This is a genomic window from Streptococcus sp. CF8-6 (assembly GCF_024295845.1).
Classification (GTDB): domain Bacteria; phylum Bacillota; class Bacilli; order Lactobacillales; family Streptococcaceae; genus Streptococcus; species Streptococcus oralis_BO.
In genome coordinates this window covers 691,653-742,468 of record NZ_JANCOF010000001.1, presented here as the reverse complement: position 1 = coordinate 742,468, position 50,816 = coordinate 691,653, and the positions used below count along the sequence as shown (strand labels likewise).

The following is a 50,816-nucleotide window of genomic DNA, read 5'->3' as shown; positions in this document are numbered from 1 at the left end:
ACCATCTGGCTACTTAAAGCACTAAAAAGTTGCTCCGCACTGCTGGTTGTCGTCATCTTATCAAAGGCATTGACCTTATTCTTCGTTTCCTGAACATACTTCCGGGCTGTCTGGGTATTGGTATAGAAGGTGCTGCTTAAGGGAGCACTCAGACGATAGAGACTCGAAATACCATCATAGATACTCTTGAAATTGGTATCCATCACCTTATGCTTTTCATCGGCTTCATTTAGCTTCTTGACCGCATCATCCAAAGTTTCTTCTGCTAAAACTGCCGTTGCAGAGGTTTCGCCAACAAGATTCTGAAAATCCGTGATCGTCTTGGAAAACTCAGAACCTAGAAATTCTAAGCCATTCTTTAAGCCAACAATCACGGGGTTATGAACATTATTGATTTCATTCGTAATCGCTTTTCCAACTTCTCCATGCATGGAATTACTGGTGATGATGGCATTCATCCCATTTTTAGCGGTATCTAACTGACTCTGAGCAGTTGCGACCATCTTCATATAGGCCTCTTGGGCTTTCTGAAGCTCCGCAATATCGACATAAAATCCCATTAGTCTTCCTCCGTGTTTAAATACGGCTCATAATACCGAACAAAATCCTCACTGCGCATAAAGGCAGTCGATACTTGTTGCTGGGAGAGCTGAGTCGCACGTAAAACATCCTCTGTGAACTGACTTTCCCAATCGTCACTGTAACCTTCAAAACGAAGTCGCTCAATCATCATGTTACTTACGAAAAAAGCATCCATTCCAGGCATCTCACCCAAGGGCCAGATGCGAGCCAAATAGTCTACCACATAGTCATCAAATCCTTCTTGAAGAGGCATCTTGCGGCCTGAAATCGTAACGAGTGGTCCTGGCCCCTCCGCTAAGCTTTTCTGGAGTTCCTCTGGTAAGAGCTCCAAATCTAGCTCAACAACAGAACCTAAAGGATAAATAGGACTGTAGACACTGTCCACAATCCCCATGAAATCCTGTAAATCAGTGATGGAAAATAGTTGATCTAGTTGATTATAATGGATCTGAGCTTCCTGATTCTCATAATCAAAATGACAAGTAAAAGTTGCACCGAAACTTGGCACATACTCATAGATATCCTCCAGTTTCCTCAGAGCCTTATAGAGTCCCTTCAAAATCTGCGGACGCATTCCTAATTGTTGACCAAGTTGAATCAAAGTATCATCTACTTCGAATGTCTCTCTCGTACGGCTAGTAATAATACTTGTAAAAATCTTATTCTTATCGTATTGAACCATTACTTAAACCTCACATTGGCTGTATTCTTATCAAACTGACCGGCCATAGCTTTATCATCAGCCACAATCTTCTCACCAACCGTAATCATTTGAGAAGTACGCTCCATTTCAAAATCCTTATAATCACTCAGAATTTTTTTCGCTTGTTCTTGAAGGGTCTCAAAAGATTTCATCCGATTCAAGGTAGTTTTTCCAATCTTTGTCACTTGAATGTCTGATACAGATGCGACCTTAGTCCGTGCTGAGGTAACAACACGTTGCCAAGAAGCCGAACTGATTCCTATTTTATCCATCTATCCTACTCCCTAAAAAATAGCTGCCAAGAAGCTTTCAACCGCATTCCAAGCACTTCCAATAGCACCACCTAAATCGCCTAGCTCCAATTTTCGCTTTGCGATCTCTGCATCCAACTTCGCCAAATTCATTTCATGATCATTTTGATGCGTATTCATCGTCGTCGCAATTTTCGATAAAGTCTTATCAAATGTATCACGTCTTGTCCCTTTAAAGGTATCTGTAGAAATAGTTGTAGAGTATTGAGAAACTGTATTGCGGAACTCACTATAGGATTGAATTTGCTTAGAAAGTTCTTTTCTAGCAGATTCTAACTTCTCAATCTCTGCTTTTTTCTTATCGTATGCTTTCTGGTACTGATTCGCCAAACTTTCATAGCGACTCGCTTGCGCTCGATTATAAGCATTACTAGCAAGCCGCTTTTCTTCAAAATCACTCATCTTTATACCTCTTTTGACTAAATCTTACAGTTAATAGAATTATATCAAAAATTCTGATGTTTTACCATAAGGAATGGAAAATAAAAGCAAGTCAAATGACTCGCTTTTATTCACTGATAAGCTTAATACGATAGCCTTCTCGGCTGGTGAAGTATTTGTACTCATCCACTCCGACAACGGACTCTGTAAAGCTACTCTGGTAAAAATAATAGTATAAAAATGATACTATTTCGTTCTTCCTTTTATCACTTTCTCCTTGTTTTCCTCCAACCACTGTAGATAAAGCTTTGCATAGCGTTCTTCTTCATCGTTACGGTAACCTTCAAATATGACTTCGTCAATATCTTCTTCGTTAAAATAATAAATCTCTTCTGGATTGAGACCGTCTGGAAAAACAGAGCCTGTATAGTCAAAAACAACATCTGTTCCCTCCTGATTAACAATCATTCCACGACCAATAATAACAACTTTCTGGTTACCATCTGCTAGGTAAACAATACTTCCTAATGGTAATAACATTTTATGCCTCCTGTGTATTTTTAATTTGAAACTTATATTTGTTTAGTATTATTTCTATAAAATAAGGGTACAATATCAAAGCATATCCCCCAACAAAAGTGAAGAAGAATAATGTAAAATAATTTGATGTGAGTATTCCGACTATAAAGCAAGCAGATAATCCTAAAACAAAGAAAATAAATTTTGCTAATTTTTCAGGTAAATATGTTTTCTCAGATTTAATTACTGTAGTAGGGCTTATTATTTTATGGTCTAATTGTTCAAGGTCAATGCTTTTATCCAAGCCTAAATTTAAAAAAGTAATAATCAGTAGCAGACCTACAACAAATACAACTAAAATCGGAAGCCAAAACTGAGGGATTTTATCATTATGAGCAAAAGTAGGTGGAAAGAACAATAACCACAATGCTACCACTAAACTGATAAAACTACTAGCATTGATACTTTTTAAAACAGATAACCATTTTGGATTAGACTTAATTTTATATCTATCTGATCTATCTGTAACATCATAAATATTATAACTTAAAAAATGTTTTGGAAAAAATCCCCACAAATAATTTCGGATGTCCTTTGGATTAAAATAATCTATTACATAAAGACGGTTATGGACTTCTATTAAATAATAACGATTGTCTAGTCTACCTACTACACGGGCTACATATTTATCTTTTTTTTCCATTATCCAAAAACTCCTTTAATTGCTTTAAGTGGATTGCTAAATGATTTTCCGATATTAGATATTCCTTTTCCTATTCCGTTTAAAAGATCTCCTGCACCATCAACTACAGCTCTAAATGGTTTCACATTTTTATACAGAGCTTTTACACCTACAGAAACAGCAGAACCAACTACAACAGCTGCTCCTACACCAACTACAATTGGAAGTAAACCTGTAGCTGCTCCTGCAAAAGCTGATCCAACTATAGCACCTACAGCTTTACCAGCAAGAAAGCCGGCAGTACCAGCAGTTACGCCATAACTTACTGCTCTACCAACATTATGGTGTTCTTTATAATGGTCACTTCCTTCTGACCACATTCCTAGAGCAACAAGTCCTCTTCCACCCCATTTAGCAACATTTCCAAGAACTTTACTGGTAGAATTCGGTATTTTTTTTAGCGTGCTAGTTAGCCAATTTCTCATTTTTGAACTATCTTTTATAAATCTCCCTGCGGCATCACGCGGTTGCAAAGTCGCCGCCAGTGAACGACCTATATTTTTAGATTCCTCAATAACTTTCCCTTTAACATGATCCAAAAAAGCTCCTATAGTTTCTTTAGAAAATTCGCTTGGCGTCAAGCCTTCAGCGAAATCTTTCACGGCTTCCTCTAACGTGTAAGTTTGATTTTTTCCTTCCCCTCCATACTCCGCCTTCTTAGTCACCTCCCTCGCAAGAGCCTGCAATTCCTCAATCCCTGCCTTGTCCTTGTCAAATGCAACGCCTGGATGATTCTTCTGGAAGTAAGCCCTTGCTAGACTATCCACTTTCTGGTGATAACGGTTTACCGCCTTCTTGAAATGAGGATTACGATAGATAGCTAGCGCTTCAGGATTACGATAAGGGCTGGCCATGGTAACCGTCCCACTCACCTTCGTTAAGCCCTTATTTTGATTGTTTAAAATCTCATCTAACTCACTTGTGGCCTGCTTGTCATTGAAGGCAGTCAGGCGCTTCTCCGTCTCTGAAAGCGACTGTTTCGACGCCTCAATAGCCCGACTCAACTTATCCTTACTGGGAGCTTTCAGTGAGATCAAGTCAGAAATTTCCGTATAATATTTATTCGTCGCATCCATATCCCGGACAATGGAGGAATGGAGACCATCCACACTCTGCTTCAAGCTAGTTAAGGCCTCTACGATTCATTTCTGTATCTGTCAACCAAGTTGTAATCGCATCGGAAATTCCTGCTAACGTTTTATTAAAATCTTCCCGACAAGTCCCTTGAAAATCAGTTGTAGAGTGCTTATTCAAATCACTCGCAGAAGTCTTGTTTTTACTAACAACATCCATCTGACTCTGGATACAATCATTCGCAGATTCCAACCGTCTTATCTTATTCTCATAAGTACGTATATCCAAACGAATCCAACGGATTTGTGCATGACAATTCGCAATAGCACTATCGTATCGTCCCATACATAAACTTCTCCACTTTTTTTCTAATTATATCAAAAATTCCAATGTTTTACCATAAGGATTGGGAAAGAACCCTAAAAATAAAAGCAAGTCAAATGACTCGCTTTTATTCACTGATAAGCTTAATACGATAGCCTTCTCGGCTGGTGAAGTAGTTGTACTCATCCACTCCGACAACGGACTCTGTAAAGCTACTCTTGATAGATACAACATTCTGGTCTTGGAAACGAATTCCGATACAGCCTGCAGGCACATTGACCTTTAAAATCTTATCCACTTCCATATAGCCGTTAACGATCTGACGAAGCTCACCCATAAAGATGAAGTGGAGCCCAACTGTCCCTCCTTTGTGCAGAAGAGCCTTAAAGGCATCTTCTGTCATCTTAAGATTCATAAGCTTGCTGAGGGCTTGTGCTTCTGGAATCAAGATATAGATAGGATAATCCAAATCAGCTGGCGTGCGCGCATCCACTTCAGACTGCATATCCATAAAGAAACCAGGAATATCCTCGCCCACAAATACTTCGTCGAACAGCCCTTCCGACTGATGGTAGTTTCCTGTTGGATCCACCAAGAACTTTTTAATGTGACTAGGCACTTTTTCTAAGCCTGTCAGAAGCGCTGCTTCGCCATATTCTAGCTGTTGCATGGTATCATAGAGAAGCTCAAAGTAGCCGTCTCGTTTTGGCACAAAGCCAACCGGGTGTGTACTTTCTTTGTCAAAACCAATTGGCAACTCGCCTCTTTGCCACATATCCTGAACTTCCTCGTGATCTTCAAAGAAACTCGTAGAAATCTTACTTGGCAACATAGGTACTGCTTCTGGACGTAAGCCTTGCCAGTCCTGATTCATCGATTGGATTTCTGCTGTTAAGTGAGAAAGACGGTCGATATCGTCTTTTCCTTCTATCGGAAGATAGACTTGTAACTCTAGAACTTCTTCCTGTGTCACTTGAGCACGGCCAACAATTTCCTGGCCTGGCAGGGCATCACGTCCCATAACCGTCCGAAGCGCTCCTTCTTCTACTAAGTAAAAGCTCAAAGCATTGGGAATCGTCGAGCTCATCCGTAAACGCAAGCTACTAGCGCTGAGTACGGTTATCAGAGTATAAATACCCAGACTAGCTCCTTCACGTAGGAGCTGGTTGACAGCTGACTCGATGATCTCCTCTAATGGGCTTTCTCGTACCGAGTCATAGCCATCAAAGAAGTTGAGAAGAACAGGGAGAGCTTGACCTGTCTTTTGCTCATACTGTGACAAACTAGACACGCCAGCCTCTGTAAAGAGGGCTTTCCGCTCTTTCATAAGACTATCCAGACGTTTCAGATACTTGAGGAGCTTTTCTTCCTCATCTAGTCGAACCAGATCCGCCACGTGTGGCAACTCTCTAATTGGTAAGAGACCATTCGTCCCAAAATCAAAAAGGTTAAACTGAACTTGCTCAGGCGTATTTCTACGAGCCAGATTCATGAGGATAGTTTGAAGAGCTGTTGATTTTCCAAAGCCTGGAGAGCCATATAAGACGGTATTGCCTAACTCCTCAATATCAAAGTGGTAGATCTCCTGCTTTTGAGCACTTGGCAGATCCAGCATGCCTAGTGGAATGGAGAGTTGACGTGGGGTTGTCCACTCTGCTTGACGGTCAATTACCGCTCCTACTAGCTCCTCTCCAAGAGGTGGTAACCATGGCTTTTCAGGGAGGATGACTTGCAGACGCTCCGTTTCCTTATTGATATAATCAATCACAGCTTCAAGCTCTGTCTCCTGCTCTTGTGTCTCTTCAACCGAGTAATCCCCGTCATTTCCGTCAATCAAGAGTTCGCTCTGCCCTAGTTGATTCACTAACCAAATCCGTTCATCTACTTGATTACCTTCATCACTATAAGGCTGATAATCTGCTCCACTCCATGCTGACTGGAAGAGTTCATAGATTTCATTGTTTCCGACCTGAAGATAAGCACGCCCAGGCTGAGTGATACTAGCCGCATCTGGAGTTTTGATAATCTCATTTGAGTCTGAAGGATCGGCAACCTTGAGTGCCAGCTTAAAGCGAGAATTAGACCAGATCTGCTCATCCACCACTCCAGATGGCTTTTGAGTCGCAAGGATCAGGTGAACCCCTAGGGAACGTCCGATACGTGCCGTGGAGACGAGTTCTGCCATAAACTCTGGTTCATTTTGCTTCAACTCCGCAAACTCATCTGAGATCAGGAAAAGATGGGGTAAAGGCTCTGTCGGATAGGTCTTTTTCTCCTCTGGATCGCTAAGTGCCTTCCCTTTTTTATAGAGCTTGGTATAGCCATTGATATGGTTGACACCGAATTTCCCAAAGAGACGCTGACGCTTTTGAAGTTCCGCACGAATACTCTTCAGCGCACGAGCCGTCCCAGCTCCATCCAAGTTGGTAATAGCCCCCATCAAGTGAGGCAGTTTGGCAAAGAGATTGGCCATTCCTCCCCCTTTAAAGTCAATCGGAAGAAATCCAACATCTTCTGGCGCAAAGTTAACAGCTAGAGACAGAATATAGCTCTGCACAATTTCAGACTTACCAGATCCGGTAGTCCCTGCAACTAGTCCGTGTGGACCATGGGCACGCTCATGAAGGTTGAGCAGCACAATATCATCCTTCCCTCGAACACCTAGAGGTACAGCGAGAGACTTAGATGCATCCGCCGCCTGCCAGCGTTTCTCCACACCCAATTCCTCGACCTGCTTAACACCGTAGAGTTCCATAAAGGAAATCGTATCTGGAATCGAGTTTTTCTCCACTTCGATATGATTGAGATTGGCCAAACGGTAAATCGCTTCTTCAAGTTTTCCATTTTGAGGCAGACGATTAGGCTTAAAGTCTTGGTCAACATAGATATGATGATTATTGACGAGCTTGGCTGTCTCTCCATTTTGGTAATCAACCACTGCCGTCACCGTCTCAGGCAACATATTGAGACTTTCCTTACCCCAGATAACCGTCACCCCATACTGGGTCATATCCTCTGCCAGAAATTCATTGAGCCCATGTCCTGACAGCCATGACTCATCCAAAATCGTCAAGACATAGTGCGGCGAGAAGATTTGCTCCTGCTTTTGTTCCCGAACAACCTGACGACGCTTGACTAACATCTGGTAAAAAGAGGTCAAGACCATGTCCCTGGTCTGGTCATCGTGAATAAGTCCCCGTAGATTGAGACTCCGCATTTGCGCATGAGGCAACCAGCGCCATTCTCGCCAGTGATTCTCGTATTCCTCTTGGGAGACCAAGGTCACAAACTCTACATCATGGTAGGAATGGAGCGCCGCAATCTGAAACAATAGTGTTTGAACTGCTACTCGTAAGACAGGAGCTGCTCCCGCTAATCCCAAAGCCTGATCACGTAGAGAGAGAACAATAGGCGCATCCTCTAATTTTATATGCGGTTGTACCAGTTTTTTCTCGACAAAGCGGCTCCAGTCTTCCTTGCGATTGGTTGGTTGAAAACGTAAGGAATAACTAGAATCAATCGCTCCAGTTCCTAAATGAACCTTTAGAAAGTCATCATTTGTCACCATCTTCTCATAAATCCGTGGGTTGTAACTTTCTACTAAATCCACTAATTCATCAACCGATGGAAAATTATATGTCAAGGCTTTCTTTTGTTTCGCCTTTAGACGACTCAATTGGCTTCCTGTCTCTAAGAGATACTCTTGATAATCATCGTTTCTTTTCTGATTCTTCTCTTTGACTTCCTTTTTGTTGGTAAAATAGCTCGATACTGAAAATCCAGCTGTCAAGAGACTGGCACTGGCCATTCCCATCATAAGCAAGGCATTTCCCTGCATAAAGACACTAGAGGCTCCGCTAATCACCACCATTCCAACAGGCGGTACGATCGCACGCCATAGCTCACCACGTCTAAGTTTTTCTTCTGGTGCTGGTGAATTGATTTCCACCTTATCCTCAGGCTCCTTTAGATAAATGCGTGGACTTCTACGATAATTAGGAAACTCATGTGGAAACTCAGCTTGATAAGGTTCTTCAAACAAATGATCAGATTGGATAGTGTACTGTCTGCTCAAGGGCAGGAAATGGATCTGATGTTCTCGAAATGAGAAAAGAAAGCAGTCCACCACCAAAACATCCCCTACCTGAATAGAGGCATTAACTTCCTCTAGAATTTGTCCATTTAGATAAACCTTAGCTCCATTAGATGATCCAGAGAGATGATAGGTATTCTCCTTAACCTTCAGGTAAAGAAGAGCTTGACTTTCAAGGCAAACATCTGCTTTCTTCTCCTTAGAAAAGAGTAAGTCCTGCTTAGGATAGGTAAAGGAATGGATCTGAATCTGTTCATGTGGAATGGCTACCAGACTTTCCTCCTCCTGACCAGCCCAAGGGATTCCGTCCTTTTCAAGACCACTTTCAGTAATTGAGATATGACTTTCTCCAATATTGATTGAGGAGGCCCTTTCGGTCAACTCTTTGTACTCAAAGCATTCTTTAAACGAAAACACATGCCAAAGAACCTCTTCATCTGACAGCTTTTGACTCCAAGTCGCTTGTTTGCCCTTAGTTGCCATTTTTAGTCTCCTTTGATGTAATATTTGCCTTTGAACTTCCGTTTAATTGTTCCTGTAACTTATCAATTTCTTTTTGATACTTTTCAAGGAGTTCTCGCTTTTTCGCTCCGCTCATCGTACTGTCTGTATTGACCTGATCATAGAGCTTCGTATAAGCATGAAGGATATACTGAATGTCCCCAATATTTTGAGCAATATCAAGTGCTTTTTCAAGTTCCCCACGGCCGATATAGATCCAATAAGAAAGAGTATTCTCACTAGATTTCTGTGACAAGTTTCTAGATACAGCTTCCTTTTGTTCTTGAGTCAGATTGTCTAACTCTAACGAGCTAGCCGCAAGTGTATACTGGACTCCCTTCGGAAGACTATTTGGAGCTTCTGACTTAAGACCTTCTACCACTGCCGTATAATCCTTAGCAATGTAACTCGTCTCAGCCTGAATGATTTTATCCTGCTTAGGCACCACATAAAAAGCATAAATACCTGTTGCAATCCCCATCGCAACTGTTACAATTGCGAGTCCTAAAGAACCCCATTTAAACAATTGATAGTTCCTTTTCGAGACAAACAGTTTTTCCTTTTGACGCTTCTCTTCTTGAATACGAACCTGCTCACTAATGAGATGGTCTACTTCATCAAAAGTCTCCGCTTTAAAAAGAGTTTCCGCAAAAGCATTTTTTACCGTCGTAAGACTATCAATTAACTCTTCAAAGTTGAGCTTAGGTTGTAAAATGAACACAGCTAAAGCCTTATATTGCTTTAACAAGTCCTCTTTCATGAGTGAAAAAGGAACAACACTATCTGTCATCCCTCTATGTCCTAAAAGGACACTTTCCCCGCTTACAAACAGATTATCTGGGTGAATAAAGGGTTTCATAGGCTGATCGACAGTTTCTTTTAAGAATTGTAACTTTTGAAAAAGATGAAGGCGCTCTAAGATTTCTTTATTTTCAACAGCTTCTCGAATCGATTGATAACCTGCTGGAATTTGGTAAGAAAGACGGACGACCTCTTCTGCCTCTTCTTTCACTGCTCCTTGAGCTAAATGTGCCGTGCTTTCTAAAAAGAATCGATACTGCTTCATCCGATTCAGTTGAAATTGATTAGCGGATAACTTAATCTCTAATTCACCAGCCTCTTTCGACCACTTGGATTGGATACTTGTCTCTTGTACTTTCATTTCTTTCTCCCTACAATTTCTAATTGATCTCCGTTTCCTAAAGGAAAGTCCGCTATCTGGTCATCATCATAAAAGACAATTGATTTATTAGTCACTTGAAGATCAAAGTGACTTGGTAGCTCTTGGTTCATCATTGAAAATGACTCACATATCAGCTCTTTTACTCTCTTGAATGAAACCTGTGTTGGAAGTTTCAAATCATATATTTGGTCTCTCCATTTTATACCAACCGTAATTATCTTCATCACACACTCTCCTTCTTAAAACGAAGCACTTTTGAGTACTTCCTACCTAGCCAAACACCTAGATAGGTCACTCCAAGTAGACCTATCCCAAATCCTAAAATAGATAGCCAAGTAGGTAGCGAAGTGTTAGAGGTGCTCTCTCCAGTCAAAATTGTTTCATCTGCTCTATAATCTGCTTGAAACAAGCCACGCGTCACCTTATCCTGACTCTGAAAACTATTCGTATCTTTAGTCCCGGTAAAAAGAGAGGACTGCGCTTGATGAATATTCTCTTGCTGTGCTTTTTGTAGCTGTTTTTCTTTCTTCACACTATCTTCTAAAAATAATTCAGGAATATTCTTAGACTTAGTAGTCTGAGGACTGTTCCCTTGATCATAGATGGTTTGATTATTAATTTCAAAACTTCCATCATCTGCTCGGACATCACCTGAGTTAAGAAAAAGACACAACAATAATAGACTAAAAATGACTTGAACCTTCTTCATAAATCTCCTCCCCCACTTGGTAAAGATAGCTTTATTATACTACAAATCACACCATCTCACAAGAAGGCAAAAAGGATCCTTACGGATCCTTACCTTGATTATTTCTTTCTTGTAAAGAGATTAAGACTAACTCCGATTCCTACAAATAATAAGAGTAGAAGAATCGTTACAATGCTTAAGCTACCACCGACCAAGAGATAACTAAAGCCATTTTCAATATTTTGTAACGGAGACATTCGATATAAGAAATTAAGGAAACTTCCTGATTGAGTTGCTACTCCCAAAATAGGAGTTAGTAGGAGATAAAAACCTAAGAGGGATGCGGATACAATATAAGTCGGATACGGGGCTTTCTTCAAGCCGTAAGATAGCATCAAAATCAAGCTTGCCATTAACATAAAGCTATAAATGAACCATAAGAATCCATTAGCTGCTGTTGCTACTCCTATTGTAACTCCTGAAAACAAAATCGAACCAACAGCAACTGTTATGATTGTCGGTAAGAAACTTTGAAGTTTCAAGTCCCACTTTTTCGTTGTCAAAAGATCAGTTTCTTCCCTTTCCTGTCTATCTTTAACAAAGCGTCCGATCGTCATAGCTATCACAAAAGAAATAACCGATAACAACAAGGTCATATAATAGGGGATGATGGAAATGTGACTAGCTGCCTGTGTCTTACCTTCTGTAACTTTTGTAGTAATTGGATCGGATAAGAAATTAAACACTTGCTTGTTATCAGCACCTCCACTTTTCGCATTGGCAAGCACCTTTCCAAACTGTTCTGCATAAGAGGTATTTTTCTCAACTGTACCACTTGTTTCCTTCACACTCTGATTCAGACTGGAAAGAACACCATCTGCAGACTTTTGAACCGACTCTGTTGTCTCGTTTAACTGTTGGATTTGTGGTGAGATATCTCGTACCTGAGCAGCTCCATCAGCTGTAGCTTGTGCAGCTTTTTTAGAACTATCTCGTAAGCTATCGTATTGAGACAAAAGTGACTTCACATCTTCTTCCAGCTTAGAGGTATTCATCTTCTCTGGTTGTGGATTTTGATCATTGACAACTGATTCATAAGCAAGTTTCTCAGAATCTTTCCACTGATTATGAGCCTCATCTAAGACCTTCTGCATTTCCCCATACCAGGTATTTAAGGCAGAAGCTTGCTTAACAAGCAAATCTGAGTCTGGGAGAGACTGATACACTTGATGAAGGGTGCCTTCTTTAGGATTCTCTTTTTCACCTAGAATATCTGTCACATCCTTTAATTGCTGATCTACCTGTTTGTATAAATTATCTCCTGCAAGTCGATACTTCGTAACTAAAACATCCGATATTTCTGAAGCCCGTTCATCGTCAGTTAGATTATTGTAGAGACTATATACAGAATCTGGACTAGCCTTTTGTACGAGAGTACCACTTGATAGCGTGCCTGCAAATTGATTGATATCTAAACTTGCCCCTGGTGATGCAAATAAAGTAACGATTTGTTGGGCAGTAAGGTCTAGGTTTTGGAAGTTTTTCAGAATCGCAGGTAAATCCTCAGCCAAAGTGTCATACTTACCATTAAAGACAGATAATTGAGCACTAGCTTGAACTGAACTTCCATCTGTCCAACTATAACCTACTTGGTTATAGGAATTCTTTTTCACATCATCAGATAAATTCCACTTTATCTGACCACTAATCGTGACACTCACCTTTTTAGGAAGTGTCGCATAGCTTGGTTGACTGACTTCTGATGAAGTAGTTGGCGTTGCTGCCGTACTTTCACTTGTAGAAGTGGAATTTGTAGATGTTGCTGCATCACTTGCACCCGCACTTGAAGTACTTGATCCCCCTGAGCCCGAAGAGGCGACAGGAGTAGTTGACGCCGTTCTTTCATTGACAAATGTGACTTGAATTGTATTTCCTGATACTGCAGCTGTCACATGATAGACTGTATCTTTTAACTGTTGACGGATAGAGGCTTCAATTGAATCTTTCGTCACACCTTCCAGTTCAAGATTCCCCATCTTTGCATCATCGATGTTCAATTGGACTGTCTGACTACCAGTTGACGGATCAAATTCTAGAGTTTGGTGAATGGGATAGGTCACTGGACTAGTAACAGTAGCTGCTGAGGACAGATACTTAAAGGTTGTATTTTGTCCTAAAGAGCCACCCAACTCGCTACTGTAGTTAGACACAATTTTCAGTGCATTACGATAAGTTGTAGCCTCATCTGATGAGATCAATTTATCTTGCTCTAATTTAGCAATGAGAGCACTCAAATCTCCAGATGAAATCATCGGTAAGTGACTAGCAATTGCCTCAATATACTGCTTAGGGAGTTTGCTTCGATTTTCTGGCTTCGTCATTAAGTTCAAAATAGCCGAGCGAATATCTTTATCAGTAGCTGTCTGATCACTTAAATCCTTAGAGCCATAATAAGTCTCTGCAATGGTCTCCCTGAGTGCTCTAAGCTCCGCTACTTCTTTTTCTAAAGAAGTGATTTGTGCCTCTAAGTTCCCCTTGACCTTACTTTGTGCAGTTTTATACTCCCCCGCCTTAGCCTTGAAATCTACCATAAAGGAACCGGTTGCCGTATCGGAAGACTGCAATTCTTTTAATTTAGCATTCCCGACAGTGTAAAGGGCATTATACAAGTCAAAATAATGTTTCTGATCATCTGTCCATTGTTTTTCCAAGGTAGTCTTATCTTTTTCAGATTGCTCCTTATATTGGTCGGTTGACTTTTCAAGACGAGTATTAGCTTCTTTTGAAAACTCATTCACAGAGTTTGTTGTAGACTCAAGGGCTTTCCCAGAAACATCTAAAGAGTTGTTGTTCGCTTCCATGCTGCTTGCGACTGATTTAACAAAAGCTTCTTGTTGGGTCTTAAAGAGTTCATTATCTGTCTTCAGACTATTTGCAATGGATTGAGTACTTCTAAATGAATCTGGTAGGGTCGAAAATGGAGCTTGAATATTTGAAATGATGAACGTATTTTGAGACAACTCTGTAGTTGCCATCTGATTCACATTCGTCTGTGCATCTGAAAGATTCCGAATGATGCTCGAAAAATACATCCGAACCACCCGTTGATTAAATCCTTGTAAGACTGTATTAACTTGACTGTGGACAGCCTGATTAGCTTGTTCGTTTTGCCCTTCGCGAATCTGGTAAGAAACAGTGGCTTTTTCTGGAGAAACACTCTCTAAGCTCAACAATTTCTCAGAAAAGTCTGACGGAAGAGTAATAACTGCATCAAACTGACCAGACTTCAATCCTGCTTCAGCCACGCTACGATTAGTTGTCTCCCAGTTATTCTCTGTATCCTGATTAATTAAAGTGACAAAATCCGAGCCTAAATTATAATCAGTATTTTCAAACCTTGCACCTTTATCTTCATTCACAAGCGCATATTGAACCTTAGCAGTTTGCTTGATCTCACTTGAATAGTGAAGGCTCTGATCCTTTAATGCAAAATAAACAAGAGAACCTGATAACAGGGATACGAATGCTACTGCAGTTAAAATTTTTAAGTATCGTTTTTCTTTATGAGGACTATTCATTATTCCCTTTTCCACTTATAACTAGCAAAAAACGACGCCCCTTTCGAAGCACCGTTCACCGATGATTAATTCAAACCAAATGAAGTTGCATCCTGACGGTCACGATCAGCAACAGTATCTGCGTATTGATTCAATTGTGCATGGATACTTTCAAGAAGTTGTTCCATTTGAGTTACGCTTACTGATAATTGTTGGAATTGTTCCAAGTAAGATTGGAAAGCCGCACCCTGCCATTGTCCTTGAAGACGACCATTTGCGCCTGAAACTTTGTTAATGGCATCTTTCAATTGTTCAGAAGCATTGGTATAAGTTTGTGCTTCAGACTTTAACTGTTCTGGGGTCAACGAAATTGCTGGCATATCATTATTCTCCTTTTTTGACTTGGTCATCTTCCTGATAACCTTATAGTCAATATTGTATCACAAACTCGTCAGATTGCAAGTGTTTTTTAGAATTTTGATTCAACTTTATAAATCGATTGAATACTTCCCACTATTTGATGTATGCAATCAAGCATGTCACATCTTTCAATATAGAAATACTAGGTTATAAAGCATTTCATTGTAAACTATTGTATCAATTACTGAACTCCTACTTCCATCGACCATCTTGGTGATATCAAAAAAAGGGGGTGCAAAACAATTCCCACAGACACCCTACCTGCTGGAACATTTTGCACCCCCTCTGCGTATGTGGGAATAAATTTCATACTTTACCACTACCAATCCTACTACATCACTTTAGACTGTTAGATTTATACTTCACTCAAAAATTCAAAAAAACCGAATATCAAGTCTTTTGTAAACCCTGAAACGGTGGGCTTTATCCCTTTCTCTCCAGCAGTCCTACAACCTCGATATGGTGCGTTTGAGGAAATAGATCCACCGGCTGTACTTTCTGCAGTTCATAACCCAATTCTTGGTAGAGCTTGATATCACGCGCCATAGTTGCGACATTGCAGGAGATATAGGCAATGCGGTCTGCTCCTGTTTGGGCGCTTGCTTTGATAAAGCTTTCGGTCAAGCCCTTGCGTGGAGGATCAACCAAGATTACAGTGGGTTGAATACCTTCCTTTAGCCAGCTCCTCATTGCATTTTCAGCTGTATCACATACATAGTGGGCGTTTGAGATATTGTTTAGTCGGGCATTCTTTTTGCTATTCTCTACTGCTTCTGGAATCACTTCAACACCGTAGACTTCCTTTACATGTTTCGCAACAGACAATCCAATCGTTCCAATTCCTGAGTAAGCATCAATCACCACATCATCTCCTTTTAATTCTGCAAAATCAATGGCTGTCTGGTAGAGTTTCTCTGCCATTTCAGTATTGACCTGATAAAAGGCTGGTCCAGAGATTTGGAAATCATTTCCCAACATCTGGTCGGTAATGTAGTCCTGACCATAAAGTGTCCGCCAGTCCTTACCGAAAATCGCATTGGTATTTTGGTCGTTGATATTTTGCATGACAGACACAATCTCTGGGAACTGCTTGATGATTTGTTCAATCAATTGCTCCACTCGGAAAATTTTAGGACGTGTAGTCACTAAGATAACCATGATTTGTCCTGAATAGTGCCCACGACGCACAACGAGATTGCGAATCAAGCCAGACTGTTCCTGTTCATCATAAGGTTTCAAATCATAACGACGGAGTAAGTCACGTAGGGCTACTACAACCTGGTCGATCACTGGATCTTGGATAAAGAAATCTTCTAGAGGCATGAGATCATGCGAATTCTTACGGAAAAAGCCAGTTTCCAAGACACCATTCACTCGACGAACAGGCACTTGCGCCTTATTTCGATACTTGACTGGATTTTCCATACCCAGCATTTCAGCGACCTCTACATCTCTAATGCCAGCAATCTTGTAGAGACTGTCTTTGACTTGCTTGGTTTTAAACTTGAGCTGCTCTGGGTAGGCAAGATGCCCCAAATCAGCAATTCCTGAACGTAGATAAGCCAAATCTAAATCTTGGTTACGATGAGGTGATTGAACAAGGTATTCTTCAACCTTCCCAAAGCCAATCTTTTTAGTGACTTTAAGGACTCGCATAAGAATTTTCTCAGTCGGAAGAGCATTCTCTACAAAAAAGACCAAGCCATCAACCTTGGCAACTCCTGCCCCTTCATGGGTCAAATCAACAATTTCAACTTCTACAATATCATTTTTCTTTAACATATTCTTCACTTTCTATCGGTCTAAAAAAAGACGGCAACATTTCTGTTACCATCTATTATATCATGAAATGACCTAAGCACCAAAACTCTTGAAGAAGTTGACAATGGCTTGCCAAAGAGAGCTAAAGAAGTTGCCACCCTCTTCTAGCGCTTTATTGGCATCAAAATTGAGATTGATATTTTTAAAACTATCTCCAGCTTGGGAAACGATGCTTTGTTTGAGATCATTTAGGGTTTTGGTGAAATCAGCATTGTTCAAAATGTCACTCTTTGAGAGGTTGAGCGCAAAATTGATGATGATATTGACCTGGTTTCCTGTTATAACCTGATCGAGTTTGTAGTTTTTTAAGGTGTCTTCAACGATTTTGCGGACATCTTCTTCTGTCAGATTGCCTTTGGCTTCTTTTGCTTTTGCGATTCCTGCCTTGATATCTGCCAAAGCGACATTGAGTTTATTAGCATCATAACCTGACTTGTCCTTGTTTTCAGCATTGATATCGGACAAGGCTTTTAGTTCTTCTTGGGCTAGGTCTTTATTGGCTTGCGGTACTTTAGCACCATTGGCCTCTAACGAGTAGTAAATCCCAGCTAGGGCGCTCTCACCTGTAACTGGTATAGGAGCTGCAACTGTGATTTTGGCATGCTCAACTCCCAGGGTCACTGCTGCATTACGATACATATCCTGCGTTACCTTGGTGATATTTTCAGGCGTTTCAATCTTGACCTCTAGAGGTGACTTGTCACCTAGTTTTTGAATCTTAGCTGATGAATAGAGCTGTAGACTAGCATCATTAGCCACATTCATAATTTTCGAATAGATATCAGGTGTCATGGTTTTGATATCTTTGGTGTCTTTTGATGCATCATAGCCAAGTTTGCTAAGAGTTTGGTTTTTCTGGTCTTCAGATAGAGAAGAACCTAGAACATATTCAGGTTGTACATAGGTTTCATCGATTACTTTTTGAACATCGGTTGCTGCGTGGACGCTTGTCATAACTGTTGCGGCCCACAATACTGCAGCGCTTGTTAGAAAGAATTTCTTTCTCATGGGATATTCCCTCCTTTACCTTTCTAGGTTAATAAAACAATCTTAAAGAAAGCTTATAGTGAAAAAACACCTGGTAAAACCAGATGCTTAGAAGAAATTAAAGAATTTCATGATATAGAGATTAAAGCGAACTTGTCTCGAGTAGTAATAATTTCCACCATTTTCATAGAGTTCGGCTCCGTGAAAGATAGAAATTGGGTTGATGTAGGTGTAGGTCTTCCCAGTGGTATTTCCAAGGATAGGAGCGACCGTTTCTCGGGAATAACGCTTGGCTAATGCTAGTGTATTTTCCTTACCATTCTGAGCGATAAAGTCGATATAGGCAGGTCCAAAATTATAGGCTTGAACGGCGGTCCAGACATCTACTCCTTTGTTTTGTGCAAGATAAAGGTTATCTGTTAGAGTTTGAATTCCTTGTCGAATACTAGAGGCATCGTCTTTGATGGTATTGGTAGCGCCACTAGCAGACTCACTAGACTGCATGACATCCCGCTCTTTTCCCTTCGTTTCCGTATAAATCATGGCGAGCACCAACTCTTCATTGGCTGGAGTATCTCTTTCACTCAAGATTTCTCGCACCATGGGTTGGTAGGTCATGACTTGTTTAACATCCTGATGGATATGATAAGCTTTGTATCCTGCGAAAAGGAAGACTGCTATCACAAGCACTCTTCTTATAAATTTAAACATTATTTACTTTGAATATCCTCGATATTTTTGATTAAGATAGAATAGGTTCCATTGTCATTTTGGATAAATTCGACCGATTCTGCGTCTTGATAGACGTTATTGGGAACGATGAGTTCGATTCCGTTTGACAAGGAAAGTTTTTGATTTTCAAATTTCTTGAGCTGACGACTGGCATCAATTTCATCAAACTGAACTGGTTCTGGTACAGCTTCCTTGACTTGATCAATAAAGCTCAAACGAGCTGTCAGATTGTTGTCAAAAAGGTCGTTAGCCAATTTTTCAGGTGACAGTTCATTGCTTTCTTCAAGATTGTTGAAAATCGCTGATTTGACCTTGGATTGAAATTGAAAATCATCTGTATTAAAGGACTCTGCAATTCTCTGAGCCGTTTTTTCCAGTTCCTTGATGGACTTCTTTGGTGAAATCTTAGGGGCTACAGCAAGAAGATTATCTGAAAAATAATTCAAGAAAGTCCCATTGTACTTGATACGTTTTTCGATGAGATGGTACTTGCGACTTTGAAGATTGACCACCAAGGCCTCATCAGCTCCCGTTCCAAATCCAGGCAGGTTATTCTGAGTCAGCTTGATTGGGTTATCAACTTCTCCACCAAGGTGGGTCAAGGTCTCACGCAGGGCGATTCGCAAGAAAGCAAAATGTTCAACGCCTTCTTTAGAAAACTGAACAAAAACCAAGTCATTGGTCTTGAGATTTTCAGAAATGCTAAACTCCTCTTTCCAGAGATTAGCCAGTGTTACTGATGTCTCCAACAAATCATCTGTGATGTGATTGAAGAAGGGATTTTCTACTTCGAAAATCCCAGTCTTAGCTTCATCTGAATACACACGTTCAATTTTTTTGCGCAGGTATTCTTCGATTTTTGGAGTGATATTGAGAAACTTATCCGCTAGAAACAGCTCGGTATCGTCTGGGCTGAACTGATGGATAATAGCTTTCTTAATATAAATGTCCATAAAAGTATTAGTCCTCGTATAGTGGGAAGGCATCTGTCAACGCTTTGACTTCACTTCTCACTTCTTCTAAGACAGCTTCATTTTCTGCATTTTTAAGGGTTTTAATGATGAGTTCAGCCACTTTACGGCTTTCTTCTTCACCAAATCCGCGTGCAGTGATGGCTGCAGATCCAATACGAATACCACTTGTCTTGAATGGTGACAAGGTTTCGTAAGGGATTGAGTTTTTATTTAGGGTAATATTAGCCTCATCCAGCAAGTTTTGAGCAACTTTTCCGTTCTCTACAACCTTAGTTACATCCACTAGGAAGAGGTGGTTTTCAGTACCGCCAGAAATGATACGGAAATCAGGGTCTTGCAAGAAGACTTCAACCATAGCCTTGCTGTTTTTGATGACATTGGCAGCATATTCCTTGAAGGCTGGATCCAAAACTTCTTTGAATGAAACCGCCTTAGCAGCGACAACATGCTCCAAAGGACCACCTTGAATACCAGGGAAAATAGCTGAGTTGATTTTCTTAGCAAGTTCTTCGTCATTAGTCAAAATCAAGCCACCACGAGGTCCACGAAGGGTTTTGTGGGTCGTTGTTGTAGTGATATGAGCGTATGGCACTGGGCTAGGGTGAAGACCAGCTGCAACCAAACCAGCGATATGGGCCATATCGACCATGAGCTTAGCGCCAACTGCATCTGCGATTTCACGGAATTTTGAGAAGTCAATAATTTGAGAATAAGCTGATGCACCAGCTACGATTAGTTTTGGTTTTACTTCTTGGGCTTGTTTCAAGATAGCATCAAAGTCCAAGAGTTCTGTTTCAGGATCCACACTATAAGAAACAAAGTTGTAGGTTTGACCAGAGAAGCTAACTGGAGCTCCGTGGGTCAAGTGTCCACCTGCAGCCAAATCCATCCCCATAACGGTATCACCTGGCTCAATCAAGGCCATGTAAGCCGCACAGTTGGCTTGGCTTCCTGAGTGAGGTTGAACATTGGCGAACTTAGCACCGAAAATTTCTTTTGCACGTTCAATAGCAAGAGTCTCTACCACGTCTACCACATCAGTTCCACCATAATAACGGCGTCCTGGGTAACCTTCAGCGTATTTATTCGTCAAGATAGACCCTTGAGCTGCCATAACGGCCTTAGAAACCACGTTTTCGGAAGCAATCAACTCAATATTGTTTTGTTGGCGTTCTTCTTCTTTGGCAATAGCATTCCATAGATCAGCATCGTAGGCTTTAAAATCATCTTTGTCAAAAATCATAGGTCTTCTCCTTTATAGTGTGACTGGTCCTTTAGTTTGTTTTACAATAAGAAAATAAACTAAAAGATGCGAATAAACCGTTTCTGCATTTTATCACAAGTATAACCAACTTTTTCATAAAATGCATGAGCACCCAGACGATGATCGGCAGAGTTTAAGCGGATAAACTCATAACAACGTCTTTTTGCTTCGTCTTCCAACCCTTGCAGTAAGCTTTTACCGATACCTTGCCCTTGAGCTTGAGGTGATACTGCTAAGGCTAAGATATTAAATCCTGCTTTAGAATAAAGGGATTCATAAACCTCAGCGTGAACATAGCCCAGCAAGACATGGCTGGCTGCATTCTCATAACCAAGTAGGAAATGATGGGAATCTTGAGATAGTCTAGCTAATTGACTAGCCGTGTTTTCTGGACTAAAAGCATAGCCCAAAGCCTCTTGGTTAATGTCGCATATCGCTTTCACATCTGTTTCTTGCAAATCTCTTAGCATCTCACTCCTCCTCCTCAAAAGAAATCTCTGGTAACTGTGCAAGAATATCCTCTTGCTTAATGGCTCCTTGGCGTAAGATTTTCACCTTTTCTCCAGACAAATCCAAAATAGTTGAATCCTGTCCTGTTAGAAAAGCATCGTCTTCCAGACCCAAAACCTCTTGGTCAAAATCTTTCAGAATTTCTTGAAAGGTTACTCCACTTGCCTGACCTGAGATATTGGCAGACGGCCCAATCAAAGGACCTGTCTCTCGAATCAAATCCAGCGTAATGGGGTGACTCGGCATCCGAAATCCAACAGTTGCAAGACCAGAATTTACCCAATAGGGAACTCTGTCATTGGCTTCGAGAATGATGGTCAAGGGACCTGGTAAAAAAGTCTCTACAAGTTTTTGAAGATAGGTTGGCTGATTCTTAGAAAAGTGCAAGATATCTTCCAGAGAGGCAACATTGAGGTTAAGAGCCTTGTCTCTGGGACGACGTTTGAGTTGGTAAACAGAATCCACTGCTTTTTCGTCTAGAGCTTTAGCAAAGAGACCATAAACCGTCTCGGTAGGTAAGACAACTGCCCCACCCTTTTTCAACTCTTGTCTAATCCTGTCCATCATCAACTACAACCATCCTATCTTGACCAAATTGGTCCCTGAGTATTCGTACCCGTTTTTCAGGAAGATGTTTCCTAAAAAGCGCAGGAACACTTTGACCTTGCTTGTATCCAATTTCAAGGTAAATCTTACCACCATCTGTGAGATAGTCTTTTGCATCTTCCGCAATTCTGCGGTAAATAGCTAGGCCATCCTCATCTGCAAAGAGAGCTAGATGAGGCTCCGAATGCAAAACATTCAAACCGACCTCTGACTCATCTTCACGAGAGATATAGGGTGGATTGGATACAATTATATCATATTTTTCAGAAATTTCTGCAAAACAATCAGATTTTTTAAAAAATATATTAATATTTTGATTTTTAGCATTCTCTGATGCGAGCTCTAAGGCATCTTGTGAAATATCTGCTGCTGTCACTGACCAATCTGGTCTGTTTTTAGCTAATCCAAGAGCTATGGCACCACTTCCAGTCCCGATATCTAGAACCTCAAGACTTTCCTCAGGATTTTCTGTGAGGATGAGTTCCACCAACTCTTCTGTCTCTGGACGAGGAATCAAAACCCGCTCATCTACTTTTAACTGCATTCCAAAAAAATCTGCGTGACCAATGATGTACTGCGCCGGTTTGTGAGCCACTAACTGCTGGTAAATTTCTTCTACAAAATTTTCTTCCTCTTTTGCCACTTCCTGCTGAAGAGCAAAGACAAAGTCCGTAAAAGAGAGATTTTTTAGGCTACGGTAGACAAAAGAGAGGCTTTCTGCTTCCTCTCCTTGTCTTATCAACTCTTCCTCAAAATCTGAAAATAATTGAGCTAATTTCATTATTTGTTTAATTCTTCTAATTTTTGCGTTTGGTCATAGAGCACCAAGGCATCCACAACTTCATCCAATTTACCAGACAAGATAGTATCTAGTTTTTGGAGGGTCAAGCCAATACGGTGGTCTGTGACACGGTTTTGTGGGAAGTTATAAGTACGAATCCGTTCTGAACGGTCACCAGTACCAATTGTCGACTTACGCTCAGCGTCTTGTTCGTCTTGTGCAATCTGTGCAAAGTGGTCAGCAACACGCGCACGGATAATCTTCATAGCTTTCTCACGGTTTTTCTGCTGGGTACGTTCTTCCTGCATTTCAACCTTAATATTGGTTGGCAAGTGAACAATACGAACGGCAGTCGCAACCTTGTTGACGTTCTGTCCACCAGCACCGGATGCGTGGTAAATGTCAACACGAAGGTCTTTTGGATCAATATCGTATTCAACTTCTTCCACTTCCGGCATGACAAGAACTGTCGCTGTTGAAGTATGAACACGACCTTGACTTTCTGTCACTGGGACACGTTGTACACGATGGGCACCAGACTCATACTTAAGCTTAGAGTAAACAGACTGACCTGAAACCATAGCAACCACTTCTTTGAATCCACCGACACCATTGATAGAGGCTTCCATGACTTCAAAGCGCCAACCTTGGGCTTCCGCATACTTTTGGTACATGGTTAGAAGGTCTCCAGCGAAAAGTGCCGCCTCATCTCCACCTGCAGCTCCACGGATTTCAAGGATGATGTTCTTGTCATCGTTTGGATCCTTTGGAAGGAGCAAGATTTTTAGTTTTTCTTCATACTCTTCTTTTTCAACCTTGGCATCTTTGAGTTCTTGCTTAGCCATTTCTTCCAAGTCCGCATCTCCGCCTGATTCCTTAATCATCTCTTCGGCGTCAACGATGTTTTGAAGGACTTGTTTGTACTCACGATAGGCCGTTACGGTATCACGAGTTGAAGCTTCTTCTTTTGAAAGCTCCATGAAACGCTTGGTGTCAGAGACTACATCAGGGTCACTAAGCAATTCTCCTAACTCTTCATAACGGTCTTCTACAGCTTGTAGTTGATCATAGATGTTCATTTTTTCTCCTTATTTCTCAATTGTTAAATCATAGATTGCTACTACTTCGTTCTCGGATATTTCCCCAGTTTCTTTAAATCCATAACTGAGATAACAAGATCTTGCATGTTCATTTTCTGGTTCATAAGACAACCAAAGTTTATTGCTTAAACCTGCTGGCGCTGTCCGAACATAGTCTAATACTTTATCCATAATTGGTTTAAAATATCCTTGATTTTGAAAATTCTTATCAATCATAAAACGAAATAGTAAATAATTTCCACTACTAATTCCGATTTTTTTGTCATAAGCTAACATCACAAAACCAATAATTGCATTATTATCGTAAACTGCCAATGGAGCTACAAAATCTCCATTTTTAGTGTAGACATATGCTTCAGCTAAACTAATTGCATTGGTAGCAATAAATTGCTTTTGATGTTCCTTAACATTCAGATTCAGAACATCAAAATAATTTTCCATTGTAACATCTCTTAGTTCAATTGTCATAGTTTTGCTCCTTATTAGATGCTATCATTGGTGCAAAATAATGTTTACGGCAGACTGAGATATAGGTTTCATTTCCACCGATCTGAATTTGTTCGCCATCATAGACTGGCACACCATCTTGAGTTCGCAACACCATAGTAGCCTTTTTCTTACAGTACTGACAGATAGTCTTGATTTCTTCAATCTTGTCTGCTAAGAGCAAGAGGTATTTTGAACCTTCGAACAACTCATTTCGAAAATCATTTTTCAAACCAAAAGCCATGACGGGTATGTCTAACTCATCCACAACACGAGCTAGGTCGTAAACATGGTGGCGCTTGAGAAACTGGGCTTCATCGACCAACACACAGTATGGTTTCTCAGGTAAGTCTCGGATATAACCAAAGATATCCGTCGTTTCCTCAATGGCAATGGCTGGGCGTTTCATACCGATTCGACTCGACACATAGCCAACACCGTCACGCGTATCCAGAGCAGAGGTCATAATCACAACTCCCTTTCCTTGCTCCTCATAGTTATAGGCCACCTTGAGAATCTCAATCGTCTTACCAGAGTTCATGGTCCCATAACGATAATACAACTGTGCCATGCTTCTATTTCACGTCCATTTCTAAATTTTTGCTACATTCTAGTATATCATAATTTTCTGAAGCTTTAAACGGCAAAATGTGGTAAAATAGAAGAAATCAAAAACTAGTGGAGGAAGCTATTATGCCATTTGTACGCATCGATTTATTTGAAGGTCGCACGCTCGAGCAAAAGAAAGCTCTTGCTAAGGAAGTAACGGAAGCTGTTGTCCGTAACACTGGAGCACCTCAATCAGCCGTTCATGTCATCATCAACGACATGCCAGAAGGAACCTACTTCCCTCAAGGTGAAATGCGCACCAAATAAACCAGCTTAAGCAGAATTGCTTAGGCTTTTTCAATCTCAAAGTAGCATCCATTGAAGAAATAGTCTAATTTTGTTACAATTTGAAGAGATGCTTGGATACCTATCCTAAGAAAAGAAATACAAAAGGAATTAGTATGATTACACGTGAATTTGATACCATCGCTGCTATCTCTACTCCACTAGGTGAAGGAGCCATTGGTATTGTCCGTTTGAGCGGAACTGACAGTTTTGCCATTGCGCAAAAGATTTTTAAAGGAAAAGACTTGAGCAAGGTTGCAAGCCATACTCTCAACTACGGTCACATTATTGACCCGCAGACAGGGAAGGTCATGGACGAAGTTATGGTTGGAGCTATGAAGTCTCCAAAGACCTTCACTCGTGAGGATATTATCGAGATTAACACTCACGGTGGAATTGCGGTGACCAATGAGATTCTCCAACTAGCTATCCGTGAAGGAGCTCGGTTGGCAGAACCTGGTGAATTTACCAAACGCGCCTTTCTAAACGGTCGCGTAGACTTGACACAGGCTGAGGCAGTGATGGACATCATCCGTGCTAAGACAGATAAGGCCATGAATATTGCAGTCAAACAATTGGACGGTTCTCTTTCTGATCTTATCAATAATACTCGCCAAGAAATCCTCAATACGCTTGCCCAAGTAGAGGTCAATATCGACTATCCTGAGTATGACGATGTTGAGGAAGCTACTACCGCTGTTGTCCGTGAGAAGACTATGGAGTTTGAGCAATTGTTAACCAATCTCCTTAGAACAGCTCGTCGCGGTAAGATCCTTCGTGAGGGAATTTCAACTGCCATCATCGGACGCCCCAACGTTGGAAAATCCAGCCTCCTCAACAACCTCCTTCGTGAAGACAAGGCCATCGTAACTGACATCGCTGGTACCACCCGTGATGTCATCGAAGAATACGTCAACATTAACGGGGTTCCTCTCAAATTGATTGATACAGCTGGTATTCGGGAAACAGATGATATCGTGGAGCAGATTGGTGTTGAGCGTTCGAAAAAAGCCCTTAAAGAAGCCGACTTGGTACTACTAGTATTAAATGCCAGTGAACCACTGACCGCCCAAGATCGCCAACTCTTAGAAATCAGTCAAGATACCAACCGCATTATTCTACTTAATAAAACTGATCTTCCTGAAGCAATTGAAACTTCAGAACTACCAGAAGATGTCATTCGCATTTCAGTCCTTAAAAACCAAAACATTGATAAAATCGAAGAGCGTATTAACGACCTCTTCTTTGAAAATGCTGGTTTAGTTGAGCAAGATGCTACTTACTTGTCAAATGCCCGTCATATTTCCTTGATTGAAAAGGCTGTCGAAAGCCTACAAGCTGTTAACGACGGTCTGGAACTGGGGATGCCAGTTGATTTGCTTCAAGTTGACTTGACCCGTACTTGGGAAATTCTCGGTGAAATCACTGGAGATGCCGCACCTGATGAACTCATCACCCAACTCTTTAGCCAATTCTGTTTAGGAAAATAAGAAAAAACCATGATCGTTCATTCGGTCATGGTTTTTATTGTCTTTATTAGTAATCTGGTCTAAGGACACCTGTTACAGTTGCCTTAGTTGCTTCGTAGTCACCATCTACGACAACCTTGATGATGCGTTTAGCATCTTCTTCTGGTGCTGGAACTAGAGGTAATCGAGTTGGTCCAGCTTCAAATCCCATATAGTTCAAAACAGCCTTAACCGGAGCAGGACTTGGATAAGAGAAGAGGGCGTTAACCTTAGGAATGAATTTACGCTGAATAGCTGCCGCTTTTTTCATATCGCTTTCTGCAATGGCAGTGAACATCGCATGCATTTCATCTCCATTTGTATGAGAGGCAACAGAGATAACCCCATCTGCACCAAGATTCATGGCATGGAAAGCGTCTCCGTCCTCACCTGTATAAATCAAAAATTCTTCTGGCTTGTGCTCAATCAAGTAAGCCATATTGGCCAAGCTAGTACATTCTTTAACACCGATGATATTTGGATGGTCAGCCAAACGAAGCATGGTTTCTGGAGTCAATTCGACAACCACACGCCCTGGAATGTTATAGATGATAATCGGTAGGTCAGAAGCATCTGCAATTGCCTTAAAGTGCTGATACATGCCTTCTTGAGAAGGTTTATTGTAGTATGGCACGATAGCAAGACCAGCAGCAAAACCACCAAATTCTGCTACTTCTTTGACAAACTCGATCGAGTCACGCGTATCATTGGTACCTACCCCCGCAATCAAAGGAACGCGTCCATTGACAATCTTTTGTACAGCCGCAAAGAGTTCCAATTCTTCATCGTGGGTCAGAGTCGGACTCTCAGCAGTCGTTCCAGCCAGAAGAATGCCGTCTGTGTGATGGGCTAATAAATGCTCAATCAAGGCTGGAATGGCATCAAAGTTGATGGAACCATCCTCATGGAAAGGGGTAATAAAGGCTGTTATGATTTTACACTCTTTTAAATCTTGATAAGACATGAGAAACACCTCTCTATTTCAAAGAAGGAGTTCATCTGAACTCCTAAACGATATGACTATTTTAATTCAAATTTCAACTCAGCTGTTGGACGAACTAATCCACGTTCGTGAAGCGTTTCTGCAATCTGAACCGAGTTCCAAGCAGCACCTTTGAGAAGGTTATCTGAAACAACCCACATGTGGATTCCTTTTTCTGCATCCAAGTCTTTACGGATACGACCAACAAAGGTATCACGTGAGCCTACAGCGTTGATGGCTTGCGGATAGATTTGATGCGCTACGTCATCCTCAAGAACAGCACCTGGGAAGGCTGCGATAGCTGCTTTCACTTCTTCGATTGGAGCAACTTCTTTTGTTTCGATATAAACTGACTCAGAATGAGCTGACAAGACTGGAATACGAACACAGGTTGCAGATACTGCGATGCTGTCATCTTCCATGATCTTCTTCGTTTCCTTGGTCATCTTCATCTCTTCGTAAGTGTAATCATTGTCAGTAAAGACATCGATTTGCGGAAGAGCGTTAAAGGCGATAGGATAGCGTTTCTTATCACCACCTGAAGGTAAGATTTCTGCATGCAAGTCACGTGGGTTCACACCGTCATTCAAGACTTCACGAAGTTCACGTTGTGTTTCAAGAATCGCTCCCATACCAGCACCTGAAACTGCTTGATAAGTTGAAACGATGATACGGTCCAAGCCCCATTTTTGACGAACAGGCTCAAGAGCCACCATCATTTGGATTGTTGAACAGTTAGGGCAGGCGATGATCCCATTGTGGGCATCAAGTGCGTGAGCATTGACCTCTGGGACAACCAATGGTACATCTGGATTTTGACGGAAATAAGATGTGTTATCCACTACTACCGCTCCAGCTTGAACTGCGTATGGTGCATACTTAGCTGATGTCGAACCACCTGCTGAAAAGAGTGCAATATCAACACCCTCAAAGGCTGTCTCAGTTGTTTCTTCAATCGTAATATCTTGGTCTTTAAATTTCAAAGTCTTGCCTGCTGAACGAGCAGAAGCAAGGTAACGAATTTTATCGATTGGAAGTGTTGATTCTTCCAACATTTTTATCATCTGAGCTCCGACAGCACCTGTCGCGCCGACTACAGCAACTGTATATCCCATAAATAACCTCTTTCGGAATTTTCTAAAAATTTCTATAATAGATGTATTATACTACTTTTTCCAGAAATTGAAAAGCATTTTTGGGTTATATTTTCTGAAAACTAAAAATCCCTAGTCATTGACCAGGGACTAAGAGGCATCTTCATGTGATGAGCAGGTTCACACAACTCATCAAGGTCCGCTCCTGCGTTATGACCTCCTTATGCTCAATAGCAGTCCGAAGACTACCTATCGACTCATCGCATCTACTATTCTACTAGATAGAGTCACTTTTGTCAACAGTCGAAACTCTTTCACTTCATTTACTCAGGTGCATAAGAAATATCTTTAAAAAATTTGGGGCAGACATAATAAAAACCCTTGTAAATCAAGGGCTTTCCTGTCTCTATCATGCTAATTGCCGGGATTGAACCGGCGACCTCATCCTTACCATGGATGCGCTCTGCCAACTGAGCTAAATCAGCTTACCTAAAAAGTATACTATAGTTCTATGTTCTTGTCAAGCGCTCTCTTTTAATTTTCTAGAATGAAAAAAGCTAGATTTAGCAAGAATCTAGCTTATAAACTTCTTATTTTGTTAGATCGATTCGCTGTCCCAGTTTACCAATCAAAATCGCACCTACGATAAGTGATGCAAACTCACCAATTCCAGTAGAGAACCATGTGAAGAAGAAGGGAGCTTCTGTCAAGATATGGAGTTCAGCTGCAATGGTAATCATTGAAATGGAGAAGAGGATTGAAAAGAAGAAATGATCTTTTCGAATCAAACCATTGAACAGATAGTCTTTTTTATATTTGCTAAAAAGCCATACACCTAGACTAAGGAAAACTAAGGTAGAACCTCCACCAACAAAGACATCTATTAGTCCAAAACTACTAAATAAATTAGCAATCATACATCCAATTGTCACACCGATGATGTATTTGGGGTTGTAAAATGCCAAGAAATTCAACATTTCTGAAATACGGAACTGATACGCCCCAAAACTAAGAACATTGATTGGTGGCGTAATAGTCAAAACCACATAAATAGCAGCAACGATAGCGATGTCTGCCATGTCACGAACAGTTAATTTTTTCATGTTTTCTCCTTTAGCGATTTCCCGCGTAAAATATGCTTGGTGAAAGAAGCTAAGCACCAAGGGTTGAGATTATCAACCTTTCTAGTATAGCACATTAGCCAGCTTTATGCTATACTAAAATCATGAAAAAACTAATAAAAGCTTTCTTTGATAACGAGATTCTCTCCTACCTATTTTTTGGTGGTGCTACGACTCTGGTTTCTATTGTATCACGTTTGGTTATTTACCATATCAGCCACCAGGAAATCCTCGCAACCGCCCTCGCTAATATTATCGGGATTCTCTTTGCCTTTCTCACAAATGATACAATCGTCTTTAAACAAGAGAGAAGGAATTGGCCGACTCGCTTGGCTAAATTTTTCTTAGCTCGTCTCTCTACTCTTGGTCTTGACGTTCTTTTAACTTATATCTTTGTTACAACTTTTCCTGATATTATTGGCCAGTTTGTTGAATTTAATATAGATAGGGTTAATACGATTGAAACTATCTTAGCGCAAGTTTTGATCATCATTTTAAACTATATTTTCAGTAAAATCTATATTTTTAAAGGGAACAACTGACCACTTTGAGCGTTCAAGTTGCTTTTTGTCACAATTTAGGATATAATAAATTAGAAAAATAGGAAAGGAATTTATGAAAATGTTAAAGGATCTTAAAGAATTCTTGCTTCGTGGTAATGTCGTTGACCTCGCTGTCGGTGTGATCATTGCCTCTGCATTTGGTGCTATCGTAACTTCACTCGTTAACGATATCATCACTCCACTTATCTTGAACCCAGCTTTGAAAGCTGCGAACGTTGAGCGTATCACTGAACTTTCATGGAATGGTGTTGGTTATGGTAGCTTCTTGAGCGCTGTTATCAACTTCCTTGTTGTGGGTACAGTTCTCTTCTTCGTTATCAAAGGTATTGAAAAAGCTCAAAACCTTCGTAAGAAAGAGGAAGTGGTTGAGGAAGCACCTGCTGCTCCAACTGAACTTGAAGTTCTTCAAGAAATCAAAGCTCTTCTTGAGAAAAAATAAAACAGATAAAGGATTTAGCTTAAAGCTAAATCCTTTTTTCTTTACTCTTTTGGTAACTTCCCAGCTTTTTCGAGCATTTTCTTAATTAAGTAAGGCATCTTGACATTTTCACGGCCTTTTTTCTCAATGAGCTTTTTGACAAATTCTGGCATCTGAAGGTCGTCTGTCTCCTCCATGATGTCCTTGGTAGTTGCCGAAGGCGCTAACTCATCGAAGGTTTCTTCTTCTGGGAGAAAAGCTTTAAATTCCTTGTTTTCGCTGTCTCGTACAGTAGCAACTAAAGCGTCAATTAAACGGCTATCCGTATTGGGCATAGGTGGACGATGGTAGGTGACACCTAATTCTTGACACAACTCATAACATTCTACATCGTTGTCAAACAAGACTTCGATGTGCTCACTGATAAAGCTAATCGGGACAAAAATATAATGATCTGGATGTTGCTGTTGATCTCGTAAATATTCTAAGACATCTGGCTTGATCCAAGGGATTCCAATATCGCTTTCGCTCTGCCAAGTATTAGTATACTGGTCGGCTGTTAGGCCGAGTTGTTCAGCGATTAGCTTGCTATTATCAAAAATCTGGTCAATATAAGGATCTCCATAGTCCAAGGCAAAAATGGGAACACTGTGAGCTGAAAAGATTACCTTGAAAGGCTCTTCTCCCACATGGTTTCGTAAAATTTTTTCAATCTCATCTGTCCAGAAGCCCAGCAAAGGCTGTTGTTGATACCAGTCCTTAATTACTAAAAATCGGATCTGCTGACTTTCCAAAAACTTTTCATACCCCATCACCGAGTAAAAGGAATAATGAGGTTCCAAAATCAAGCAGATACATTCTTCAACACCATCAGCTTCCATCTGCTTGATCACGTCTGGAATAAAGGGGCGAGAAAACTTATTGGCAAAGTAGATACCGTACTCCTCCCCTATACGTTCTCTTACTAAAGCAACTTCTTCCCTTGTAATCCGCTGCAAGGGCGTCCCACCGATAAGGACATAGTTGTCATAGAGAGTCTGAATCTCGTGGTCTTGGGGTCTAACACCACGACGAATATTTGTAAAAAATTCTGCTACTCCTTCAAAACTAATCTCCTCTGGAGATCCAAAGGTCATCATTAATATAGCTTTTTTCATGTTATCATCCTTATGATATTATTTTCACTATCTATTCTATCATGAAAGAAAAAAATAGTAAACGCTTCCGACGTCTACTATTTCTTTTGTTCTTTTGTCTTTCTATCTCGCCTTATGATTAGGATGATAACGACAAGGAGTAAAATAACGATAATCAGGAGAAGAAAGGCAAGGATATAAATCCAATGCGTTGGTAGGCCTTGATCGAAATACCGCGTCCCTACTGCTTCCCCACTTTTATCCTGGGCTGCTTTTACTGGTGCATCCGTTATTTTAGCTAAGAGGATATGCCGTCCGTTGGTAATATTAAGGAAACAGGTGCTTAATAAAACAATCTTGTCCGTTGAGGTCAAGGAAACATCTCGCTTGTACTTGGCTTTACTTAGCAAATATTGATAGTAGGCCTGGTGTTCCTCATCGTTGGAACTCAAAGTTCGGTAAATCTCCGTGTCATATGCATCTACTTCTAAAATTCCAAATATCTCAAGCCCTCGTTCACGGCCGTTATAATAGATAGAGCCATAACGATGCTTTTCAAAAAAATCTTGATCCGCAAATTTTTGAATCTCCCCAAACATAGCACCAGAAGCCATGGAGTGACCATAAATGATGGTGTTAAAGTCCGTAAAATTTGGGTTAAAACGATAGTCTAGGAATATAGAACCTGACACAGTATAATCGCCAAAGGCATTGCGGTCAAGGTATTTGACATTGTCCTGACTCTGTAAGAGAGGATAGTCTACCTTGGTCCCATCGAGGCTAATCCAACCACAAACATCCTTGTTGAGGTGTTGCAAGGTTTCAAAGCCCGTACTGCTGGCATCCTTTTCAATGGGATTATAATGATCGTAGTCGCTCGCAAGAGCTCTATCAGCTGTAAAAAGACAGAAAAAAGCTAGAAAGAGGGATAGAATGGCCTTTATGGCTTCGCGACTTGTACTTGTTTTCATATTTCCTTCTTTCTCCTTTCTAGCCTTGAAAATAAAAGAGCAAGAGAGGCTGTCCCTTTCTCTTTTATTGGAAGTTTAGTCAGTAATGGTATCTGCTCCTTCTTCTTTTGCTTCTCTTCTACGACGCAAGATCAAGTAGAGGATGATGAGCAAGAAGATCAATAGCAAGAGCAAGATAAACAAGATGATGTACCATATCCACAAAGGAATCGATGAGAGAAATCGTCCGAGCGACGAATCATCAAAGACACTGTAAGGGAATGGTTTTGATTTTTTCGTATGGAAGGTGTTCTTTGGAACTGTATCCGTAATCTTGGCAACTACGATATGTCTCCCATTTGTTACGTCTAGGAAACAGGTACTGAGAAGAATGATATGGTCATTTGGCCCCAGTGTAATATCTCGTTTGTGGATGGCAACCGAGAGTAAGTGATCGATATATTCTTGGCGCCGACCATCTCCATTAATACCTGGATCGTAGATGTTAAAGTCATAGGCGTCCACCTCGAGCATCTCAAAGATCTCAAGACCTTTTTCAACGCCATTATAGTAAATACTACCGTAGCGATGCTGGTCAAAAAATTCCTTATCAGAAAACTTTGCTACATCTCCAAACATAACCCCATTTTCTACATGGTGTCCGTAGATGATGGTATTAAAGTCTTCGAACTTGGATTCATTTCGAGCCTCCAGAAAAATAGCTCCTGTAGCTGCAAATTCTCCCTTGGAATCCTTGTTCAGGTATTTTTCATTGTCTCTGGCTTGGACTAAGGGATAGTCAATATTGGTGCCATAGACATTGATCCAACCGAGAACCTCTGGGTTGACTTGCTGTAGCTTGTGAAAGCCAGAAAAACTAGCAAGCTCATCCTTCTCACTGGTACTAACAGGTCTATAAGCCTCGTACTCACTTGATGAAGCCTGAGAATAAACCTGATTGGCATCCCAAAGGGCGTAGAAACCAAAGAGAAAGACTAAGGCTGCCAAGAGGAGCAGGATATGATTCATCAATGCATCTACAGCAAGGACCAGACGCCTAGACAAACTCCTTTTTGGTTTCTCACGCTTGATTTTCATCGGTCAAACCACTTGCTTAAGCTTGTCTGCGTTTTTTAGACAAAACAACAAATCCAGCCAAACCAAGACCAATCATCAAGATGAAAGGAAGGTTGTCAATCAAGAGACCAGTAGGGGTAACGTCTGGTAAGCTATTTGTGATAGTGTTATCGTTTGGTTTTTCACCAATAAGGATACTATCTTGAGTGAAATTTGTAGAAACTGTACCAGCTTGATTTTTTGATGCTCCGTTCTCCTTATATGCAGCTGAAGCTGTGTAACCTTGAGATCCAGTTTCAACCAATTTATAACGAGTACCAGCAGGAATTGTGTCAAACACCAAAGATTGATCGTGACGTAGTGTTATAGTCGTTTCTTGACCATAGACAAATGTTTTTGAGGTTTCACCGATTTTACCAGTGATTGATTGTGAAGTTTCTGTAGATGCTTTTGTGAAAGTAAGCTTGAAAGTGAAATCTTTTGATTTATCTGCAGTAGCACCTGATACAACTTTTTTAATTACTAAAGATTTAGCATTTGGGTCAACTTTTGAAACATTTGGTTTATTAGGGTTTGGTTCATTTGGATCTGTAATTTTACCAGCATTTTTACGATAAATGTTAGTGAAAAGATCATATTTGTAAGTAGTTCCACTTTCAGATGGTTTTACTTTACCATTCACACTTGGGGATACTTGTTTAAAATACACAGAAGAAATATATGTTCCTCCTGTAGTTTTGTTCTTAACAATAACGTGCATTTCATAGTTGCGATTATCATATGTCATAAAATCAATAGGTGAACCATTTTTTTGAATAACTTTCCAACCAACATTTTGTTTTTCAGCAACAGTATAGACATATTCACCAGCATGTGTATAGTTCACTTCTCTAAAAATATCGCCGGTATCTTTCTTAATGTTAGTTTGGCCAGTTGCTAAAACGTCTGTTCCAGAATAAGATACATTTTTATCTGTAATTTGACCATTAGAAGAATCAATTGTTTCATAGGGTGCACCATTTGATGATGTACCAGTTTTAGGGGTGAAAGTAAATGTAAAAGTTGCTTCAGGTGTTGTAATTCCTTCCGCAATGTTCAACACCTTATTAATAGAAACTTTTGCACTTGTTTCACCAGTTGCTTTGGCAGTCGCCACATCATTATCATCCGCAAATGTTGGCACTCCTCTAAAGACCGACAAGGCGGTTACAGCTGCAATACTTGCAGTAACTAATTTTTTCAAAAATGTTTTTTTCATGATTATTCCTTTTATTTTTAAATTTCTTTTTTCATAAATTATCATCAAAAGCCCCGTCGCCTTAGGACTGTTACCACCTTGCCATGGGTATCCTGTATAGGAATGGTTCCAAAAGCACGGCTATCTACAGCCGTTGTTCGATTGTCTCCGAGGACAAAGAGTTGTCCTGCTGGGACTTTCATTGGGAAGGTAGCCCCTTCCTTATAGAGCAGCGTTTCTTTGTAGATATCCTGCTCTTGTTGAGGAGAACCGTTGATGATGAGACCATTTTCGTTTATATCGATCGTACTTCCTTCGGTCGCTATGACACGCGCCACTCTTTCCTTGCCCTTATAACTATAGACGAGCAGATCACCAATCGAATAACGTTTATCCAACCTATAGTAGACAACCAAGTCGCCATCTTTTAAGGCTGGCTTCATGCTATCGTCATTATATCTCAATAGTCCAAAGACAAAAAAGTAAAGGGTGGCCAGTACAAAACCAACCATCAGAAGCTTACTGACTAAGTAGAGGATATCTCCCCATACACTCGGCGGAGACTTATCCCGATTGACTTGTGTTACTGTTTTCTTATGTTTCTTTTTAAGTAGCATTATTTTCTCCTATGTACCACTAGATATCCGAGTAGGAGTGTAAAGAAGATTCCTCCTAGAGGAAGAATTATTCCTAACACGAGTGTACTGCTGAGGAAGTCAACTCCGGTTTCAGGCACGCTATTCTTATTATTCGTGACTGTCGCAGACTTATCCCTATCTAGCTCGCCTTCTTGATTTTCATAAGATACCTGATATCCACGCGAAGAGTTTGATTCCTCTTCAATAGTGTAGTGACTATTGAGTGGAAGTCCATCAATTTTTATGGTTTGATCTTTGTTTAGATCAATAGACGCTCGACCATTCGTAAATTGCAGAGGGGTTCTTTTATTATTCACCGTTGCAGTATAGGTTCCATTCAATGGACTGTTCTGAGCATCCCTGATGTTAATGGTAATCTTGAAGGATTTTAATAGATTGGCAAATACGCCTGTAACTTTTTTTGTGACTGATAAACTTGGAAGCTTGTGATTCGTAACAGTGCTGGTTTCGTCTTTATTCAGATCTCCCTCTTGATTCTCATATGTAACGTGGTAACCGTTCGTTGATGCCGCTTCTTCTTCAACCTTGTAATGGGTTCCCCGAGGAAGATAGCTTAGAATACCTTTCCAACGCTTTCGTTTTTCGACACGGATCTCCGCTTCACCATTCACAACAGTTATCTCTCCGAAAGTTCCATTCAATGGAGTAGAATCAGGAGAGGTTAGTTTTACCTTAATCCTAAACTCCTTGTTCAAGTTATTTTCAGCTTCCAACACTTTCTTAATCGTCAGACTTGGCAATTGTTTATAGATTACCTTGAAGGATGGTTTAGTTTCTGTACCAACATTTTTTATTTCTTTGGTAAAGGCTGGGACGTCCGGTGCAATTAAATCGTATTGATATCCTTTGGCAACTTTTTCAAAGTTCCTCGTTTCATTAGATTTATTTTTTTCAACAGTCACATTGGTCTTTCGATAGTCTTGATTGTCAGAACCTCCGTTCTTGTTCTTTTGAACCAGTTTCAGCTCAACATTACTCGGTTGATCAGCTGTAATAACAGTTCTCGCACCCGTCACACCTTGCCATTCAACTTCCACTGGTACCGTTAATGGATCTGAAGGCTTAAAGGTTGGGTTGTCAGTGTATTCTTTGGTCTTGGTTTGGGAGGTGCCTATTCCATAGGAATAGGTGACACTGGCACCTTTATTGGAATAGAGTTTATTGACATCAGAACCTTCAGCATCACCAGCCTCTATCTTCTTATCACCAGCAATGGCATCCAGAGCATCTTGACTAGATGTAACAGTAAATTTGAGGACATATCTAGCTCCATCTTCTAAGGAATAATTAGGAGAAAAGTTAGCTGTAACTTCCACTAATCCTTCTGAAGTTGTTTTGGTATCAAAAGTTACTTGATTTTCAGTTAATGTTTCACTGCTACCATCCTTTTCTTTCACTACACGAAACTCTGACGATCCGTTCGGTAATAGCTGAACATACTTAGAAAGAACATCTTTGATAGTCACATGGTGGATTCCCAGTGGCAGAATCTTATCAGTGATATCTTTGAAACTGTCTTGTAACTGGTCTTCATCATTTGCAGAGAATATTTCATTTGGAATGGAGGCATTATGTTGCCTCATATAATATTGCAGACTGGTAATACTGTCGACATTGTTTGAATAACGAAATTTAATCGAATAGAAACCATCAAGTGTTGGAGCCAAGCTATATGATAGACTATTTAGATTATTGTTTAATCTATCCCAAAACCACTGGGGAGCTGTTTCGATATTAGGATCTTCGTTATTGTAGTTATATATAGTGTAACCATTGGCATCGTAGACCATATTCGCAAAGCCATCTGAAAGCAAAATAACGACTTTCTTAGCATTAGATCTTGCACTTCCCATTAACTGGTTGGCCAAGGTTAATCCAGCCCCAATATTGGTCCCGGTACCAATACCTGACTCAGTACCAATGGAATTACCTCCTGCAATACTCATGTTGTATACCGCTGTTTTAGCAGCACGAGCATTGTTACTCCATCCTAAAATCGTGTTAGCATCATCCCATGGTGAAACGCCATCATAGTATTTTGTCATCCGTTCATAGGGCCAGTATGGTCTAAAAAGTCTCCATTTATTTCCATCCCAATACTGATCATTCTTTTTATTGTCAATTTTCCCACCAAATCCTACCATAGATAAACGGTTATTAGAATTGGATAGAATGGTATCAATTAAGCCCTTACGACCATTTGTTCCTCTTAGAGTATTTTTCAATGCGTCAATCCGACTGATCGTCCGTCCATCAAAAGATTGGACATCCTGATTCTGCATACTTCCTGAGAGGTCTGCTACTAAAACAACATCCAAGGGATCCGTTTGGGTTTCTGTTCCCAGTTTGGACGTGATATCCAATGACAACTCATACTTGTCATCCTGTCCCGATATCGGAGTAATTGTTTTATGAAGGGTTGTCTGAGGTTCTGTAGTAGAATCAGCATTTAACAGGCTTATCGGAGCACACAAAAAGAGAATAGCTAACAGTGTAACTAAACGGCGCGCAATAATTTGAACTTTCTTAAAATCGAAGCGAATGTTCATTTTATTCTCCTTAACTAGAATGTACTAATATTGTTACTATATCAATCTAGGACATTTACAAGATAATTGTACAATAAAGTTCACGCAGTGTCAATTAATATGATTAATTTTATATTATGTTAATTAATAAAAGAGTATGATTCTTCTTTGTCTTTCAAACTATTCTATGGTAAAATGAAAAAAGAATAAAAAAATCTCATAAAATATCAATGCATATATTTTATTCTAGAATATCCAAAATTTCATTTAAAAGTCTATTGAATTTGAATTATTATATTTTTTCAAAATTCATGAAATTTTCAGAATAAGGTTTTTTCCGAAGTTTGCATTCTATTTTATGATTGTTAAAGGAGTTTTTATGACTTATCCGAACCTTTTAGATCGTTTCTTGACCTACGTTAAGGTCAATACGCGTTCTGATGAACACTCTACTACTACTCCAAGTACGCAAAGCCAGGTAGATTTTGCGACCAATGTTCTTATTCCTGAAATGAAACGTGTCGGTCTGCAAAACGTCTACTACCTTCCAAATGGTTTTGCTATTGGTACCTTACCAGCTAATGATCCCAGCCTTACACGCAAGATTGGCTTCATCTCCCACATGGATACTGCTGATTTTAATGCTGAGGGAGTTAATCCGCAAGTCATTGAAAATTACGATGGTGGAGTTATCGACTTGGGTGATTCTGGATTTAAACTCGATCCTGCTGATTTCAAGAGCCTTGAGAAATATCCAGGTCAAACGCTTATCACAACTGATGGCACGACCTTGCTGGGTGCTGATGACAAGTCAGGGATTGCTGAAATTATGACTGCTATTGAATATCTGACTGCTCATCCCGAAATCAAACACTGTGAGATTCGAGTTGGTTTTGGACCAGATGAAGAAATCGGTGTTGGAGCTAACAAATTTGATGCTGAAGACTTTAACGTTGACTTTGCCTATACTGTTGATGGTGGTCCGCTAGGTGAGCTTCAGTATGAAACTTTCTCAGCAGCTGGTGCTGAATTGCATTTCCAAGGGCGCAATGTTCACCCTGGTACTGCTAAAGGACAGATGGTCAATGCCCTTCAGCTAGCGATTGATTTTCATAATCAACTTCCAGAGAATGACCGACCTGAATTGACAGATGGTTATCAAGGTTTCTATCATCTTATGGATGTGTCAGGTAGTGTTGAGGAGGCGCGTGCAAGCTACATCATTCGAGATTTTGAAAAGGATTCCTTTGAAGCTCGTAAAGCAGCTATGCAAGCCATCGCTGACAAGATGAATCAAGAGCTTGGGAATAATCGCGTGACCTTAACTCTGACAGACCAGTACTACAATATGAAGGAAGTCATTGAGAAAGACATGACTCCTGTAACCATTGCCAAAGCCGTAATGGAGGATCTGGGAATCACGCCAATTATCGAACCAATTCGTGGTGGAACAGATGGGTCTAAGATTTCCTTTATGGGGATCCCAACTCCTAATATCTTTGCTGGTGGTGAAAACATGCATGGACGTTTTGAATACGTGAGTCTTCAGACCATGGAGCGTGCGGTGGATACCATCATTGGTATTGTAGCTTATAAAGACTAAAAAAGACGAGGTAGCTCAGCTACTTCGTCTTTCTTTTTATTCGTTTGGTTGAGCACTTGGCTCAGTCTCACTTTTCTCTTGCTTTTCGCTTGATTGAGAAGCAGTTGTTTCACTGCCTTTCTCAGACTTAGATTGACTGTCAGTTTCACTTGCTTTTGAACGAAGTTCTTGGTTCAAGCTAATGATATCTTTAGCTAGAGTGAGGAGACCTTCTTTATCACTACTTTTAGCTGCGAGTTGATCAAAAAGGGCATCGACACGTTCAAAGTCAGCATCAGATCCTTTGTTATCCTCTAAGTACTTGTGAAGAGAGAGCAAGATATTATAGAGTTTTTGGTAGATAATCACCGTTTGTGGATCTTGTTCTGCTTCTTTTTTCTCTCGTTGGATAGTCGCTGCAATACGATTCAAGAGATCCTCAAGTTGTGTTTTAGCTTCGTCAAGGTCTGCATTTTCCTTTTCAGTAGCCGCTTTGATATTAGCTGCTTCTTCAGCTAGGGATTGTTTGACACCATCTTCTTTGACACGTGCTAGGAGTTGAGCAGCTTTAGTTAGGAGAGCATCCACTTCTTCCTTCTTAACATGACTAACCCGCTCTTCTGGCATAAAATCACCGTAGAGTTCTTTTAGGAATTCATAGATGGCGGTCTTAGCAGTTTGACTATCTACTTTTTCCGTATCTAGAATGGTCTTACCAGCTTTTGTAGAAACGGGTTCTTCTTTGAGAGCTTCTTCTACTTCTAGCTTAGTTTGGTAAATAGTTGGGAATAACTTGTTCAAGTCGGTTGCTTTGAGGAAAGATTGTGACTGGTAAAGTTCCCATGTCAACTTGGCAACACGGTTCCGAAGTTCTTCTCTCAAACGGCCGTCAGATACATGTTCGTAGAAATACTTGATGTACTCTACTGTTGTGACTCCTGTACGATCACGGAAATCTTGCAAGGCTTGCAGTTTCGCTTCAATGGCAGCCAACTCTGTCTCATCTTGTGCTAACTTCGCATCCTGCAAATGTACCAAAAGATCTTTCTTAGGCAAGCCATAAGTATCTGTATCCAGTGTATTGATCTTATCTACAAGGGCTTGGTATTTCTTGTCCAAAGGTGATGTTTCAACTGGAGAAACACTTTGATCCACATGGATATATTGCTTATCAAAGAGATCCAAGGCTGCTAGATATCCAGCAGTTGAGTTTGTTGCCAGTTTTTTCATATTTTCGGTAAATTGACCCAAAGCAAGTTCAACCCGTCTCTGCATGATAGGTTGGTCTTTGTAAAGACTTCTGCTTTCCGCTAACAGTTGATCAACTTTAGAAAGAACAGTCTGCTCGTCAAAAGCTCCTGGCTGGTAGCTTGATTGTAAAGTAGGAATCTTGTTCTTTAAGGCTACTTCATAGCCCTTTGTTTGAACCTTAATGTAGTGATTGTGATCACCGTGAGGAATCACAAAGCTACCATTCTCAACTTGCAAACTATAAGGAGATACATTGTCACGTAAAGCAGTTGTAAAAAGTTCATTTAAGAAATCAAGTTCAGGGTCACCTGTCTGCAGCGGAATACGAACACGCTCCTTACGAACGGCATAAGGGTGGATATGAGTAGGATCATAGGCTTGATCCGGATTTCCAAAGACAAAGAATCCATTTGAAATTCGAATCGCTTCGAGCGGTACTCCGTAGGTCTGTGAGATATACTTGATTTTTTCTTCATCGCTAGCATCTCTTGAGAAACTTTCCACAGTCTTGGCAAGTGGTTGAACAGGCTCAGACTGATGATTTTCTTTCAAGTGGTTTTGGGCAGCTTTGATTTGGGCTGCAGTCAAGTCCTTCTTAAAGAAATAATGAGCGTGATCTCCATGAGAAACTACAAACCCTTGCTCATCTTCACTAATAACACGGTCAGCTGCAAAACCATGATCATGTTCTTCGTCATGATGATGGTCATGGTTCTCTCCATCGTGGTCATGATCTTCATGGTTGGTCCCCTGACTTCCATGGTCACCGTCTTGGTCATGAGGATGATCTGGTTGAGTTGGATGTTCTGCTGGTTTGCTTGGATTTTCCAAAGGTGTTGGCTTCCCGCTGTCGCTAGATAAAGGAATCATACGTGCAATCTTTTCTTCCAAGGCAGAAAGTTTTGTATACGGAATGAAATGATAGTGATTTCCATGAGGAATCGCCACGCCACTCGGTGTTCTACTTGAAATCTTAGCAGGGTCAAAAATCAAGCCATCTGATTCAGCATAACGTTGACTACTTGGAAGAGCATAGAGCTGTTGCAATAGACTCTGAAGACTCTCAGCTTGATTACTTGGTGTTTCAGCCTTTTGACTTGGATTGCTAGTTTGACTAGTTGCGTTTGGACTCGGACGATAGTCAGTCACACTCGGTTGTTTTCTAGTTCCAGATAGGTAGGCTTGAGCAGCTGCTAATTCGCTAGCAGACAAGGAACTCTTTGGAATGTAGTGGTAATGTCCACCATGAGGGACAATATAAGCATCACCAGCATCCTCTATAATATCAGATGGATTAAAGATGTAGCCATCATCAGTAGTATAACGTCCTTGTGATTGCGCAAGTGTCACTGCACTGTTAGAAGTTGGTGCATCGTGAGTATGATCTTGTTTTTGGCGTTCAATTTCGTCCTTCGTACGAACGTTATCAGCATGTGCCGCATCCTTAAGGTAAACATAATACTTACCATCCACCTTGATAATGTAGCCACCTTTGATTTCATTGACAATGTCAGCGTCTTTAAGTTGATAATTGGCATCTTTCATCAAAAGTTCTTCACTGAAAATCGCATCAAAAGGAACTTTCCCATTGTAATAATGGAAATGATCACCGTGTGATGTCACATAACCTTGATCGGTAATTTTCACAACAATTTGTTCTGCCTGAATATCTTCTTTTTTGCTAACTTGATCTGGTGTCTGAGTCTCTGTTTTTTGAGAGTCTTGCTTCTCATCGACATAAGACACACGGTTATTATCTTTGTTTCCCTCTACCCGGTGTTGGTTCAATGCATAGATGCAAAGACTTAGGGAAAGGACTAAAGCCGATCCCGCCGCAAGATACTTTTTCTTCATTTTCATCATCTCCTCATTTTAATTCTTCTGCAAGAACATTCATATTTTCTTCTAGATTTTCTAAGTAAGTTTTGTCATTTTCGGGGTCTGCTTCCAAAGGATTGAGTGTCTTTAGACTAACTCCTGTTGATTTGACCAAGGTCTCAGCGACTTTAGAAGAAGCATTGCTCTCAGTAAAGATGGTTTTAACCTTATAGGTCTTAACAAATTCCTGAATCTCTGTTAGTTGTCTTGGACTTGGCTCTTGTTCAGGGGAAATCCCTGCTATACCAAGTTGTTTCAATCCAAACCGTTTAGCAAGGTAAGAAAAGGCTGTGTGTTGTGTAACAAAAGTCTTTTGACTCGCTTTTTCAAAAATAGGCTGGTATTTTTTAGTCAATTCTTGGGCCTTAGAGATGAAATTCTTGGCATTCTTTTGATAAGTCTCTTTATTGGCACTATCAAGCTCCGAAAGTTTATCCGCAATAATCTGAGCTTCTTCACCTGCTTTTTCTGGATCTAACCAAGTGTGAGGGTCATAGAGTGTTTTTTCATCGATACCGTCACCAGCTTCTACATCTTCTAAGCCCGGTACACGCTCCAATGTCATTCCTTCAGAAGCTTCTAAAACTTTAACTTTTGAGTTTTTCAAGTTAGGATCTAGACTTCCCGCCCAAGATTCGAGCGTATGAGAGTGGTATACAAAGACATCCGCATCATAAATGGCAGCAATGTCATTCGCTGAAGGTTCAAAGGAGTGAATCCCACTACTTGACTGAATCATCCGAACATCATTTAAGTCTCCTGATACCTCTTTGACCATGGCATAGACTGGGTAAAAACTCGTTACAATCTTCATCCCTTTTGCTTCTTGTTTTTCTTTTTGACTACATGCTCCTAAGACAAGTACAAACAGACCTGCCATTAATAATAGAAATGTTCTTTTTTTCATCATTACTCCTTAACTAGTATTTAACCGTTTAATTAACTAGTAAATAGTTTATCTTTATTTACCATATATGTCAAGTTATTTTGCACATTTTCATGAAAAAATGAGAACTAGAACTCACATTCTGCTCTCATTTTTCGATTTTATCTTTTCTAGCTCTCCTGTCCTGTTTTTAAGAGTTAGAAAATGTTGTTACAACTACTTACTCTCCCTTAACAAAGCCAATAATTTTTCAGCTTCTGCCATAATAGTATTGTTGTCCTGGGCGCCAAATAGCAGGTTATTTTTTAAGCCAGTGAGAGTTTCTTTGGCATTAGACTTGATAATTGGATCCTGGATCTTTGCAAGTAGCTCTTCAGCCTCTCTCAACTTCGCTTCAACCTTTTCAGTCTCGACCTGAGGTTCTTCTGGTTCCTCTGGTGATTCTTCTTCCGGCTCCTCAGTTGGTTTTGGAGATTCTGGTTTCTCACTTTGAGGCTTCTCTTCGCGTGGCTTTTCTTCCTCAGTTTTGTCTGTCCGAGGTTTCTCCTCTGATGGTTTTTCCGTTTGATTGGTATCAGCTTGACCGTTTTGGTTTCTTTGAACATGGTCACTTGCATTGCCCCAACCACTATCTGAATGCGGACGTTCGTTTGGATGTTCGACATAGTACTTGACAGTCGCAAAAAGATCTTCTAGACTATACCCCTTAGGTGCCTCATAAAGTCCTTCGTCAAACCACTCAAATTTGATGTTATGGTAATGGTCATAATGAGGAATAATCAAGCTTCCGTTTTTGACTTCTACAGTATGTTGGAGATTGTAAGGCATACGATCAAGCGGCACCTTCTTAGCTGCTTTCACGCGGTTGTAGATAGCTTCTGCTCCTTTAGCCTCCGTGTTTCCTGAACCTTGATTATCTGTCGAAGGAGGAGTCAAACCTTTCTCTTTAGCATAAGCCTGGGCTGCCACTCTTTCGGCTTCAGACAAACTATCTTTCTTAATCCAATGACTATGGGTCATATGTGGAGTTACATAGGCATCCCCCTCATCACTGGTGATATCACGAGGATCAAAGATATAGCCATCTTCTGTTGTATACTTGCCTGCCAACTTGGCTACTTGAATCTCATCATCAGTGTAGGCAATTTGCGCATTTGGTTTCCCTAGACGTTCTGGATGACGAATCGGTGCTAGGAAGGCCAGGATATCATCCACCAACTTGATTTTATCACTTGAGGCATCATTGAGACGTTCCAACAGTTTATCCAAAGCGTCAAAATCAGCTTGGCGCCCTTTATTATCAAGTAAGTCTTGATGAACTGCTGCTAGTAAATCATAAGCCTTATTGTAAAATCCTTGATCACCAGATGGGAGGTTGGTTTTCTTAGCTCCGAGTTTATGAGCTAAACTTTCTTGCTTGACTAGTTTACCATCAATGGCTGCAGCAGTTTCTGCTGAAAGTTCCTTAGCAGAAATATAACGTGAGGTTCCATTCTCCTCAAATACATAGCCATCAGCTACTTTTCGAACCGCTTGTTTAACCAATTTTTCGTCAATTGGATTGCTTGGAGCTGGTTGAGGATTTGGTGCAGGTTGCGGGCTTGGACTAGGTTCCGGAGTCGGTTGTGGACTTGGTTGTTCTGGTCTTGAATCCGGCACCCAATGGTTTGAACGATAGCGAAGTGGGATGATGCGAGCGATTCGTTCTTCCAATTCAGACATCTGTGAATAAGGGATAAAATGGTAATGATCCCCATGAGGTACCGCAACACCTCTAGCTGTTCGACTTGTAATCTGCGCTGGGTCGAAAACAAGGCCATCAGATTCCACATGTCGTTGGCTGAGTGGCAAGCCATAAAGTTGTTTCAGAAGGCTATCAATATCCTCATAGCTTTGACTTGTTTGGCTGTCGTCGCTACTGTTGTTAGCCGTGTTCGTGTTTATATAGCTGTTGCCTTGGTTATTATAGGATGGAGTCCATCTATCTACATCGTAACTACTACTATTGCTATTGGTACGGCGATAAGTAGGCATATTTGATTGACCACTTCTACCAGATAGGAAGGCTTCTGCGGCAGCCAATTCGCTGGCTGATAACTCACTCTTAGGAATGTAATGGTAATGGTTGCCATGAGGAACGATATAAGCATCACCAGTATCCTCAATGATATCAGAGGCATTAAAGATATAACCATCATCTGTGGTATAGCGTCCCTGTGAACGTGCCAAGGCTACCGCACCATCGTTTGCTGAAGTCCCTCTTTCACGACGCTGACTGTGCTCTTGTTTTTGTCGATTGATTTCTTCTTTCGTACGGACATTATCTGCATGGGCCGCATCCTTAAGGTAAACATAGTATTTTCCATCTACCTTGATAACATAACCACCCTTGATTTCACTGACAATATCTTCGTCCTTGAGCTGGTAGTTTGGATCCTTCATCAGCAACTCTTCACTGATGATAGCGTCATAAGGAACCTTGCCATTGTAATAATGATAGTGGTCACCGTGTGAAGTGACATAGCCCTGGTCTGTTATCTTGATGACGATTTGTTCGGCATTGATGCCTTCTTTTTTACTAACCTCATCAGGAGTCAGATTTTCCGTTTTTTGTGCCGCTTGTTTACCATCAACGTAAGACACACGGTTATTTTCTTTGACCGTTCTAGCTTGATACAGTCCTAACTCATAAGAACAGACACTTAAAATCAAGGCTGCCGCAGAACCAGCAAGGTATTTTTTATTAATTTTCATCGAAACTCTCTTTCTTTTTGATATTTCTAGTTGCAATTCATTTCTAAATTGCAGAAACTCCTCTCTAAAAGTTAACTGGTTAATAGTTTACTCCTAAATCTCCAACTTGTCAAGGATTTTATGAACCGGTTAAGTATTTTTTGTTCTGACCACTACTTTTTCAAGGTTGAACTTTCTATAAGAAAGATTTTCTTGAAAATTCTTTTTAAAATATCAAAAAAATCCCTGCAACTACGTTGCAAGGACTTTTCGATTAATCAAAATTAACGTATTCTTTTTGAAGTTCAAGAACTTCTTCCATTGTTGAGCATTCTGTAAGGGCACGGTTTGCGTACTCTTCCATCTTAGCTGTATCAAGTTTCTTCATCAAGCTGCGTGTACGAAGTACAGATGTTGCTGACATAGAGAACTCATCCAAGCCCATTCCGACAAGAAGTGGAACAGCTTGTTGGTCACCAGCCATCTCACCACACATACCTGCCCATTTACCTTCAGCGTGAGCTGCTTTGATAACGTTGTTAATCAAACGAAGGATTGATGGGTTGTATGGTTGGTAAAGGTATGAAACTTGTTCGTTCATACGGTCTGCTGCCATTGTATATTGGATCAAGTCGTTTGTACCAATTGAGAAGAAGTCAACTTCTTTAGCAAATTGGTCTGCAAGCATAGCCGCTGCAGGAATCTCGATCATGATACCAACTTGGATATTGTCCGCAACTGCAACACCTTCAGCAAGAAGGTTTGCTTTTTCTTCATCAAAGACTGCTTTCGCTGCACGGAATTCTTTCAAGAGTGCAACCATTGGGAACATGATACGCAATTGACCGTGAACAGAAGCACGAAGAAGGGCACGGATTTGTGTACGGAACATAGCATCTCCAGTTTCAGAAATAGAGATACGAAGGGCACGGAATCCAAGGAATGGGTTCATTTCGTGAGGCATATCGAAGTAAGGAAGTTCCTTATCTCCACCGATATCCATTGTACGAACAACAACAGGTTTACCGTTCATTCCTTCAAGCACTGCCTTGTATGCTTCGTACTGCTCGTCTTCTGTTGGGAAGTCTTGAGAATCCATGTACAAGAACTCTGTACGGTAAAGACCAACAGCTTCAGCACCGTTGTCATTGACACCTTCAACGTCTTTTGGAGTACCGATGTTGGCAGCCAATTCAAAGTGTTTGCCATCAGCAGTTACTGTTTTAGCGTCTTTCAAGAGCGCCCATTCAGCTTTTTGTTTCGCATAAGCTTCACCAGCAGCCTTGAATTCAGCCGCTTGCTCATCAGTTGGGTTGATAATAACCTCACCTGTGATACCGTTAACGGCAAGAATATCACCGTCTTTAACGATTTCAGTGATGTTGTTTGTACCTAATACAGCAGCAATTTCAAGTGTACGTGCCATGATAGCTGAGTGGCTTGTACGTCCACCGATGTTTGTTACAAAAGCTTTTACAAAGTTTTTGTCCAATTGAGCTGTATCTGAAGGAGTCAAGTCATGCGCAATCACGATCACTTCTTCATTGATAGAAGCTGGATTTGGCAATTTTTTACCAAGGAGGTTTGCCAATACACGTTTCGTCACGTCGCGGATATCCGCTGCGCGTTCTTGCATGTATGGGTTGTCTTCCATGCCTTCAAAGATAGTGATAAACATATCTGTAACTTCTTTCAGACCTGCCTCTGCATTCACTTTCTTCGCACGGATTGTTTCCTTGATTTGGCTGATCATTTCTGGGTCAGCAAGAACCATTAAGTGAGCGTCAAAAACTTGAGCTGCTTCTTCACCGAGCGTACCTACTGCTTTCTCACGAATAACAGAAAGCTCGTCTTGTGATGCTTTTAGAGCGGCATCAAGGCGAGCTTCTTCTGCGTTTGTATCTTCGACTGTAATAGTCTCAAATGACAAATCCGGTTGAACGAGTAGATATGCTTTTGCAACTGCAACACCGTCTGATGCTGCGATTCCTTTAAGCATTTCTGTCATTTTCCTTATGCCAATCCTTCTTTTTCCATAGTTTCAGTGATTGCAGCGATTGCATCGTCAGCATCTGCACCTTCAGCTGAAATTGTAACATCAGCACCTTGGCCAACACCAAGACTCATAACACCCATGATTGATTTAAGGTTTACTGATTTACCTTTGTACTCAAGAGTGATATCTGAAGCAAATTTGCTAGCTGTTTGAACCAACAATGTTGCTGGACGTGCGTGGATACCTGTTTCTGCCACTACGTGGAAATCTTTAGAAGCCATAGTTTGACTCTCCTTTAATTGTTTCTTATTTGGATTATATGTGATAACCCTTACAAGACTGTATTATATCACCTTCTAGATAATTTTTCAAGTATTTTATGGACTTTTACTGAAAATGAAATTACTTCTTTTTCTATTAAATGAGCACTCTAGTAACTAAATAGCATATCTAAACACTAATTGTTCAAAGAATGTCATCATCAAAATTCAATTTTCAAAGCTATTTTCCCTTAATACCAATCAGAGGACAATCCTAGTAAATAATGAAATAATACTATTTAACTATAATTAATATAACTCAGTAAATCCATTATTTGAAAAGACTTCATCAAATCCTGAAATTCTAAAACCTACTCTTACCATCAACAAACAGTAGAGAATTTATCCAATTTGCTACTTAAAGTAAAATAAGTTTGTAGCCCCTAACAGTAAAAAGGTAGATATATCTAAGTGGTATAAGTAGAACTAAAACTTTGATTGATTCCATTCAAATAAAGTATCCAACCAATCAAAAACGACATTATGGGCGAGTCTTAGATTATTGACTTGGCAATGAGCGTCCGCACCACTTTCCGCCTCAAATACTTGAAGTTTAGTTTGTTGATTTTTAGATTTAAGTTCTTCATAAATCACCTTAGTTTGATGCTGCAGTTCAGCACCCTCACCCTTTCCCATGATAAAAAGGCATGGGCATTGAATTTTTTGGTAATCCACAATCTTTGCATGGTTAAATACATCATCAATAGCACTCTTAAAATCAGAAGTACCAAACTGCCATGCATACTTTTTAAGATTTAAATTTGCTGATTCATTCCAATTTCCAGCTAATTTTAAAATGGCATTTATTAACCAACTAGGTGCTTTCAAACTTGATCCAAATTCTTTTCTGAAAAGTTCTGCAACATCGTAAATAGGGGTACTAGCAATCCAAGCATGAATTCTTGGATCCTTTTCGACAGCTTGTGCAGTAAAATATCCCCCTCCGCTGACACCATAAATAGCTAAATAATTTAGTTTAGGATTTCTATTTTCCAACCAGTCTATGCATAATGAAATTGGAATAGAAGCATCCACATCAAAGACCAGCCCTCTACTAGGATTGCTCCCTTGACCAGGAAGATCAACCATTAAAACATTATAATTTCGTATCCATCCAGGATATCCTGCAAAGTAAAATAAATCTTCGCGATAAGTATCACCTCCACCAATCATGATTAGCGTTGGGCAATTATCGTCGCTATGAAGATAATAACCAGGCAAGTAAGAACCCTGATAGGGAATAGTTAATTTTTCAATCGGTGCACCTAGTGAATGAATTGCACTAGAAAACACCTTCTCCATTTGACGAACGGTCGGTAAATACTCTTCAGAAAATGGATCGGTAAATTGGATTGCCGAGCGAAGTGAGTAGGTCTGTGCAAGATAATACTGCGCCTTTGTTTGTTCACTCAATCCTGAATTACTTGCTTCTTGTTCAAGGTAGTTTACATGCGATAAAAATACATTTTTCCAGTCATCAGGCTTTGGTGAGTTCCCCAATCTTTGAGCAAGATAATAAAGCTCTCCATGAGAGAAACCAAAAATTTCACCGATTCCTAACAACCAATTGAAGAAAAAATCCGTATCACCATTCTTAAAAAATATTTGAGTCGATTGCCGTTTTAAAATAACATCATTTTCTTTCACCACGCGCCTCCTAATTC

At 40.4% G+C, this 50,816-nt stretch carries 45 protein-coding genes, 1 tRNA gene and 1 riboswitch; of the genes, 5 read left to right on the top strand and 41 right to left on the bottom strand.

All coding sequences use genetic code 11. The annotated features are described in order from the left end of the window. The 25 genes from NML69_RS03550 to NML69_RS03430 form a co-directional block, all read right to left on the bottom strand. Nucleotides 1-560 (bottom strand): T7SS effector LXG polymorphic toxin (locus NML69_RS03550; protein WP_254725315.1); only part of this gene is annotated, 560 nt, incomplete at its 3' end. Then, nucleotides 560-1,264: a DUF4176 domain-containing protein gene (locus NML69_RS03545; RefSeq protein ID WP_198459639.1), complete on the bottom strand. Its 705-nt coding sequence runs from the start codon at nt 1,262-1,264 to the stop codon at nt 560-562. The genes NML69_RS03550 and NML69_RS03545, both read right to left, overlap by 1 nt. Continuing rightward, complete coding sequence (locus tag NML69_RS03540; RefSeq protein WP_000357787.1) at nt 1,264-1,557, bottom strand: hypothetical protein; 294 nt, start codon at nt 1,555-1,557, stop codon at nt 1,264-1,266. The genes NML69_RS03545 and NML69_RS03540 overlap by 1 nt, the downstream gene beginning before the upstream one ends. Nucleotides 1,558-1,569: 12 nt before the next feature. Continuing rightward, nucleotides 1,570-1,998 carry a DUF5082 domain-containing protein gene (locus NML69_RS03535; protein WP_001279021.1) on the bottom strand — a complete coding sequence of 143 codons (429 nt, stop codon included), beginning with the start codon at nt 1,996-1,998 and terminating at the stop codon, nt 1,570-1,572. Between the two features lie 225 nt (nt 1,999-2,223). Then, nucleotides 2,224-2,517: a DUF4176 domain-containing protein gene (locus NML69_RS03530; RefSeq protein WP_000926357.1), complete on the bottom strand. Its 294-nt coding sequence runs from the start codon at nt 2,515-2,517 to the stop codon at nt 2,224-2,226. A gap of 1 nt (nt 2,518) precedes the next feature. Next, nucleotides 2,519-3,199, bottom strand: a complete 681-nt coding sequence (locus NML69_RS03525) for a hypothetical protein (protein ID WP_000412065.1) — start codon at nt 3,197-3,199, stop codon at nt 2,519-2,521. Next, nucleotides 3,199-4,359 carry an LXG domain-containing protein gene (locus tag NML69_RS03520; protein WP_254725314.1) on the bottom strand — a complete coding sequence of 387 codons (1,161 nt, stop codon included), beginning with the start codon at nt 4,357-4,359 and terminating at the stop codon, nt 3,199-3,201. Before NML69_RS03520 ends, NML69_RS03525 begins: the two co-directional genes overlap by 1 nt. Nucleotide 4,360: 1 nt before the next feature. Continuing rightward, nucleotides 4,361-4,657 carry a hypothetical protein gene (locus tag NML69_RS03515; RefSeq protein ID WP_000534138.1) on the bottom strand — a complete coding sequence of 99 codons (297 nt, stop codon included), beginning with the start codon at nt 4,655-4,657 and terminating at the stop codon, nt 4,361-4,363. Nucleotides 4,658-4,763: 106 nt separating this feature from the next. Then, nucleotides 4,764-9,212 (bottom strand): type VII secretion protein EssC, encoded by a 4,449-nt coding sequence (essC, locus tag NML69_RS03510; protein ID WP_254725313.1) that lies wholly within the window; start codon nt 9,210-9,212, stop codon nt 4,764-4,766. After that, a complete protein-coding gene (gene essB / locus NML69_RS03505) occupies nt 9,202-10,392 on the bottom strand; it encodes a type VII secretion protein EssB (protein WP_000867924.1) in 1,191 nt (396 codons plus the stop codon). The genes essC and essB overlap by 11 nt, the downstream gene beginning before the upstream one ends. Continuing rightward, complete coding sequence (locus tag NML69_RS03500; protein ID WP_139689916.1) at nt 10,389-10,637, bottom strand: EsaB/YukD family protein; 249 nt, start codon at nt 10,635-10,637, stop codon at nt 10,389-10,391. Before NML69_RS03500 ends, essB begins: the two co-directional genes overlap by 4 nt. Beyond that, a complete protein-coding gene (locus NML69_RS03495) occupies nt 10,637-11,122 on the bottom strand; it encodes a type VII secretion EssA family protein (protein WP_000757695.1) in 486 nt (161 codons plus the stop codon). The genes NML69_RS03500 and NML69_RS03495 overlap by 1 nt, the downstream gene beginning before the upstream one ends. A 98-nt stretch (nt 11,123-11,220) precedes the next feature. Continuing rightward, on the bottom strand, nt 11,221-14,679 hold the full coding sequence (esaA, locus tag NML69_RS03490; RefSeq protein ID WP_254725312.1) for a type VII secretion protein EsaA: 3,459 nt from the start codon (nt 14,677-14,679) through the stop codon (nt 11,221-11,223). A 65-nt stretch (nt 14,680-14,744) separates the two neighbouring features. Further along, on the bottom strand, nt 14,745-15,038 hold the full coding sequence (locus tag NML69_RS03485) for a WXG100 family type VII secretion target (RefSeq protein ID WP_001110967.1): 294 nt from the start codon (nt 15,036-15,038) through the stop codon (nt 14,745-14,747). A gap of 463 nt (nt 15,039-15,501) precedes the next feature. Next, nucleotides 15,502-16,860: a 23S rRNA (uracil(1939)-C(5))-methyltransferase RlmD gene (gene rlmD / locus NML69_RS03480; RefSeq protein ID WP_254725311.1), complete on the bottom strand. Its 1,359-nt coding sequence runs from the start codon at nt 16,858-16,860 to the stop codon at nt 15,502-15,504. A gap of 72 nt (nt 16,861-16,932) precedes the next feature. Next, entirely contained in the window at nt 16,933-17,907 is a 975-nt protein-coding gene (locus NML69_RS03475) for a DUF1002 domain-containing protein (protein WP_254725310.1), read from the bottom strand. An 87-nt stretch (nt 17,908-17,994) separates the two neighbouring features. Then, on the bottom strand, nt 17,995-18,597 hold the full coding sequence (locus NML69_RS03470) for a lysozyme family protein (RefSeq protein WP_254725309.1): 603 nt from the start codon (nt 18,595-18,597) through the stop codon (nt 17,995-17,997). Beyond that, entirely contained in the window at nt 18,597-19,571 is a 975-nt protein-coding gene (locus NML69_RS03465; RefSeq protein WP_061587079.1) for a nucleoid-associated protein, read from the bottom strand. The genes NML69_RS03470 and NML69_RS03465 overlap by 1 nt, the downstream gene beginning before the upstream one ends. A 7-nt stretch (nt 19,572-19,578) precedes the next feature. Beyond that, complete coding sequence (gene glyA / locus NML69_RS03460; RefSeq protein WP_254725308.1) at nt 19,579-20,835, bottom strand: serine hydroxymethyltransferase; 1,257 nt, start codon at nt 20,833-20,835, stop codon at nt 19,579-19,581. 59 nt (nt 20,836-20,894) lie between these two features. Further along, nucleotides 20,895-21,326 (bottom strand): GNAT family N-acetyltransferase, encoded by a 432-nt coding sequence (locus NML69_RS03455; RefSeq protein ID WP_254725307.1) that lies wholly within the window; start codon nt 21,324-21,326, stop codon nt 20,895-20,897. Between the two features lies 1 nt (nt 21,327). Continuing rightward, on the bottom strand, nt 21,328-21,933 hold the full coding sequence (locus NML69_RS03450; RefSeq protein WP_254725306.1) for an L-threonylcarbamoyladenylate synthase: 606 nt from the start codon (nt 21,931-21,933) through the stop codon (nt 21,328-21,330). After that, nucleotides 21,917-22,753, bottom strand: a complete 837-nt coding sequence (prmC, locus tag NML69_RS03445; RefSeq protein ID WP_254725305.1) for a peptide chain release factor N(5)-glutamine methyltransferase — start codon at nt 22,751-22,753, stop codon at nt 21,917-21,919. The genes NML69_RS03450 and prmC overlap by 17 nt, the downstream gene beginning before the upstream one ends. Next, complete coding sequence (prfA, locus tag NML69_RS03440; RefSeq protein ID WP_001028816.1) at nt 22,753-23,832, bottom strand: peptide chain release factor 1; 1,080 nt, start codon at nt 23,830-23,832, stop codon at nt 22,753-22,755. Before prfA ends, prmC begins: the two co-directional genes overlap by 1 nt. A gap of 9 nt (nt 23,833-23,841) precedes the next feature. Continuing rightward, nucleotides 23,842-24,321 (bottom strand): GNAT family N-acetyltransferase, encoded by a 480-nt coding sequence (locus NML69_RS03435; RefSeq protein ID WP_254725304.1) that lies wholly within the window; start codon nt 24,319-24,321, stop codon nt 23,842-23,844. Further along, the gene (locus NML69_RS03430; protein WP_061452502.1) at nt 24,311-24,910 is read right to left on the bottom strand and encodes a thymidine kinase; all 600 of its coding nucleotides are present in this window, start codon (nt 24,908-24,910) and stop codon (nt 24,311-24,313) included. The genes NML69_RS03435 and NML69_RS03430 overlap by 11 nt, the downstream gene beginning before the upstream one ends. A 122-nt stretch (nt 24,911-25,032) precedes the next feature. Between NML69_RS03430 and NML69_RS03425 the strand changes: the two genes are divergently transcribed. Continuing rightward, nucleotides 25,033-25,215: a 4-oxalocrotonate tautomerase gene (locus NML69_RS03425; protein ID WP_001117401.1), complete on the top strand. Its 183-nt coding sequence runs from the start codon at nt 25,033-25,035 to the stop codon at nt 25,213-25,215. 134 nt (nt 25,216-25,349) lie between these two features. Further along, nucleotides 25,350-26,723, top strand: a complete 1,374-nt coding sequence (mnmE, locus tag NML69_RS03420) for a tRNA uridine-5-carboxymethylaminomethyl(34) synthesis GTPase MnmE (RefSeq protein WP_254725303.1) — start codon at nt 25,350-25,352, stop codon at nt 26,721-26,723. A gap of 46 nt (nt 26,724-26,769) precedes the next feature. Here the strand turns inward: mnmE and dapA are convergent, their stop codons facing one another. The 4 genes from dapA to NML69_RS03400 all read right to left on the bottom strand — a co-directional run bounded on the left by dapA (nt 26,770) and on the right by NML69_RS03400 (nt 29,920). Further along, nucleotides 26,770-27,705: a 4-hydroxy-tetrahydrodipicolinate synthase gene (gene dapA / locus NML69_RS03415; protein ID WP_254725302.1), complete on the bottom strand. Its 936-nt coding sequence runs from the start codon at nt 27,703-27,705 to the stop codon at nt 26,770-26,772. 56 nt (nt 27,706-27,761) lie between these two features. Beyond that, nucleotides 27,762-28,838 carry an aspartate-semialdehyde dehydrogenase gene (locus NML69_RS03410; RefSeq protein WP_254725301.1) on the bottom strand — a complete coding sequence of 359 codons (1,077 nt, stop codon included), beginning with the start codon at nt 28,836-28,838 and terminating at the stop codon, nt 27,762-27,764. Between the two features lie 391 nt (nt 28,839-29,229). Then, a tRNA-Thr gene (locus tag NML69_RS03405) sits at nt 29,230-29,302 on the bottom strand. Nucleotides 29,303-29,407: 105 nt separating this feature from the next. Then, nucleotides 29,408-29,920 carry a QueT transporter family protein gene (locus tag NML69_RS03400; RefSeq protein ID WP_254725300.1) on the bottom strand — a complete coding sequence of 171 codons (513 nt, stop codon included), beginning with the start codon at nt 29,918-29,920 and terminating at the stop codon, nt 29,408-29,410. Then, a riboswitch (PreQ1 riboswitch) is annotated at nt 29,918-30,014 on the bottom strand. Its footprint overlaps the gene before it by 3 nt. 28 nt (nt 30,015-30,042) lie before the next feature. Between NML69_RS03400 and NML69_RS03395 the strand changes: the two genes are divergently transcribed. Together NML69_RS03395 and mscL are read left to right on the top strand one after the other, a co-directional pair. Beyond that, on the top strand, nt 30,043-30,480 hold the full coding sequence (locus NML69_RS03395) for a GtrA family protein (protein ID WP_254725299.1): 438 nt from the start codon (nt 30,043-30,045) through the stop codon (nt 30,478-30,480). Nucleotides 30,481-30,559: 79 nt separating this feature from the next. Further along, entirely contained in the window at nt 30,560-30,940 is a 381-nt protein-coding gene (gene mscL, locus NML69_RS03390; protein WP_302851694.1) for a large conductance mechanosensitive channel protein MscL, read from the top strand. A 41-nt stretch (nt 30,941-30,981) separates the two neighbouring features. On the opposite strand, the gene hemH is transcribed toward mscL, so the two are convergent. The 6 genes from hemH to pitA all read right to left on the bottom strand — a co-directional run bounded on the left by hemH (nt 30,982) and on the right by pitA (nt 38,527). Then, nucleotides 30,982-32,076, bottom strand: a complete 1,095-nt coding sequence (gene hemH / locus NML69_RS03385; protein ID WP_254725297.1) for a ferrochelatase — start codon at nt 32,074-32,076, stop codon at nt 30,982-30,984. 77 nt (nt 32,077-32,153) lie between these two features. Then, nucleotides 32,154-33,026 carry a class B sortase gene (srtB, locus tag NML69_RS03380; RefSeq protein WP_049477724.1) on the bottom strand — a complete coding sequence of 291 codons (873 nt, stop codon included), beginning with the start codon at nt 33,024-33,026 and terminating at the stop codon, nt 32,154-32,156. Nucleotides 33,027-33,101: 75 nt separating this feature from the next. After that, nucleotides 33,102-34,103, bottom strand: coding sequence for a class B sortase (gene srtB, locus NML69_RS03375; protein WP_125440947.1), 1,002 nt, complete (start codon nt 34,101-34,103; stop codon nt 33,102-33,104). 16 nt (nt 34,104-34,119) lie between these two features. Beyond that, nucleotides 34,120-35,385, bottom strand: coding sequence for an FctA domain-containing protein (locus tag NML69_RS03370; protein WP_302851684.1), 1,266 nt, complete (start codon nt 35,383-35,385; stop codon nt 34,120-34,122). Continuing rightward, a complete protein-coding gene (sipA, locus tag NML69_RS03365) occupies nt 35,385-35,936 on the bottom strand; it encodes a PI-2 pilus system signal peptidase SipA (RefSeq protein ID WP_125440946.1) in 552 nt (183 codons plus the stop codon). The genes NML69_RS03370 and sipA overlap by 1 nt, the downstream gene beginning before the upstream one ends. Further along, nucleotides 35,936-38,527, bottom strand: a complete 2,592-nt coding sequence (gene pitA, locus NML69_RS03360; protein WP_254725296.1) for a PI-2 pilus tip adhesin PitA — start codon at nt 38,525-38,527, stop codon at nt 35,936-35,938. The genes sipA and pitA overlap by 1 nt, the downstream gene beginning before the upstream one ends. 358 nt (nt 38,528-38,885) lie before the next feature. On the opposite strand from pitA, the gene pepT reads away from it, so the two are divergent. Continuing rightward, entirely contained in the window at nt 38,886-40,109 is a 1,224-nt protein-coding gene (gene pepT, locus NML69_RS03355) for a peptidase T (protein ID WP_254725295.1), read from the top strand. 36 nt (nt 40,110-40,145) lie between these two features. On the opposite strand, the gene NML69_RS03350 is transcribed toward pepT, so the two are convergent. The 6 genes from NML69_RS03350 to NML69_RS03325 form a co-directional block, all read right to left on the bottom strand. Beyond that, nucleotides 40,146-43,193, bottom strand: coding sequence for a pneumococcal-type histidine triad protein (locus NML69_RS03350; RefSeq protein WP_302851683.1), 3,048 nt, complete (start codon nt 43,191-43,193; stop codon nt 40,146-40,148). A gap of 13 nt (nt 43,194-43,206) precedes the next feature. Further along, entirely contained in the window at nt 43,207-44,124 is a 918-nt protein-coding gene (locus NML69_RS03345; protein ID WP_254725293.1) for a metal ABC transporter substrate-binding protein, read from the bottom strand. A 195-nt stretch (nt 44,125-44,319) separates the two neighbouring features. Continuing rightward, nucleotides 44,320-46,857 carry a pneumococcal-type histidine triad protein gene (locus NML69_RS03340; protein ID WP_254725292.1) on the bottom strand — a complete coding sequence of 846 codons (2,538 nt, stop codon included), beginning with the start codon at nt 46,855-46,857 and terminating at the stop codon, nt 44,320-44,322. A 253-nt stretch (nt 46,858-47,110) separates the two neighbouring features. Then, on the bottom strand, nt 47,111-48,844 hold the full coding sequence (ptsP, locus tag NML69_RS03335) for a phosphoenolpyruvate--protein phosphotransferase (RefSeq protein WP_254725291.1): 1,734 nt from the start codon (nt 48,842-48,844) through the stop codon (nt 47,111-47,113). A gap of 5 nt (nt 48,845-48,849) precedes the next feature. Then, nucleotides 48,850-49,113, bottom strand: a complete 264-nt coding sequence (locus NML69_RS03330; protein ID WP_000146948.1) for a phosphocarrier protein HPr — start codon at nt 49,111-49,113, stop codon at nt 48,850-48,852. A gap of 465 nt (nt 49,114-49,578) precedes the next feature. Continuing rightward, on the bottom strand, nt 49,579-50,799 hold the full coding sequence (locus tag NML69_RS03325) for an alpha/beta fold hydrolase (protein WP_254725290.1): 1,221 nt from the start codon (nt 50,797-50,799) through the stop codon (nt 49,579-49,581). Between the last annotated feature and the right edge of the window lie 17 nt (nt 50,800-50,816).

What these genes read in the sequence shown, in the direction of transcription:
- NML69_RS03545 (WP_198459639.1), bottom strand. Translation starts at nt 1,264, where the DNA reads ATGGTTCAATACGATAAGAATAAGATTTTTACAAGTATTATTACTAGC.
- NML69_RS03540 (WP_000357787.1), bottom strand. Translation starts at nt 1,557, where the DNA reads ATGGATAAAATAGGAATCAGTTCGGCTTCTTGGCAACGTGTTGTTACC.
- NML69_RS03535 (WP_001279021.1), bottom strand. Translation starts at nt 1,998, where the DNA reads ATGAGTGATTTTGAAGAAAAGCGGCTTGCTAGTAATGCTTATAATCGA.
- NML69_RS03530 (WP_000926357.1), bottom strand. Translation starts at nt 2,517, where the DNA reads ATGTTATTACCATTAGGAAGTATTGTTTACCTAGCAGATGGTAACCAG.
- NML69_RS03525 (WP_000412065.1), bottom strand. Translation starts at nt 3,199, where the DNA reads ATGGAAAAAAAAGATAAATATGTAGCCCGTGTAGTAGGTAGACTAGAC.
- NML69_RS03515 (WP_000534138.1), bottom strand. Translation starts at nt 4,657, where the DNA reads ATGGGACGATACGATAGTGCTATTGCGAATTGTCATGCACAAATCCGT.
- essC (WP_254725313.1), bottom strand. Translation starts at nt 9,212, where the DNA reads ATGGCAACTAAGGGCAAACAAGCGACTTGGAGTCAAAAGCTGTCAGAT.
- essB (WP_000867924.1), bottom strand. Translation starts at nt 10,392, where the DNA reads ATGAAAGTACAAGAGACAAGTATCCAATCCAAGTGGTCGAAAGAGGCT.
- NML69_RS03500 (WP_139689916.1), bottom strand. Translation starts at nt 10,637, where the DNA reads ATGAAGATAATTACGGTTGGTATAAAATGGAGAGACCAAATATATGAT.
- NML69_RS03495 (WP_000757695.1), bottom strand. Translation starts at nt 11,122, where the DNA reads ATGAAGAAGGTTCAAGTCATTTTTAGTCTATTATTGTTGTGTCTTTTT.
- esaA (WP_254725312.1), bottom strand. Translation starts at nt 14,679, where the DNA reads ATGAATAGTCCTCATAAAGAAAAACGATACTTAAAAATTTTAACTGCA.
- NML69_RS03485 (WP_001110967.1), bottom strand. Translation starts at nt 15,038, where the DNA reads ATGCCAGCAATTTCGTTGACCCCAGAACAGTTAAAGTCTGAAGCACAA.
- rlmD (WP_254725311.1), bottom strand. Translation starts at nt 16,860, where the DNA reads ATGTTAAAGAAAAATGATATTGTAGAAGTTGAAATTGTTGATTTGACC.
- NML69_RS03475 (WP_254725310.1), bottom strand. Translation starts at nt 17,907, where the DNA reads ATGAGAAAGAAATTCTTTCTAACAAGCGCTGCAGTATTGTGGGCCGCA.
- NML69_RS03470 (WP_254725309.1), bottom strand. Translation starts at nt 18,597, where the DNA reads ATGTTTAAATTTATAAGAAGAGTGCTTGTGATAGCAGTCTTCCTTTTC.
- NML69_RS03465 (WP_061587079.1), bottom strand. Translation starts at nt 19,571, where the DNA reads ATGGACATTTATATTAAGAAAGCTATTATCCATCAGTTCAGCCCAGAC.
- glyA (WP_254725308.1), bottom strand. Translation starts at nt 20,835, where the DNA reads ATGATTTTTGACAAAGATGATTTTAAAGCCTACGATGCTGATCTATGG.
- NML69_RS03455 (WP_254725307.1), bottom strand. Translation starts at nt 21,326, where the DNA reads ATGCTAAGAGATTTGCAAGAAACAGATGTGAAAGCGATATGCGACATT.
- NML69_RS03450 (WP_254725306.1), bottom strand. Translation starts at nt 21,933, where the DNA reads ATGATGGACAGGATTAGACAAGAGTTGAAAAAGGGTGGGGCAGTTGTC.
- prmC (WP_254725305.1), bottom strand. Translation starts at nt 22,753, where the DNA reads ATGAAATTAGCTCAATTATTTTCAGATTTTGAGGAAGAGTTGATAAGA.
- prfA (WP_001028816.1), bottom strand. Translation starts at nt 23,832, where the DNA reads ATGAACATCTATGATCAACTACAAGCTGTAGAAGACCGTTATGAAGAG.
- NML69_RS03435 (WP_254725304.1), bottom strand. Translation starts at nt 24,321, where the DNA reads ATGACAATTGAACTAAGAGATGTTACAATGGAAAATTATTTTGATGTT.
- NML69_RS03430 (WP_061452502.1), bottom strand. Translation starts at nt 24,910, where the DNA reads ATGGCACAGTTGTATTATCGTTATGGGACCATGAACTCTGGTAAGACG.
- NML69_RS03425 (WP_001117401.1), top strand. Translation starts at nt 25,033, where the DNA reads ATGCCATTTGTACGCATCGATTTATTTGAAGGTCGCACGCTCGAGCAA.
- mnmE (WP_254725303.1), top strand. Translation starts at nt 25,350, where the DNA reads ATGATTACACGTGAATTTGATACCATCGCTGCTATCTCTACTCCACTA.
- dapA (WP_254725302.1), bottom strand. Translation starts at nt 27,705, where the DNA reads ATGTCTTATCAAGATTTAAAAGAGTGTAAAATCATAACAGCCTTTATT.
- NML69_RS03410 (WP_254725301.1), bottom strand. Translation starts at nt 28,838, where the DNA reads ATGGGATATACAGTTGCTGTAGTCGGCGCGACAGGTGCTGTCGGAGCT.
- NML69_RS03400 (WP_254725300.1), bottom strand. Translation starts at nt 29,920, where the DNA reads ATGAAAAAATTAACTGTTCGTGACATGGCAGACATCGCTATCGTTGCT.
- NML69_RS03395 (WP_254725299.1), top strand. Translation starts at nt 30,043, where the DNA reads ATGAAAAAACTAATAAAAGCTTTCTTTGATAACGAGATTCTCTCCTAC.
- mscL (WP_302851694.1), top strand. Translation starts at nt 30,560, where the DNA reads ATGTTAAAGGATCTTAAAGAATTCTTGCTTCGTGGTAATGTCGTTGAC.
- hemH (WP_254725297.1), bottom strand. Translation starts at nt 32,076, where the DNA reads ATGAAAAAAGCTATATTAATGATGACCTTTGGATCTCCAGAGGAGATT.
- srtB (WP_049477724.1), bottom strand. Translation starts at nt 33,026, where the DNA reads ATGAAAACAAGTACAAGTCGCGAAGCCATAAAGGCCATTCTATCCCTC.
- srtB (WP_125440947.1), bottom strand. Translation starts at nt 34,103, where the DNA reads ATGAAAATCAAGCGTGAGAAACCAAAAAGGAGTTTGTCTAGGCGTCTG.
- NML69_RS03370 (WP_302851684.1), bottom strand. Translation starts at nt 35,385, where the DNA reads ATGATAATTTATGAAAAAAGAAATTTAAAAATAAAAGGAATAATCATG.
- sipA (WP_125440946.1), bottom strand. Translation starts at nt 35,936, where the DNA reads ATGCTACTTAAAAAGAAACATAAGAAAACAGTAACACAAGTCAATCGG.
- pitA (WP_254725296.1), bottom strand. Translation starts at nt 38,527, where the DNA reads ATGAACATTCGCTTCGATTTTAAGAAAGTTCAAATTATTGCGCGCCGT.
- pepT (WP_254725295.1), top strand. Translation starts at nt 38,886, where the DNA reads ATGACTTATCCGAACCTTTTAGATCGTTTCTTGACCTACGTTAAGGTC.
- NML69_RS03350 (WP_302851683.1), bottom strand. Translation starts at nt 43,193, where the DNA reads ATGAAGAAAAAGTATCTTGCGGCGGGATCGGCTTTAGTCCTTTCCCTA.
- NML69_RS03345 (WP_254725293.1), bottom strand. Translation starts at nt 44,124, where the DNA reads ATGAAAAAAAGAACATTTCTATTATTAATGGCAGGTCTGTTTGTACTT.
- NML69_RS03340 (WP_254725292.1), bottom strand. Translation starts at nt 46,857, where the DNA reads ATGAAAATTAATAAAAAATACCTTGCTGGTTCTGCGGCAGCCTTGATT.
- ptsP (WP_254725291.1), bottom strand. Translation starts at nt 48,844, where the DNA reads ATGACAGAAATGCTTAAAGGAATCGCAGCATCAGACGGTGTTGCAGTT.
- NML69_RS03330 (WP_000146948.1), bottom strand. Translation starts at nt 49,113, where the DNA reads ATGGCTTCTAAAGATTTCCACGTAGTGGCAGAAACAGGTATCCACGCA.